A 57,483-nucleotide genomic window follows, 5' to 3' on the forward strand; every position below is an offset into this window, starting at 1 on the left:
AGGCTTTCTCGACGTGTCCGGACAGGCCGAAGCGACGGTCCAGTTCATCCAGCACGGCCTGCGGATGCTGCCCCAGTTGGGCGAGCATGACCATGCTGTGGAACCACAGGTCGGCGGTCTCGTAGATCACATCACTGCAATCGCCGCTGATGGCGGCATCCTTGGCGGCAATAATGGTTTCGACCGACTCTTCGCCGACTTTCTCCAGAATCTTGTTCAGCCCCTTGTGATACAGGCTGGCGACATACGAGCTGTCGGCGGCTGCGCCTTTGCGCTCTTCAAGTACCTGAGCGAGGCGGGTCAGGGTGTCACTCATGTGTGTGTCCTGCGGAATAGATAGCGTGCGGGTCTTTCAGTACCGGGTCGACCGTTTTCCAGTCGCCGTTTTCGAAGACCCGGTAAAAGCAGCTTTGACGGCCGGTGTGGCAGGCGATGTCGCCGATCTGTTCAACCATCAGGATGATCACGTCGGCGTCACAGTCCAGGCGCATCTCATGCAGGGTCTGCACATGGCCGGACTCTTCGCCCTTGCGCCACAGCTTGCCACGGGAACGTGACCAGTAGATTGCACGATTTTCCGCAGCGGTCAGTTCCAGCGCTTCGCGGTTCATCCAGGCCATCATCAATACGCGCCCGGTCTTGTGATCCTGGGCAATCGCCGGCACCAGGCCGTCAGCATCCCACTTGATCTCGTCCAGCCAGTTTTCCATCTTCAATTCCTGAAAAGCAGCTTCGAGTTTCAAGCTTCAAGCTGCAAGTAAAAGCAGGTTGCGGTGTTCCGGTGTCGTCAAGCTTGCAGCGGGCAGCTTATAACTTGCAGCTCAATCGTGCTATCGGCGAACGACCAGATACAAACCGACCGCCACCATGATTCCGGCGGGCCAGTGCGACCAATCGGTCAACGGACCACCCGCTGCGAGGATCGCGCCGCCGGCCAGATGCGCGCAGCCGAGCAGGCGCAGGAACCAGTCGTCCTTGCGTTTGCGCCACGGCGGCGGTGGGTCTTTGGCGTGGGGTTGCGACATGCGTTCGAGCAGATCGCGGGCCATGTTCGACAGGTGCGGAATCTGCTCCAGCTGGCTCTGCACGTTGCCCAGCAAGGCTTTCGGGCTGACGCGTTCGCGCATCCAGCGCTCGAGAAACGGCTGCGCGGTGTTCCACAGATCCAGATCCGGGTACAGCTGACGCCCGAGGCCTTCGATATTCAGCAAGGTCTTCTGCAACAGCACCAATTGCGGCTGCACTTCCATGTTGAAACGGCGAGCGGTCTGGAACAGGCGCATCAGCACCTGGCCAAATGAAATATCTTTTAACGGTTTTTCGAAGATCGGTTCGCACACCGTACGGATCGCCGCTTCGAATTCGTTGAGTTTGGTTTCCGCCGGCACCCACCCCGAATCGATGTGCAACTGCGCCACACGGCGGTAGTCACGCTTGAAGAAGGCGAACAGGTTGCGCGCCAGATAATCCTGGTCTTCCGGGGTCAGGCTGCCGACGATGCCGCAGTCGATCGCGATGTATTGCGGGCTCCACGGATTGACCGTGCTGACGAAAATGTTGCCCGGGTGCATGTCGGCGTGGAAGAAGCTGTCGCGGAACACTTGCGTGAAGAAAATCTCCACGCCGCGCTCGGCGAGCATTTTCATGTCGGTGCGCTGGTCGGCGAGGGTCGCCAGATCGGTGACCTGGATGCCGTAGATGCGCTCCATCACCAGCACTTTCGGCCGGCACCAGTCCCAATAGACTTGCGGTACATAAAGCAGCTGCGAGCCTTCGAAGTTGCGGCGCAACTGGCTGGCGTTGGCCGCCTCGCGCAACAGATCGAGTTCGTCGTAAATGGTCTTTTCGTAATCCTGCACCACATCGACCGGGTGCAGCAGGCGCGCGTCAGCAGAGAATTTTTCCGCCGCGCGGGCGAGGATGAACAGCCATGCCAGATCCTGCGCGATGATCGGTTTCAGGCCCGGGCGAATCACCTTGACCACGACTTCTTCGCCGCTTTTGAGCTGCGCCGCGTGCACCTGCGCCACCGAGGCCGAGGCCAGCGGGGCAACGTCGAAACGGCTGAACACTTCGCTGATTTTCTTGCCCAGCTGTTCTTCGATCAGCTTGATCGACACTTGCGAATCGAACGGCGGCACGCGGTCCTGCAGCAGCATCAGCTCATCGGCGATGTCTTCCGGCAACAGGTCGCGGCGGGTCGAAAGAATCTGCCCGAACTTGATGAAGATCGGCCCCAGATCCTGCAACGCCAGACGCAAGCGCGCACCACGGTTGAGTTCCAGCGGCTTGCGCGGCAGCCAGCGCCACGGCAGCAAAAAGCGCACGGCCAGAAGGAACCAGGGCAGTGGCAGATCGAACAGCAGGTCATCGAGGCGGTAGCGGATCACGACGCGCTGGATGCGCAACAGACGGCGGACGGCAAGCAGCTTCATGCGTTATCGCTTGGGTCGAGGGATCGGGAAAGGCGCTCGAAACGCGCCTCGAGTCGTTCCAGATCAAGTTTGATCCGGTCCAGTTCGCTGAATCGCGCTTCCGCTTCGCGCTGCCCGACGAGGGTGCGCGATTCTTCGGCGAGGTATTCGGCAAGATTCTGGTTGAGGCTGGCAAATCCTTGTTGATACCAGCGCGCGCGGCTGCGCAGGTGACCACCGAGCAATTGCGTGGCGACCGGACCGAGCCAGCGCGAGAGTTCGTACTCCCAGTCCAGCTCAAGATCCTGCAGTACGCCGGCCAGCTCCAGCAGCACGCCGCTGTCGCCATCGAGCTCGACTTCCGGTGCGTGCAGCACCGCGGTCTTGTCTTTGCTCAGGGCCAGTTTCACCAGGCTCGAGGCCGGTGCACGCAACGTGCAATCGACGTCCGCCGCCCACTGCGATGCGAGCATCAGGCCTTCGTCACTGGGCAGTATGAACAATTGCAGCGCCGGGCTGCGGCAGTCGACGGCAATCACCTTGCCGGCCAAATGCGCCAGGCGCGGCAGCGCCGTGCTGTCGAGACGCAGCACCCGGTTGAGGCCGAGTTCGACGCTGGCGAGCAGCCCGGTGAGCAACATCAGGGTTTGATGCCGCGGTGCAGGGCGACGATGCCTGCGGTCATGTTGTGATAGGTCACGCGGTCGAAACCGGCCTCGACCATCATCGACTTCAGGGTTTCCTGATTCGGGTGCATACGGATCGATTCGGCCAGGTAGCGATAGCTTTCCGAATCGTTGGTGATCAGCTTGCCCATCAGCGGCATGAAGGCGAACGAGTAGGCGTCGTAGGCTTTCGACATCAGTGCGTTGGTCGGCTTGGAGAACTCCAGCACCAGCAGGCGTCCGCCGGGCTTGAGTACGCGCAGCATCGAACGCAACGCGTCTTCTTTGTGCGTTACGTTGCGCAGGCCGAAGGCGATGGTCACGCAGTCGAAATGGTTGTCCGGGAACGGCAGTTTTTCCGCGTCGGCCTGGACGAATTCGACGTTGCCGGCAACGCCCAGATCGAGCAGACGATCACGGCCGACCTTGAGCATCGACTCGTTGATGTCGGCCAGCACGACCTGGCCGGTCGGGCCGACGAGGTTCGAGAACTTGCGGGTCAGGTCGCCGGTGCCACCAGCGATGTCGAGCACGCGGTTGCCACTGCGCACGCCGGAAAGCTCGATCGCGAATCGCTTCCACAGACGGTGCATGCCGCCCGACAGAAGGTCGTTCATCAGGTCGTATTTAGCGGCTACGGAATGGAAAACCTCAGCGACTTTTTCCGCTTTCTGGCTTTCCGGAACGTTTTTGAAGCCGAAGTGAGTGGTGGGTTCGGCATCGCTGCCTTTGCGCTGATCAGTCATATCGCTGTCACCAAAAGAGAATGCGCGACATTCTAATCCCCAAGCCATGCTTTGTCTTGGAATGGCTAAAGGTAAGATGGGCAACCTTCGGGACGATTTGCCGCAGATGCGGTCAAGATTCAACGTCAGCCATTCAATCATCAGGAGTCATTCCATGGCCAAAATCAGTGTTGAGCGCGCCCACACCCTGGGCAAGGACGCCGCCCGCGAAAAGGCCGACAAACTGGCCAAAAAGCTCAATGAACAATACGGCCTGGAGCCGCAATGGTCGGGCGACACCCTGAACCTCAAACGCTCTGGCGTGAAAGGTGAAGTGCATGTGGCGGACGATTCGATCAGGGTCGACGTCGAACTGGGCCTGATGATGTCGGCCATGAGCGGCATGATCAAAGCCGAGATCGAGAAAGCCCTAGACAAAGCCCTCGCCTGATTGCCAGATTGAAATCCAGTCCCCTGTGGGAGCGAGCCTGCTCGCGAAAGCGGTCTTTCAGTCAAATTATCCGTGACTGACAAACCGCTTTCGCGAGCAGGCTCGCTCCCACATTTGTTTAGTGATGCTCCCGCTGGTTAGGGTGCCCTTTCTAATTTTTCTCCCTACTTTGTGCCTGAGCCCGACACTCGTCCGGCAGTTCCTCAAACCTTCTGCGCGTGAGGTGCACCATGGCCAAAGTCATTTTGAAGAAAAAAATCGACGCTTCGACTTCCACTCTGAGCGACGTCAAATCCTATGCCCGCAAGATCTGGCTGGCAGGCCTGGGCGCCTACACCAAGGTCGGCCAGGAGGGCAGCGAGTACTTTCAAGAGCTCGTAGCCGCCGGTCAAACCGTTGAAAAGAAAGGCAAAAAAGCCGTCAGCGAAAAACTCCTCGCGGCCAACGCCGAGATCGACGACGCGGCCACTCAGGTCAGCTCGTTCAAGGGTCGCGTTGAAGTTCAGCTCGACAAGGTCGAGAAGGCCTTCGACAACCGTGTGGCCAGCGCCTTGAATCGGATCGGCATTCCGTCTAAACATGACGTTGAGGCACTCTCTGCTAAGCTCGATGAGCTGACGGCATTGCTCGAACGCGTCGCGCGAAAATCTTAAGGAGAACGGGATGGCTGGCAAAAAGAACACCGATAAAGAAAGCAGCTCGTGGGTCGGGAAGGTCGAGTCCTACTCCCGCAAAATCTGGCTGGCTGGTTTAGGCGTGTACTCGAAGATCGACACTGACGGCAGCAAACTCTTCGATGCATTGGTCAAAGACGGCGAGAAAGCCGAGAAGCTCACCAAGACTGCCGTCGGCAAGAAAGTCGAGGACTCGACCTCTTCGGCCAAGTCGCGCATCAGCGGCGTGAAAGACCGCGCCATGGGCAAGTGGGACGAGCTGGAAGGCGCTTTCGACAAGCGCCTGAACAGCGCGATTTCGCGCCTGGGTGTGCCGAGCCGCAATGAGGTCAAGGCGCTCAACGCCAAGGTCGACACGCTGACCAAACAGATCGAAAAACTCACCGGTCTGAAAGCTCAGCCTGTGGCGGCGAAAACCGCTGCGGCGAAACCTGCCACTAAAACTGCAGCGGCCAAACCTGCGGCGAAAACCGCGGCCAAGCCACTGGCCAAAGCGGCGGCAAAACCTGCAGCAAAGGCTGCGGCCAAAACGGCAGCCGCCAAGCCTGCGGCCAAAGCGGCAGCCAAACCGGTTGCCGCCAAGGCCGCTGCCAAACCGGCAACCAAAGCAGCAGCAAAACCTGCGGCTAAAGCTGCAGCGAAACCAGCGGCCAAGCCAGCAGCGAAGACCGCTGCCGCCAAACCCGCTGCGAAGCCTGCGGCCAAACCGGCTGCGGCGAAAAAGCCAGCAGTGAAAAAACCGGCCGCGCCGAAAGCCGCTGCGCCGAAACCGGCCGCCGCGCCGTCGACTGCTCCAACAGCTCCGGCCAACGCGGCAAACTCCGCTGCGGCACCTACGGCAGCCGCTACCCCGACTGCAGCATCGACACCGTCGACGCCATCCAGTCAGTCCTGATTTCAGGGCAAATCAAAAACGCCCGGCCTGTGAAGGCCGGGCGTTTTTGTTTGTGGAGATTATCTTGATCACTGCAAGTCCCTGTGGGAGCGAGCCTGCTCGCGAAAGCGGTGGATCAGTTACACAGGCATCAGGGGAAAGTTTGCATTCGCGAGCAGGCTCGCTCCCACATTGGATTGTAAGTAGGCGCAGCGCTCGGATCAGTCGTGATCCTCAAGGTATTGCAGCGCCATCCGCTCTGTCGCCACCTTCACTGGCGGCAGCAAATGCGGCGCCACCAGCATCATGATCTGATAAACCACCAACCTGACCTCTCCCTCACGATCAAGAATCCGCTGGTAATCCAGCGAGAACAGCAGCGTCATGGTCACCTGCTCCACCAGTTGCCCCAAGGCCTGGGTATCGCTGACCAGTTGCCCCGAAGCCTTCAATCGCGCCAGCAACGACGCCAGCGTCCGCTTCAGCGCATTGAGCAGATTGCGAATCCCCTTGGCCAGTTTCGGCAAGCGCCCGGCGAGGTTCGACAGGTCCTGGAACAGGAACCGGTATTGCGCCAGGCGCTCGACGATCAAATGCAAGAACAACCAGTAATCCTCCGGCGCCAGCTCCACGTCCGGCGGCGGGTCGAGCAGGGGTGCGAGTTCGTGCTGGAAGCGTTCGAACAGACCGAGAATCAGCGGTTCCTTGCCGTGGAAGTGGTAGTAGAGATTGCCCGGGCTGATCCCCATTTCGTTGGCCACCTCCATGGTGGAAACGTTCGGCTCACCCTTTTCGTTGAACAGTTGCAGCGCACATTCGAGAATCCGGTCGCGGGTTTTCATCCAGTCTTCTTAGAAAATTTCGGTTGAGCGTCAGCGCACATGCACATAGGTGCCGGGTGCCGCTTCCATCGGTGGATAGTTCGGGTTACCCAGTGTTGTGCGGGTCTCGTTAAGGGCGCCGGAGCGCTGCGCGACCCATTCCAGCCACTGCGGCCACCAGCTGCCGTCGACGTGTCTGGCATCGTAGTACCAAGCGCGCGGGTCACTGCTCAGTTTGGCGTTTTCGACGTAGGCAGCTTTCGGGTTGCTCGGCGGGTTGAGGATGCTCTGCACGTGGCCGCTGTTGGACAGCACGAAACGTCGCTCGCCACCGAGCAGCAGGGTCGAGCGATACACCGCGTCCCACGGCGTGATGTGGTCGTTCATGCCGGCGACGCTGAAGCTGTCGACATTGACCTTCTGCAGATCGATCGGCGTACCGCACACTTCTAGACCGCCCGCGTGGATCAGCGGGTTGTGCTTGAAGAAGTCCAGCAGATCGCCGTGCAGCGCCGCCGGCAGCCGGGTGTTGTCGTTGTTCCAGTAGAGAATGTCGAAGGCTGGCGGCTCCTTGCCCAGCAGGTAGTTGTTGACGAAATAGCTCCAGATCAAATCGTTGGGGCGCATCCAGGCGAAGACTTTGGCCATGTCGCGACCATCGAGCACGCCTTGCTGATACGAGCGACGCTTGGCCGCTTCCAGTGTTTGTTCATCGGCGAACAGCGTGGCCGGGGTTTCGATTTGGCTGTCGAGCAGACTGACCAGATAGGTCGCGCTGGCGACCCGGCGCAGTTGCCGTTTGGCCTGCAAGTGCCCTTGCAGGGCGGCGATGGTCAGGCCGCCGGCGCAGGCGCCCATCAGGTTGACTTCGCGGGCGCCGGTAATCGCCCGGCAGATGTTCATCGCTTCTTCGACCGCTTCGACGTAACTCGACAGGCCCCACTCGCGATGGCGCACATCAGGATTGCGCCAACTGATCATGAAGGTCTGCAGGCTGTTTTTCAGGGCGTACTGGACGAAGCTGTTCTGCGGGCTCAGATCGAAAATGTAGTACTTGTTGATTTGCGGCGGCACCACCAGCAGCGGTTTGGCGTACTGCTTTTCGCTCATCGATTTGTACTGGATCAGCTCGAACATTTCATTGCGAAAGACCACCGATCCGCTGGTGGTCGCCACGGTTTTGCCGACCTCGAACGCCTGCCTGGTCACTTGCCGTGGCAGGCCGTCGTTGTGCAAAAGATCATCGAACAGATGGCTCAGGCCACGCACCAGACTCTGCCCGCCGGAATTGAACAGCTCCTTGACCGCCAGCGGATTGAGCAGGGTGTTGGAGGGCGCCACGGCGTCATTGAGCAGGGTGAAAGCGAAGTGCGCACGGGCACGATCTTCAGGGCTCATGTCGCCTTCATCGATCCAGCTCTTGACCTGTTTCTGCCAGGCCAGATACGCCTGCAGGCTGCGCCGGTAGAACGGGTTGAGGCTCCACGCCGGATCGGCGAAGCGGCTGTCTTGCGGATTGGTCGGGTGCAGGGTTTCGCCGAGCAGCACGCGCCCCAACTGTCCGCCAAGCTTCAGCGCATGCTTTGCGCTGTGCAACGGATTGCGCAAGCCGTGGGCGGCGACGCTGCGCAGTGTCGACAGCAGATCCCTGCCACGCAGACCGGCGATCGCACTTTGGGCGTTGATAAACACGGCGGGGCTGGGCACCACGCCCGTCGCTGGTTTTTCGCGCATGACTCAACACTCCTTCGTCTTCAGGGCAAAAACACACTCACCGAACCAGAACACCATAGACGCTGTTACCGGTTGCTGCCTGCGCGGCGTCCTGCCGCGCGCTTGATTTGAAAAGTGCTGCATAAAGCAGGCCGCCGCGATCAGCCGCCGAGCGGGGTCGGATGCGGGTGCATGACTGCGCGCAGACGCTCCTCTTCGAGAAACTTCATGATGATCGGCGCCACCGCTTCGGCGCGGGTAATCAGGAACAGATGGCCGTCATCGATGATGTGCAACTGCGCGTTGGGAATGCGCCAGGCGAGCATGCGCATGTTGATCAGCGGAATCAGTGGGTCGTCATCGCCGGCCAGCACCAGCGTCGGCTGATGGATCTTGTGCAGCCAGTGGATGCTGGTCCAGCCGAGGCCTGCGAACAGCTGCCAGTAGTAACCGAGCTTGCCCGCCGAGCGCACTTTCGCCGCATGGCTGGCAGCCAGCGTCGGATCGCGGCGGAACGAGCCGCCGTAGATCATCGGCGCGATGCGAATCACATGGGATGGCTGGATGTAGCGGCGCGGGCTGGCCATCATCCACAGTACTTTCGGTTTGCCGGGGACCATCACCGCACCGGCCGCGGTCGCCGCCAGTACCAGTTTCTTGCAGCGCTCGGGGTAGTCGTAGGCAAACTGCTGCGCCAGGGCGCCGCCCCACGACACGCCGATCACATTGACCTGACCGTAGTCGAGATAGTCGAGCATCCGCGCCGTCAGTTTGGCCAGGCCGGGGAAGCGATACGGTCGGTTCGGCGTCGACGACCCACCGACCCCGGGCACGTCGAAGGCGATCACTTCCAGATCCGAGTCGAGCGCTGCGACAAACGGAAACACCAGCTCCAGGTTGGCGCCGATGCCGTTGAAAATCAGCAGAGGCGTCAAATGAGGCTTGCCGGGACGCACCGCCGTGCGGAGGGTCTGGCCATCCAGATCGACGGTGCGGAATATGAACGGTTGCGGCATGCGTGAGGCCCTGTAGATTTCAAGTCCACCCGTATTCCTGTAGGAGCGGGCCTTGTGGTGAGGGGATTTATCCCCGTTGGGTTGCGAAGCGACCCCGAATCCTGAAACCACGATTTGTCAGACTGATCGCGGCTAGTCGATTCACGACTGCTTCGCAGCCGAACGGGGATAAATCCCCTCGCCACAAGGCCCTCTCCCACAATGGGTGGTGTCAGTTACCGTTCGTGAACATAAGTGCCCGGCGAAGCCTCGCCTGCCGGGTACGCTTTGTTGCCCAGTTTCGTCGGGGCCTTTTTCAGGTTGCCCGAGCGCTCGGCCAGCCATGACTGCCAGTACAGCCACCAGGAATCGGTGTGCTTGGTCGAATTTTCCTGCCAGTCATCGGCGGTCGGCGCCATCTCTTCGCCGGTCATGTAGCGCGACTTCGGATTGCCCGGCGGGTTGAGGATGCTCTGGATATGGCCGCTGCTCGACAGCACGAATTCGACTTTGCCGCCGAACAGCTGCGCCGACTTGTAGCAGGACTTCCATGGCGTGATGTGATCGTTGGTGCCGGCCAGCGAGAAGATGTCGGCGGTGACCTGCTTGAGGTCGATCGGCGTGCCGCACACTTCCAGTGCATTGGGGCGGATCAGTGGATTGTTTTTGAACATCTCGATCAGGTCGCCGTGGAACGCGGCGGGCAGGCGGGTGGTGTCGTTGTTCCAGAACAGGATGTCGAACACCGGCGGCTCGTTGCCGAGCAGGTAGTTGTTGACCCAGTAGTTCCAGATCAGATCGTTGGGGCGCATCCAGGCGAAGACCTTGGCCATGTCTTTGCCTTCGAGCACGCCGGCCTGGTAGGAGTGGCGCTTGGCGGTCTCCAGGGTCTGCTCATCGACGAACAGGGCGACGTCGCTGTCCAGGGTGGTGTCGAGCACGCTGACCAGCAGGGTGAGGGCGTTGACCTTGTTCTCGCCGAGCGCGGCGTAGTGGCCGAGCAGGGCGGTGCAGGTGATGCCGCCGGAGCAGGCGCCGAGCATGTTGACGTCTTTGCTGCCGGTGATCGCGGTGACCACATCGACGGCTTCTTTCAGCGCTTCGATGTAGGTCGACAGGCCCCACTCGCGCTGGGCCTTGGTCGGGTTGCGCCAGCTGATGATGAAGGTCGGCACGTTGTTGCGCAGGCAGAAGCGCGCCAGGCTCTTGTCCGGGCTCAAGTCGAAAACGTAGAACTTGTTGATCTGCGGCGGCACTACCAGCAGCGGGCGCTCGTGGACCTGCTCGGTGATCGGCCGGTACTGGATCAGCTCCAGCACATCATTGCGGAACACCACCGCGCCTTCGGTGACGCCGAGGCTCTTGCCCACCTCGAACGCGCCCATGTTGACCTGGCTCGGCATGCCGCCGTTGTGCACCAGATCCTTGGCCAGATGCGAGAGGCCATCGAGCAGGCTTTTGCCGCCGGTTTCGAAGAAGCGTTTGACCGCCGCCGGATTGGCCGCCGTATTGGTCGGCGCCATGGCTTCGGTCATCAGGTTGATGACGAAATGCCCGCGAGCGATGTCTTTGGCGGACAGGCTGCTGTCATCAATCCAGGCATGCAGTTCCTTGCGCCAGGCCAGGTAGGTTTGCAGATAACGTTTGTATAGCGGGTTCTGGCTCCACGCCGGGTCGGCGAAACGGCGGTCGTCACCGGCCGGTTGCAGCGCGGATTTGCCCAGCAGCACGTTTTTCAGTTCGAGGCCGAAATGGGTCACGTGCCTGACGCTGTGAATCGGTTGTCTGATGGCCTGTTTCAGCACCATTCGAGCAGAGGCCAGCAGATCCTTTCCGCGCAGCCCGACGACGGGGTTAAGCCCCAGAGTGTTTTCCGAGGCTTGGTACTTCAGGTCATCGTTATTCTTGTCACTCATCTACGACGCTCCATTGTCCTGAGACGAGTACCCGGTTTCACGCTGTCGCTTCCACAGCCAATGCCGGGTACTACTGCTCGGGTGACCGTTGATTCTGCATAGCTGCTTTACAGTCGTAGAGCACTGCAGGGAACTTGCCAGCTCCATTGGTTACCCGAGTTTAATTTTTTTCGCAAGCGGCCGATCCGGGGCCGTATGCGCGGAGCATTCAAACAGATGAAGTTAGAAAATGCCCTCTAAAGAGCAAGAGCCACGGCCTAGAGCATCAGCTTGACGAACGACTCGTTCGGATCGCGGGATTTTCCGGCAGCGCGCAGCTCGGCAAGATAATCGTCCCAGAGTTCGTTCTGGCGCTTGCCGAGTTCGTAGAGGTATTCCCAAGTGAACAGGCCGCTGTCGTGACCGTCGTCGAAGGTCAGTTTCAGTGCATAGTTGCCAGCCGGTTCCAGCTTGCTCAGACCCACGTTGAGCTTGCCGAATTGCAGGATCGGTTTGCCGTGGCCCTGGACCTCGGCGGAGGGAGAGTGCACACGCAGAAACTCGGCGGGCAGGGTGAATTCCTCGCCGGACGCGTAAGTGAGCGTCAGGGTTTTCGAGGCTTTGTGCAGTTTGATGTCGGTGGGAATCATGAAAAACAGCCTTTAGCTGCAAGCTACAAGTTGCAAGCTTAACTCAGCTTGCCGCTTGTAGCTTGTAGCTTGCCGCTCTACAGAATGTAGCGGGACAGATCTTCGTTCTGCGCCAATTCGCCGAGGTGGCTGTTGACGTAGTCGGCGTCGATCAGAATCGCCTTGTCATCATGGGCGCTGGCGAGGTCGCCGGCGCTGAACGACACCTCTTCGAGCAGGCGCTCGAGCAGGGTGTGCAGGCGACGGGCACCGATGTTCTCGGTTTTCTCGTTGACCTGCCAAGCGATCTCCGCCAGACGCTTGATGCCCTCGGGCTGGAACTGGATGTTCAGGCCTTCGGTCTTCAGCAGCGCGCAGTATTGCTCGGTGAGCGAGGCGTGCGGTTCGCTGAGGATGCGTTCGAAGTCTTCCGGGCTCAGCGCCTTGAGCTCGACGCGGATCGGCAGACGGCCTTGCAGCTCCGGCACCAGATCGCTTGGCTTGCTCAGGTGGAACGCACCGGAGGCGATGAACAGGATGTGGTCAGTCTTGACCATGCCCAGCTTGGTGTTGACGGTGCAGCCCTCGATCAGCGGCAGCAGGTCGCGCTGTACGCCTTCGCGGGAAACATCGGCGCCGCCGACATTGCCGCGCTTGGCGACCTTGTCGATTTCGTCGATGAAGACGATACCGTGCTGCTCGACCGCTTCCAGCGCCTTGGCCTTCAGTTCTTCTTCGTTGACCAGACGCCCGGCTTCTTCATCGCGCACCAGTTTCAGCGCTTCCTTGACCTTGAGCTTGCGCGACTTCTTCTTGCCCTTGCCCATGTTGGCAAACAGCGATTGCAGCTGGTTGGTCATCTCTTCCATGCCTGGCGGCGTGGCGATCTCGATGCCGGTGACTTCGGCGACTTCGATTTCGATTTCCTTGTCGTCCAGCTGGCCTTCGCGCAGACGCTTGCGGAACAGCTGACGCGTGTTGGAATCGGAGCTCGGCGCTTCTTCGTTGCTGAAGCCCATGCGTGCCGGCGGCAGCAGCGCGTCGAGGATGCGATCCTCGGCGGCGTCTTCGGCGCGGTGGCGTACGCGGGTCATTTCCTGTTCGCGGAGCATCTTGATCGCGGCATCGGCCAGATCACGGATGATCGACTCGACGTCACGGCCGACATAACCAACTTCGGTGAATTTGGTCGCTTCGACCTTGATAAACGGCGCATTGGCCAGTTTCGCCAGGCGACGGGCGATCTCGGTTTTACCGACACCGGTCGGGCCGATCATCAGGATGTTCTTCGGGGTCACCTCAACGCGCAGCTCTTCAGGCAGCTGCATGCGGCGCCAGCGGTTGCGCAGGGCAATCGCGACGGCGCGCTTGGCATCGTCCTGGCCGATGATATGGCGGTTGAGTTCGTGGACGATTTCGCGGGGAGTCATGGACATAGTAATTGACGGTCCTCAAGCAGAAACAAGCCGTGGCACATGGGCCGCAACAGGCTTATTCAGCGAGATCCTGCTCCTCAATGGTCTGGGTGTGGTTGGTGAATACACAGATGTCGCCGGCGATCCCGAGAGCGGTTTCGACGATCTCGCGCGCCGACAGGTCGGTCTTTTTCAGCAGGGCGCTGGCGGCGGCTTGCGCGTAGGCGCCGCCGGAACCCATGGCGATCAGGCCATCTTCGGGTTCGACCACGTCACCGTTGCCGGTGATGATCAGCGAGGCATCCTTGTTGGCAACCGCGAGCATCGCTTCGAGGCGGCTCAGGGAGCGGTCGGTGCGCCATTCCTTGGCGAGTTCGACGGCGGCGCGGATCAGGTGACCCTGATGTTTTTCGAGCTGGCCTTCGAAACGTTCGAACAGGGTGAAGGCGTCGGCGGTGGCACCGGCGAAACCGGCGATGACCTGGCCGTGGTACAGGCGACGGACCTTTTTGGCGTTGCCTTTCATCACGGTGTTGCCGAGAGAAACCTGGCCGTCGCCGCCCATGACGACTTTGCCGTGGCGGCGGACTGAAACGATGGTGGTCAAGGGAAGAGTCTCCACGCAGCGGGGCGAAAATGCCTTATGCCCATTCATATGGGGGTGCTGGAGGGGATTTCAACCGGTAGGGGCGATGGGAGACGAATGGTGTGTGTGATGACTGTGGCGAGGGGATTTATCCCCGTTCGGCTGCGAAGCAGTCGCGAAACCATCATTTGCGGTATGCCTGCGGCACTGCAATGGCTGGTTTCAGGGCTGCTCCGCAGCCAAACGGGGATAAATCCCCTCGCCACAAAGTTTGAAGGTCACCTGCAAGTTGCAGCTGACCTCTGGGAGCCTTAGCGGCTCTGGCGTTGTTGTAACAACAGGTTGCTGAAGCCGGCGCCAGCCAGTTGTTTCTGCGCCGTGGTCAGTTGCTCGCGGTTGCTGAACGGGCCGACCAAGACGCGATACCAGGTTTCATCCTTGACCGTGCCGGACTCCACCGCCACGGCTTGGCCGAGCAGAATGATCTGCGCACGCACCTTGTCAGCATCGGTTTCCTTGCGGAACGAACCGGCCTGGAGGAAGAACTTGGTCACTGGCGCGGCCTTGCTCACGGGTGGCGCTGGCGGCGGCGTGATCCCGGCAAGAGCCGCTTGAGCCCGTGCGGTGTCGATCTTCGCCGCTTCGGCCGGGGTTACCGGCGTGGTCGGGATGGCCGGCACTTGCGGCGTCGGCAGGGTCTTCTCCGGTACCGCGTCCGGCGGCACGATCACTTCCGATTCCGGCAGCAGGGTGTAGAAGTCGTATTTCGGCTTCACCGGTTGCGTCGGGCTCGGCGGGGTCTTGTTGGCCTCGGCGATCTTCGACGCTTTCTGCTGCTGTTCGACTTTCTCGCGCTTGACCGTGTCGCTGCCCTTGCCCGGTTCCAGTTTCATCAGAAACACGATGAACGCGCCGACGGTCAGGCCGATGGCCATCCACAGCCAGCCCGGAATCGGTTGTTTCGCCGGGGCCTGATAGCGACTGGCGCCGCGTTTGGGTGCAGGTTTTTTCTTGGCAGCCAACTTACATACGCTCCAGAGTTTCCAGACCCAACAGCTCCAGGCCTTGCTTGAGGGTGCGACCGGTCAGTGCGGCCAGACGCAGACGGCTCTGCATCTGCGCCGGGGTGTCGGCGGCGAGGATCGGGCAGTTCTCGTAGAAGCTGGAGAACAGGCCGGCGACGTCGTACAGGTAGGTGCAGAGAATGTGCGGGGTGCCTTTTTCAGCGACGTTGTTCAGCACTTCGCCGAACTGCGCCAGCTTCGCCGCCAGCTCCTGCTCGTGCGCCGCTTCGAGGACGATCTGGCCGTCGACTTCGCTGAAGTCCTTGCCCAGTTTGCGGAACACACCGGCCACGCGGGTGTAGGCGTACAGCAGATACGGCGCGGTGTTGCCTTCGAAATTGAGCATCAGGTCGAAGTTGAAGCTGTAGTCGCTGGTGCGATGCTTGGACAGGTCGGCGTATTTCACCGCGCCGATGCCGACGACCTTGGCGATGTTGCGCAACTCGTCTTCGGCCAGGGTCGGGTTCTTCTCTTTCACCAGGTTGTAGGCACGTTCCTGGGCTTCGGTCAGCAAATCGATCAGCTTCACGGTGCCGCCATCACGGGTCTTGAACGGACGGCCGTCGGCGCCGTTCATGGTGCCGAACCCCATGTGCTCCATTTCCATCGGATGGGTGACGAAACCGGCCTTGCGCGCCACAGCGAAGACCTGCTGGAAGTGCAGGGCCTGGCGCTGGTCGACGAAATACAGCGCACGATCAGCCTTGAGCTTGCCGCTGCGGTAGCGCACGGCCGCCAGGTCAGTGGTGGCGTACAGGTAACCGCCATCGGCCTTGACGATGATCACCGGCAGCGGGTCGCCATCGGCGTTCTTGAACTCGTCGAGGAACACGCACTGGGCGCCGTTGCTCTCGACCAGCATGCCCGCTGCTTTCAGGTCGTTGACCACATTGATCAGGTCGTCGTTGTAGGCGCTTTCGCCCATCACGTCGGCCATGGTCAGTTTGACGTTGAGCAGTTCGTAGATCTTCTGGCAGTGCGACAGGGAGATGTCCTTGAACTTGGTCCACAGCGCCAGGCATTCGGCATCGCCAGCCTGCAACTTGACCACCAGGCCACGGGCGCGGTCGGCGAACTCTTCGGACTCGTCGAAACGCTGCTTGGCCGCACGGTAGAAGTTTTCCAGGTCGGACAGCTCGTCGCTGGTGATCGGATTTTCCTGCAGATAAGCCATCAGCATGCCGAACTGAGTGCCCCAGTCGCCGACGTGATTCTGGCGGATCACTTCGTCGCCGAGGAACTCAAGCACGCGGGCCACGCCGTCGCCGATGATGGTCGAGCGCAAGTGGCCGACGTGCATCTCTTTGGCCAGGTTCGGCGCCGACAGATCGACCACGGTGCGCTGCGCCGGGCCGGCCTTGCGCACGCCGACACGGGCGTCGGCCAGTGCGGCGTCGAGGCGCGAGGCCAGTGCCTGGGTGTTCTGGAAGAAATTGATGAAGCCCGGGCCGGCGATTTCGGCCTTGGTGACGTTCTCGTCAGCGGGCAGAGCGGCGATGATTTTCTCCGCCAGATCGCGCGGCTTCATGCCGGCAGGCTTGGCCAGCATCATGGCGATGTTGCTGGCGAAGTCGCCGTGGGTCTTGTCGCGGGCGTTCTCCACCTGGATCGCCGGCGTCAGGCCTTCAGGCAACACACCTTCGTTGAGGAGTTGGGTGAGGGCTTGCTGGATCAGCTGGCGAATGGTGTCTTTCATGGTCTTCTCTTTCGACCGCAAGCGCGGCGGGCGCATCGATGCGCGGGTGGAAAAACTGGGCATTATCCGTTGCGAAGACGGGCTTGCCAACCTTAGCAGGCAGCTTATGGATTTGTGGTGACAATTCGACCGTTATCGCTGGCAAGCCAGCTCCCACAAGAGCGGCGCAGTCCCTGTGGGAGCTGGCTTGCCAGCGATAGCAATCGATCAATCAGTACAAGTCGACGGGATCAACATCCAGCGACCAGCGCACCGCCCGCCCACTCGGCATCTGCTCCAGCATCAGCATCCAGCTGGCCAATAAGCGATGCAACGGCGCCCGCGCGGTCGCCTGCAACAACAGCTGGGCGCGATAACGCCCGGCGCGGCGCTCCATCGGTGCCGGCACCGGCCCGAGCAGCTCGATGCCGCTCAGATTCAATTCGGCCAGCAGGCGTTCGGCCGCGCTGCACGCTTCGTCGAGAAAACCTTCCGCCTGCCCCGGCTTGTGCGCTTCGGCGCGCAGCAGCGCCAGATGGGCAAACGGCGGCAACCCGGCCGCGCGGCGTTCGCTCAAGGCTTGTTCGGCGAAGGCGAAATAACCCTGCTCGGTCAGTTGCACCAATAAAGGGTGGTCGGCCAAATGCGTCTGGATGATCACCTTGCCCGGCTCCTCAGCCCGGCCGGCGCGCCCGGCGACCTGGACGATCAACTGCGCCATGCGCTCGCTGGCGCGGAAGTCGCCGGAAAACAGGCCACCGTCGGCATCCAGAATCGATACCAGCGTCACCCTTGGGAAATGGTGCCCTTTGGCCAACATCTGCGTGCCGACCAGAATGCACGGCTGACCCTTTTGAATCGTCGCAAACAGCTGATTCATCGCGTCCTTGCGCGAAGTGCTGTCGCGATCGACGCGCAGTACCGGGTAATCCGGGAACAGAATCGCCAAGCGTTCTTCGGCGCGTTCGGTACCGGCGCCGACCGGGCGCAGATCGACCTTGCTGCATTTCGGGCATTGGCGCGGTGTGCGCTCAACGTTGCCGCAGTGGTGACAGCGCAACTCGCCGTAACGCTGGTGCACGGTCATGCGCGCATCGCAGCGCGAGCATTCGGACATCCAGCCGCAATCGTGGCAGAGCAGGGTCGGGGCAAAGCCGCGCCGGTTGAGGAACACCAGCACCTGCTGGCCGTTGGCGAGGGTCTGGCCGATGGCTTGCTGCATCGGCCCGGAAATACCACTGTCGAGCGGACGGCTTTTCACGTCCAGACGCAGGAAACGCGGTTGCTTGGCGCCGCCGGCGCGCTCGTTCAGGCGCAGCAGGCCGTAGCGGCCGGTGTAAGCGTTGTGCAGACTTTCCAGCGACGGCGTGGCGGAGCCGAGCACGATCGGGATGTTTTCCTGCCGTGCGCGTACCAGCGCCAGATCGCGAGCGTGGTAGCGCAGACCTTCCTGCTGTTTATAGGAACCGTCGTGCTCTTCATCGATGATGATCAGCCCGGGATTTTTCATCGGCGTGAACAGGGCCGAACGGGTGCCGATAATAATGTCGGCCTCGCCATCACGGGCGGCGAGCCAGGCTTCCAGGCGTTCGCGATCATTTACCGCCGAGTGCAGCAGGGCGATCCGCGCGTTGAAGCGCTGTTCGAAACGCGCCAGGGTCTGCGGGCCGAGGTTGATCTCCGGAATCAGTACCAGGGCCTGTTTGCCGGCTTCGAGGGTCTCGCGAATCAGTTGCAGATAGACTTCGGTCTTGCCGCTGCCAGTGACACCAGCCAGCAGAAAAGCGTGGTAACTGTCGAAGCCGGCGCGAATCGCTTCATACGCCGCGCGCTGTTCGCTATTGAGCGGCAGCTCCGGTTGCGCCAGCCAGTGTTCATGGCGAACGCCGGGGGCGTGGCGGCGGATTTCGACCTGCACCAGCCCCTTGGCCAGCAGCAGATCGAGGCTGTCCTTGCTCAGCATCAGTTTGCTCAACAACTGATGGGCGACGCCGTGGGGGTGCTGGGCCAGCGTGGTCAGCGCCTCGCGCTGGCGTGGCGCGCGGGCCACTCGCGGGTCGTCAACGCTGGCGCCCGGAGCAATCGACCAGAAGCGTTCCTGCCGGGCCTCGGCCAGCTCGCCCTGACGCAGCAGCACCGGCAAGGCCCAGTTCAAGGTGTCGCCGAGGCTGTGCTGGTAATACTGCGCGGTCCACAGGCACAGCTTGAACAGCGCTGGCGGCAGTGGCGAAGTCGTATCGAGGAGGGCCAGCGCCGGCTTGAGTTTTTCTGCCGGCACTTCGCTGGTGTCGGTGACCTCGACCAGAATCCCGATCATCTCGCGCCGACCGAACGGCACCCGCAGGCGCATGCCCGGCTGCAATTGCTCGCGCCGCACCCCGGCCGGCGCCCGGTAATCGAACAGGCGGCGCAGAGGCGAAGGCAGGGCAAGGCGCAGAATGGCGTCGGGCACGCGGGGGGATCTCGATACGCAAAATGATCGGATATGCATGACCTGTGGGAGCGAGCCTGCTCGCGAAGGCGGTGGGTCAGGCAACACATGTGTCGACTGACCTGGCGTCTTCGCGAGCAGGCTCGCTCCCACACGGAAGTGCGTTCAAGGCCGGGAGCCTAGCAGACGGTCGGTCTCGGTGACAGCTTGCGCGATTGAAAAGGTCTGGTAGAATCCGCGGCCTAATTACGTGCGGTATTCAACAATAGTGTTGGGTGGCGGCACGCTAGCCTGAGGAAGACACCATGAAAGCCGAAATCCATCCGAACTACCCGGAAATCGCTGTTACCTGCAGCTGCGGTAACAAGTTCGAAACTCGTTCGACCTACGGCAAAGCCCTGGCGATCGACGTTTGCAACGAATGCCACCCGTTCTACACCGGTAAGCAGAAGACTCTGGACACCGGCGGCCGTGTGCAGAAGTTCGCAGACCGTTTCGCTACTTTCGGCGTCGGCAAAAAAGCCTGAGGCTGATCATTTTGGAAGGTCGCTTCGACTTCTCCAGACTGATGAAAAAGGCGTCCCTTGCGGGCGCCTTTTTTGTGTCTGCGATTTGGCTGTCCGCCGCCCAGGCGTTCTGCCCGGCACCCGCAGGGCTGACCAGCGTCAGTGTGCAGCGGGTGGTCGATGGCGACACCCTGCGCCTGAGCGACGGGCGCAATGTGCGCATGATCGGCCTCAATACGCCGGAGCTGGGCAAGCAGGGCCGCAGCGACGAACCGTTCGCCGCGGCGGCGCGCAAACGCTTGCAAGCGCTGGTGGATGAGAGCGGCGGCCGGGTCGGTCTGCGGCCCGGCAAGCAGGCAAAAGACCATTACGGGCGTACGCTGGCGCATGTTTACAGCGTCAGCGGAGTCAATCTCGAAGCGCAGATGCTTGCCGCTGGCCTGGGTTTTCAGGTCGCGGTGGCGCCGAACGTCGATCTGGTCGCCTGCCAACAGGCCGCCGAACGCAGCGCGCGACGAGCCGGGCTTGGTCTCTGGCGGCAATCGCCGGTCCAGAAAGCGCAGCAGATCCAGCGTTCGGGCTTTGCCGTAGTCAGCGGTCGGGTGAGCAAGGTGCAGCGCAATCGCGGCGGAATCTGGATCGAATTGCAGGACACGCTTGTATTGCGGGTTGCACCCAATCTGCTCGGACAATTTGACAGTGATGGCATGCGAGCATTGAAAGGCAGGCAGATCGAGGCCCGTGGCTGGGTGGTTGACCGATCCCGGCGCGGTGGTCTGCAAAAAGGTCAGGCGCGCTGGTTGCTGCCGTTGACCGATCCTTCGATGCTGCAGGTATCGCGCTGAAGAAAAATTGTAGACATTTTTACGGCTGATTGTGAACAGTCCAGCCCTTGTGCGCCGTGGCTCTTGGCCCAAAGTCGTAGGGCAGGGCGCTTGACAGCGGTGACTGCCCAGTCTTGTGGGGACTTTGCGAGGCGCGTATCCTCGCTGACCAGTCTGTCCAACAGTAAAAAAGCGGAATGCCAAAATGTCTGATCTGAAAACTGCCGCTCTCGAATACCACGCCAATCCTCGTCCGGGGAAGCTGAGTGTCGAGCTCACCAAGGCCACTGCTACCGCCCGCGACCTGTCGCTGGCCTACAGCCCCGGCGTAGCTGAACCAGTACGCGAGATCGCTCGCGATCCTGAACTGGCCTACAAATACACCGGCAAGGGCAACCTGGTGGCAGTCATTTCCGACGGCACCGCGATTCTCGGCCTGGGCAACCTCGGCCCACTGGCTTCCAAGCCTGTAATGGAAGGCAAGGGCGTACTGTTCAAGCGTTTCGCCGGCATCGACGTATTCGACATCGAAGTCGACTCGGAAAGCCCGCAAGCCTTCATCGACACCGTCAAGCGCATCTCCATCACCTTCGGTGGCATCAACCTGGAAGACATCAAGGCGCCAGAGTGCTTTGAGATCGAACGCGCTCTGATCGAGCAGTGCGATATTCCGGTGTTCCACGATGACCAGCACGGCACCGCGATCGTGACCGCTGCGGGCATGATCAACGCCCTGGAAATCGCTGGCAAAACCCTGCCGGAAGCGAAGATTGTCTGCCTCGGCGCCGGTGCTGCCGCCATCTCCTGCATGAAACTGCTGGTGAGCATGGGCGCTCGCATCGAAAACATCTTCATGGTTGACCGTACCGGCGTGATCCACTCCGGCCGTGACGACCTGAACCAGTACAAAGCCGTGTTCGCCCACGCTACCGAGAAGCGCACCCTGGCAGACGCACTGGCAGGCGCTGACGTATTCGTCGGTCTGTCCGGTCCGAACCTGCTGAGCGCCGAAGGCCTGCTGTCGATGGCGGCCAACCCGATCGTCTTCGCCTGCTCCAACCCGGATCCGGAAATCTCCCCGGAACTGGCGCACGCCACCCGTAGCGACGTGATCATGGCCACCGGCCGTTCGGACTACCCGAACCAGGTCAACAACGTGCTGGGCTTCCCTTTCATCTTCCGTGGTGCCCTGGACGTTCGCGCCAAGCGCATCAACGAAGAAATGAAAGTCGCCGCCGCCAACGCCCTGCGCGAACTGGCCAAACTGCCGGTTCCACAGGACGTATGCGATGCCTACGGCGGTGCTCCGCTGGAATTCGGCCGTGAGTACATCATTCCGAAACCAATGGACAAGCGCTTGATCACCCTGATCTCCGACGCCGTGGCCAAGGCTGCGATCGAGACCGGCGTGGCCACCCTGCCGTATCCGAAGAACTACCCGCTGAAAAGCGTGGATGACGTGTTCAACGGCTAAGTCGTTGTAGCGTGTCAAACAAAAGCCCCGGCTCGTGAGAGTCGGGGCTTTTTTATGCCTGAAGATCAAGAGCCCCTCACCCTAACCCTCTCCCAGAGGGAGAGGGGACTGATTGGGGGACGCTTGGGAGCTACGCCGACCTGAATGTATGGTTTTGAATCCATAGTCGACACCACCCTTTCAGGTCGGTGTTTGACCCCAGACAACTCGGTAAGTCCCCTCTCCCTCTGGGAGAGGGTTAGGGTGAGGGGCTTTTGATCTTCGGGTAATAAAAAGCCCCGCACTTCTCACGAAGACGGGGCCTTTTTGCGGCATCAGGATCAGAACAAATCGATCGGCGCCTGTTCATCCGCCGGCAGCGGGCTGCCTGGTACGGCGCCGTTGCCCAGCTCGTTCACCGATGGCGGCGTGTCTTCGGCCTTGAACAGTTCGAAATACGCGCCCGGCGTGCTCGGCGTCGCGGCGCGGCCACTGACCGGATCCACCCGCAGGCTGAGCAGACCTTCTGGCTCAGGCTGCACATGCGGCGGCTTGTCTTTCAGCGCGGCCGACATGTAATTCATCCAGATCGGCAGCGCCACGGTGCCGCCGAACTCACGGCGTCCGAGGCTTTCCGGCTGGTCGAAACCGGTCCACACGGTGGTTACGTAATCAGCGTTGTAACCGGAGAACCAGGCATCTTTCGATTCGTTGGTGGTACCGGTCTTGCCGGCGATGTCACTGCGGCCCATGGCCAGTGCACGGCGGCCGGTGCCGAGTTTGATTACGTCCTGCAGCATGCTGTTGAGGATGTAGGTGGTACGTCCATCGACAATCCGCTCGGCCACGGCCGGCGCTTGCGGCACTGCCGGATTGCCGGGCGCTTCACCGGCAACCGGAGCGGCATTGACCGTGAACGACTCGGTAGCCGGCGCAGCGATACCGTCGGTCGCCGCACCACCCTGTGGCACGGTCGGCGGGTTGGCGACGAACAGCGTGTCGCCGTTACGGCTTTCGATCTTGTCGATGATGTACGGGGTGATCTTGTAGCCGCCGTTGGCAAAGGTGCTCCAGCCAGTGGCGATTTCCATTGGTGTCAGCGTTGCGGTGCCGAGTGCCAGCGACAGGTTCGGCGGCAGGTCCTGCTTGTTGAAGCCGAAGCGGGTGATGTAGTCGATGGTCTTGCCCACGCCCATGGCCTGCAACAGGCGGATCGACACCAGGTTGCGCGACTTGTACAGCGCTTCACGCAGGCGGATCGGGCCGAGGAAAGTGTTGGTGTCGTTCTTCGGTCGCCAGACCTTGTCCAGGTACTCGTCGACGAACACGATCGGCGCATCGTTGACCAGACTGGCAGCGGTGTAGCCGTTATCCAGCGCAGCGCTGTAAACGAATGGCTTGAAGCTCGAGCCCGGCTGACGCTTGGCCTGCATGGCGCGGTTGTAGTTGCTTTGCTCGAAAGCGAAGCCACCCACCAGCGAACGGATCGCACCGTTCTGCGGATCCAGCGACACCAGTGCGCCCTGAGCCTGGGGAATCTGGCTGAATTTCAGCGAATTGTCGGTCTGGCGCTGCACGCGGATCAGATCACCGACCTGCGCGACATCCGACGGCTGGCGCGGGTTGGCGCCCATGCTGTTGGTGTTGAGGAACGGTCGCGCCCATTTCATCGTGTCCCAGGCAACGTGCTCTTCACCGGTGCGGGTCAACACTTGCAGGCCGGTTTTATCGACTTGGGTAACGATCGCAGGTTCGAGGCTGCTGATGGTGCGCTGCTTGGTCAGTTCGCTGGCCCACGCTTCGCGGGTCTTGCCTGGCAGGCGCGACTCGGGGCCACGGTAGCCGTGGCGCTGGTCGTAAGTCATCAAGCCTTCGTGCAGCGCGGTGTTGGCCATTTCCTGCAGATTGCTTGGCACCGTGGTGGTGACGCGGAAGCCTTCGGTGTAGGCCTCGCTGCCATAACGGCCGACCATTTCGGCGCGGGCCATTTCGGCGATGTACGGTGCGTTCACTTCCGGGGTCGGCACGTGGTAGCTGGCGTTCAGCGGCTCGTTGATCGCCGCGGTGTAGTCGGCTTCGCTGATCTTGCCCAGCTTGTACATGCGCCCGAGGATCCAGTCGCGGCGTTCTTTGCTGCGCGCCGGGTTGGCCAGCGGGTTGAAGCGCGACGGAGCCTTTGGCAGACCGGCGATCATCGCCATCTGCGCGAGGCTGATGTCACGGATCGATTTGCCGTAATACACCTGCGCCGCCGCCTCGATGCCGTAGGCGCGGTTACCCAGGTAGATCTTGTTGACGTACAGCTCCAGGATCTCGTCCTTGGTCAGCTGCCGTTCGATCTGCAGGGCCAGCAGGATTTCCGTAGTTTTACGCGAGAAGCTGCGCTCGCTGGTGAGGAAGAAGTTCTTCGCCACCTGCATGGTGATGGTGCTGCCGCCGGACTGAATGTGCCCACTCTTGACCAATTGCGTTGCCGCGCGCATCAGGCTGCTCGGATCGACGCCATAGTGATTGGCAAAATTGTCGTCTTCAGCACTTAGTAACGCATTGATGAAATTGGGCGGAATGTCGGCGAAACGGATCGGTGTACGGCGCATTTCGCCAAATTCTGCGATCAACTTGTTGTCGCTGCTGTAGACGCGCAGAGGAATCTGCAACTGAATGCTTCTCAGCGCCTCCACAGACGGCAAACCCGGACTAAGGTAAAGAAAGGCGCCGCTGAGACTTAAGAGCAGTCCGCAGAAAACGGCGACGATGGACCAACCGAAAAATTTCAGCAGACGAATCAAGGCTTTTGGACATCCAGGGCAAAGAATGAATTTGGCACGGGGCTGCGGTTACACACAGAGCCATCCGCGCGGGCAGTAAAAAGCGGAGAAAATCGCTGGGCATTATAAGCACTTTTCCGTCGGAGGGGTCATTGGCGCTTCTGTCAAGACGGGGGTGAAGGAACGCAATGCGTATTACAGAGTCCGTAACTCACGGAAAGTCATAGGGAATTGGTAGTGCTGGGACTCTTCAATAAAAAGACCAATGCGTTACTGGGGATCGACATCAGCTCCACGTCGGTGAAGCTGCTGGAACTGAGCCGTCAGGGCGAGCGCTACCGGGTCGAGGCCTATGCGGTGGAGCCGTTGCCGGCGAACGCTGTGGTCGAAAAGAACATCGCCGAACTCGAGGGCGTTGGCCAGGCACTGAGCCGCCTGCTGGTCAAGGCGCGTACCGGGGTCAAGAGCGTGGCGGTGGCAGTGGCGGGTTCGGCGGTGATCACCAAGGTCATCGAGATGGACGCCGGGCTGTCCGACGACGAACTGGAAAACCAGCTCAAGATCGAGGCCGACCAATACATTCCCTATCCGCTGGACGAAGTCGCCATCGACTTTGAAGTCCAGGGCGTCTCGCCGCGCAACCCGGAACGGGTCAACGTGCTGCTTGCCGCCTGTCGCAAGGAAAACGTCGAGGTGCGTGAAGCGGCGCTGGCGCTCGCCGGCCTGACCGCGCGTGTGGTGGATGTCGAGGCCTACGCGCTGGAGCGCTCGTTCGGCCTGCTGGCAACGCATCTGGCGGCCTCCCAGGAGCGCCTGACCGTGGCGGTGGTCGACATCGGCGCCACCATGACCACCCTCAGCGTCCTGCACAACGGCAAGATCATCTATACCCGCGAGCAATTGTTTGGCGGGCGCCAACTCACCGAGGAGATCCAGCGCCGCTACGGCCTCACGGTCGAACAGGCGGGCCTGGCGAAAAAGCAGGGCGGGCTGCCTGACGATTACGTCAGCGAGGTCCTGCAGCCATTTCGCGAGGCGCTGGTGCAGCAAGTCTCGCGCTCGCTGCAGTTCTTCTTCGCCTCCGGCCAGTACAACGCGGTCGACCATATCCTGCTGGCGGGCGGCACCGCCTCGGTGCCCGGCCTGGACCGTCTGATCGAACAGCGTCTGGACACGCCGACGCAGGTCGCCAACCCGTTCGCCGACATGGCTTTAGGCAGCAAGGTCAATGCTGGGGCGCTGGCCAGTGATGCGCCAGCCTTGATGATTGCCTGCGGGCTCGCGCTCAGGAGTTTCGACTGATGGCGCGGATCAACCTTCTCCCCTGGCGCGAGGAGCGCCGCGAAGAACGGCGCAAGCGCTTTCTGCTGGTCCTGATCGGCGTGCTGGCCGGCTCGATCGGCGCGGTGCTGATTGCTGACCAGATCATCACTGCGGCCATCGAGCGGCAAATGGCGCGCAACGATTACATCGGCAAACAGATTGCCGTGGTCGACGAACGCATCAAGCAGATCAGCGAGCTCAAGGCGCGCCGCCAGCAATTGGTCGAGCGCATGCGCATCATCCAGGACCTGCAGGGCAACCGGCAGATCAGCGGGCGAATCTTCGACCAGTTGGCTCGCACGTTGCCGGACGGCGTGTATTTCACCGATGTGAAAATGGCCGGCAAGACCCTGTCCATCAGTGGCGCGGCGGAGTCGAACAACCGGGTCTCCGAGCTGATGCGCAATCTCGACGCGTCCGACTGGTTCGACGCGCCGAGCCTGAATGAGGTCAAGGCCACCAGCGCCGATCAGGTCGAACAGGCCAACGTCTTCCAGCTGACCGTTCGTCAGACCCAGCCCAAGGTTGTGGAGGACGAGCAATGAACGCCTCCGAGTGGCTGCATAGCCTGCGCAACATCGATTTCAACGACCTCGACACCAGCAACATCGGCTCCTGGCCGCCGGCCGTGAAAACCCTGTGCGGTGTGCTGGTGATGGTGTTGATTCTCGCGCTTGGCTATTACTTCTTCATCAGCGACATGGAAAATCAGCTCGACCTCAAGCGCGAAGAAGAAATCACCCTCAAGGAACAATTCGCCAGCAAGGCGCGGCTGTCGGCGAACCTTGAGCTCTATACCCAGCAAATGAAGGAAATGGAAAACACCTTCGGCGTGCTGCTGCGGCAATTGCCCAGCGATACCGAAGTGCCGGGCCTGCTCGAAGACATCACCCGCACCGGTCTGGGCAGCGGCCTGGAATTCGAGGAAATCAAGCTGCTGCCGGAAGTGACTCAGCCGTTCTACATCGAACTGCCGATCCAGATCACCGTGACCGGCGCCTATCACGACCTCGCCACCTTCGTCAGCGGCGTCGCCGGCCTGCCACGGATTGTGACTCTGCACGATTTCGAACTGGCGCCGGCCAATCCCGAGGGCGGGACGAAGCTGCGCATGAGTATTCTTGCCAAGACGTACCGCTATAACGACAAGGGGCTGGAGAAATGACCCCGATTCGTTACTTCGTCCTGCCCATGGTGCTGGCGTTGAGCGGCTGCGGTGGCGGCGATGACTTCAGCGACCTCGACGCGTACCTCAACGAAGTGCGCCTGCGCCCGGCGGGCAAGATTGAACCAACGCCGACATTCCGGTCTTACCCCACATTCACTTACAGCGCCGCCAACCTGCGCAGCCCGTTTTCGCGGCAGGCGCGGGTCGATCTGGCCGGGCAGAAGCACGGCTCGCGCAACGTCAAACCCGACCCCAACCGGGTCAAGCAATATCTTGAAGGATTCAATATCGAGCAGTTCGAAATGGTCGGCACGATCGCCAATGCCTCGGGCTCGTTTGCGCTGTTGCGCGGCGCAGGCGGGGTGCATCGCCTGAAGGTCGGCGACTACCTGGGCCGCAACGACGGCCGCATTGTCGCCATCAGCCCTACCCAGGTCGATGTCGTGGAGATCGTGCCCGACGGCGCCGGCGCCTGGCTGGAGCGGCCGCGCACCATTCCTTTGAAAGAGCACTCATAGTGGAAGTCGAACAATGAACAGGATTTTCTCCACCCTCGGTTTTTCGCTATGGATAGCGCTGGTGTCACCGATGGTAATGGCGGCCAGTCTGAAAGCGCTGGATGTTGCCGCGCTGCCGGGTGACCGCGTCGAACTGAAGCTGTCGTTCGACGGCCCGCCCCCACAGCCCAAGGGCTACACAACCGAGTCACCGGCACGCATTGCGCTGGATCTGCCGGGCGTGACCAGCCAGTTGGCCAACAGGAATCTTGATCTGGGCAGCGGCAACGCGCGCACGGCCACGGTGGCCGAAGCCAAGGATCGCACGCGGCTGATTGTCAGCCTGACGCAATTGGCGCCGTACAGCACGCGGGTCGAGGGCAATAATCTGTTTGTGGTGGTCGGTCAGGGCGCCTCCACGACTGCGCCGCGCCCGGCTGCCGTGGCACCGCGTGCCGCCACGGCCGCTGCGGCACCTGCCAGACCAGCCGCGCAACGAAGCAGGGCGATCCGCGGCGTCGATTTCCAGCGCGGCACCGAGGGCGAGGGCAACGTAGTCATCGACCTCTCCGATCCGACCATCGCCCCGGATATCCAGGAGCACGATGGCAAGATCATCCTCAGCTTCGCCCGCACGCAATTGCCGGAAAAGCTGCGCGTGCGCCTCGACGTCAAGGACTTCGCCACGCCGGTGCAGTTCGTCAACGCAGCGCTCACCGGCGATCGCACCGTGATCAGTGTCGAGCCCAGCGGCACCTTCGACTATTCCACGTTCCAGACCGACAACAAGCTCACCGTCAGCGTTCGGCCGATGAGCATCGACGACCTGCAAAAGCGCAACGCCGACCGTCAGGCCTATGTCGGCGATAAGCTCTCGCTGAATTTTCAGGACATCGACGTGCGCTCGGTGCTGCAACTGATCGCGGACTTCACCAATCTCAATCTGGTGGCGAGCGATACGGTGCAGGGCGGTATCACTTTGCGCCTGCAGAACGTGCCGTGGGATCAGGCGCTGGATCTGGTGCTGAAAACCAAGGGGCTGGACAAGCGCAAGATCGGCAACGTGCTGCTGGTCGCGCCGGCCGATGAAATTGCCGCTCGTGAGCGTCAGGAACTGGAATCGCAGAAGCAGATCGCCGAGCTGGCGCCCCTGCGTCGTGAGCTGCTGCAAGTCAATTACGCCAAGGCGGCGGACATCGCCAAGCTGTTCCAGTCGGTGACCAGTGCCGAGGCCAAGGTCGACGAGCGCGGTTCGATTACCGTCGATGAGCGAACCAACAACATCATTGCCTACCAGACCCAGGATCGCCTCGACGAACTCCGGCGGATCGTCGCGCAGCTGGATATTCCGGTACGCCAGGTGATGATCGAGGCGCGCATCGTTGAGGCCAACGTCGATTACGACAAGAGCCTGGGCGTGCGCTGGGGCGGTTCGGTGCAGAACAAGGGCAACTGGAACGCCTCCGGGGTCAACGGTTCGTCGAGCACCATCGGTACGCCGGGCAGCACCGGCACCAACTCGCCGTTCGTCGACATGGGCACGGTCAATAACACTTCGGGGATCGGCATCGCATTCATCACCGACAACGTGTTGCTGGATCTCGAACTGACGGCGATGGAAAAGACCGGCAACGGTGAAATCGTCTCGCAGCCGAAAGTGGTCACCTCGGACAAGGAAACCGCGAAGATCCTCAAAGGCACCGAGATTCCCTATCAGGAGGCCAGTTCCAGCGGCGCGACCTCGGTGTCGTTCAAGGAGGCCTCGCTGTCGCTGGAAGTCACTCCGCAGATCACCCCGGACAACCGCATCATCATGGAGGTCAAGGTCACAAAGGATGAGCCGGACTACCTGAATAAAGTGCAGGATGTGCCGCCAATCAAGAAAAACGAGGTCAACGCCAAAGTGCTGGTAAATGACGGCGAGACCATCGTAATCGGCGGTGTTTTTTCAAATAACCAAAGCAAGGTCGTAGATAAGGTGCCATTTCTTGGCGATGTGCCGTATCTTGGCCGCCTTTTCCGGCGTGATGTGGTTTCGGAGAAAAAATCCGAGCTGCTGGTATTTCTCACTCCGCGTATCATGAATAACCAGGCGATTGCTGTGAGTCGTTGATTCTGTGCGAAATTTGATACTTGTAGGACCGATGGGTGCTGGCAAAAGCACCATCGGCCGATTGCTGGCCAAAGAGCTGCGCCTGCCGTTCAAGGATTCCGACAAGGAAATTGAGCTGCGCACGGGTGCCAATATCCCATGGATCTTCGACAAGGAAGGCGAGCCCGGCTTTCGTGACCGTGAGCAGGCGATGATCGCCGAGCTGTGTGCCTTCGATGGCGTGGTGCTGGCGACCGGCGGCGGCGCAGTGATGCGTGATGCCAATCGCAAGGCCCTGCATGAAGGCGGGCGCGTGGTGTATCTGCACGCCTCCGTCGAGCAGCAGGTCGGCCGCACCTCCCGCGATCGCAACCGGCCGCTGCTGCGTACCGCCGATCCGGCGAAAACCCTGCGCGACCTGCTCGAGATCCGTGATCCGCTTTATCGGGAAATTGCCGATCTGGTGGTGGAAACCGACGAGCGGCCGCCACGCATGGTGGTGCTCGACATTCTTGACCGCCTCGCGCAGTTGCCGCCCCGTTAAAGCATCGTCCGAAATGCGCTATCCTCGGCGTCCTGTCAGCGTCCGCCGAGGGTGTGGCGGATGCCGGGCGAGCGGCGTCATACCGCTACAGGCCGCAGAACACCAATAATTTCAGGGCAGGATGCCTGCTTCCATCTTCACTGTGGGGACACATGCAGACACTCAAGGTCGATCTAGGCGAGCGCAGCTACCCGATTCATATTGGCGAAGGTCTGTTGGATCAGCCGGAACTGCTGGCGCCGCATATCCATGGGCGGCAGGTGGCAATCATCTCCAACGAAACCGTCGCGCCGCTCTATCTCGAACGTCTGACCCGCAGCCTTGCGCAGTTCTCGGTGATCTCGGTGGTGTTGCCTGATGGCGAAGCCTTCAAGAACTGGGAAACCCTGCAACTGATTTTCGATGGTCTGCTGACCGCCCGTCATGACCGCCGCACCACCGTGATCGCCTTGGGCGGCGGGGTGATCGGCGACATGGCCGGTTTCGCGGCCGCCTGTTATCAGCGCGGTGTCGATTTCATCCAGATTCCTACCACGCTGTTGTCGCAGGTCGATTCCTCGGTCGGCGGCAAGACCGGCATCAACCATCCGCTGGGCAAGAACATGGTCGGCGCGTTCTATCAGCCGAACGTGGTGCTGATCGATACCGCATCGCTGAAAACCCTGCCGCAGCGCGAGTTGTCGGCGGGCCTGGCGGAAGTCATCAAGTACGGCCTGATCTGCGACGAGCCGTTCCTGACCTGGCTGGAAGAAAACGTTGACGCCCTGCGCGCGCTGGACCAGACCGCGCTGACCTATGCGATCGAGCGTTCCTGCGCGGCCAAGGCTGCGGTGGTCGGCGCCGATGAAAAGGAAACCGGCGTCCGCGCTACGCTCAACCTCGGCCACACCTTCGGCCACGCCATCGAAACCCACATGGGCTATGGTGTCTGGCTGCATGGCGAGGCGGTGGCGGCGGGCACGGTGATGGCGCTGGAAATGTCTGCGCGCCTGGGCTGGATCAGCGAGCAGGAGCGTGATCGCGGCATTCGTCTGTTCCAGCGTGCCGGCTTGCCGGTCATTCCGCCTGAAGAGATGAGCGAAGCCGATTTTCTCCAACACATGGCAATTGATAAAAAAGTGATCGACGGTCGTCTGCGCCTGGTGCTGCTGCGCCGGATGGGCGAAGCGGTAGTGACCGACGATTATCCGAAAGAGGTTCTACAGGCCACGCTGGGAGCGGATTACCGCGCCCTGGCTCAGCTTAAAGGTTAAAACGATTCCGATGACTAGTTTGCATGCCGACGAGGCGTTTCTCGGCCATTTCCAGTTAAGTCACGACCCGTTCGCGCCACGGGTGCCGGGCTTCAAATTCTTCCCGGCCCAGCGCAAACCGGTGCTGGGTCAACTGCATCACCTGGCGCGCTACAGCCAGTTGCTGCTGGTGGTCACCGGCCCGCAAGGCAGCGGCAAGACCCTGCTGCGGCAAGCGCTCGTTGCCAGTACCAACAAACAATCGGTGCAGAGCGTGGTGGTTTCCGCCCGTGGCGCCGGTGATGCGGCCGGCGTGCTGCGCCAGGTGGCGCAGGCGCTGGATGTCGCTCAGGCCGAAGTCGGTGCGATTCTCGAGCAGGTGGTGCAACTGGGTCTGACCGGGCAGGAAGTCTATCTGCTCGTGGACGATGCCGAGCAGCTCGACGAGTCCGCGCTGGAAGCATTGATGGCGCTCGGCGCCGGCACGCCGGAAGGTCGTCCGCATGTGTTCCTGTTCGGCGAGTCTTCGCTGATCGCTCAGCTCGAGGCGTTGCAGCTCGAGGAAGAGCGTTTCCACGTCATCGAATTGCAGCCGTACACCGAAGAAGAGACCCGCGAATATCTCGACCAGCGGCTGGAAGGCGCGGGCCGGGGTGTCGAACTTTTCACCGCAGATCAGATCTCTGATATTCACGAAAGCTCCGAGGGCTGGCCGGGCAACATCAACCAGGTCGCTCGCGATGCACTGATCGAAGTCATGATTGCCAGCCGCTCCGCGGTCAAGCGTCCAAGTATGGGGTTCAACATGCCGAAGAAACACGTATTGGCGATTTCCGCCGTCGTTGTGGTCGCGGTTGCCGCCGCCTGGCTGATGCCAGGACGCAGCAAGGCACCGACCACCGGTGCTCCGGCCAATGAACAGGCGCAACTGCCACTGGGTCAGGGTGCAGCGAATGGCGCCAACCCGTCCGTCGAATTCGCCGGCAACACCCAGCCGATGCCGCTGCCATTGGTCGGCAACTCGCAGCCGGTCATGCGTGGCCCGCTGGCAGAAGCCGCCGGTGGCATCACCGAAGGCGACGACGGCGTATCGCTGGAAGGCTCCAGCGATACGCCGCCGACCGTAACCACCTCCGCGCCGCCTGCTGGCGTTCCGGCCGGTCCCGCGCCGACACCGGTTCCGACTCCTGCCGCCAAACCGGCACCAACCCCGGCACCGACGCAGATCGCCACGGCCAAGCCTGCTCCGGCCACCCCGGCGCCAGCTGCGAAACCGGCTCCTGCTCCGGCCAAGCCTGCCGACAAGCCAGTTACCGTGGCCAAGGCTGCCGGTGGCAGCTGGTACGCCGGTCAGCCGACCAGCAACTATGTCGTGCAGATCCTCGGCACCAGCTCGGAAACCGCTGCGCAGAACTTCGTCAAGGAGCAGGGCGGCGAGTACCGTTATTTCAAGAAAGTCCTCAATGGCAAGCCGCTTTACGTGATCACCTACGGCAACTTTGCCAATCGTGATGCGGCCGTTTCTGCCATCAAGGCCTTGCCAGCGAAGGTTCAGGCTGGTAAACCTTGGCCTCGCACTGTCGCCAGCGTCCAACAGGAACTGGCAACAACTCGCTGAAGATTCGGCGGCCTTACCCAGGCCGCCTCTCCAAGCACCTCAAAATTTCTACGAGTGCGCGCCGCCTCCAGGGACGGTTGGCGCTTGCTGACGACCGCGACGCCGCCCCATTTTTTGCTGGGCAAGGCGCGAGGAACGTAGTTTGGTTTTTCCAAATAAGTTCCGAGCAACGCTGCCCAGCGAAAAATGGGGCGCGTCCCTTCGGGTTGCGCGCCAACGTGTGCGAGGCTGCGTTGCGGGATTTGCCAAGGGAACAACCATTGGCAGCATCCCGCGCCTTGCCTCGCACACGTTGGCGTGCAACGCGGTTCGCCAGCAAGCGCCAACCGTCCCTGCGGTCGCGTGCCTTGTGGTGTCTGCGTCACAGTAGTCTTTGAGTCGTTGCGGTCAAAATTAAAAAAGTTTTGACTAGCACAGCAGATCGCTTTAAACCTTTCACAAATGCGACATGAATTTGCGACAGTTCGTCGTCAAATTTGTGAGCCTCTGTGTCGCTGTGTACAATGACCACCCTTTTGCCCCCGCTAAGCCGGCGTACGTTCGGCGCGGAACGCAAGTGGTTGAATTGAAAAGAAATTTGCCTCGAGTAGAGGCAGCCTGGTGAGAAAGTGTCTATGAAAGCAGGTCTGTACCAACCAGATGAATTCAAGGATAACTGCGGTTTCGGCCTGATAGCTCATATGCAGGGCGAGCCCAGTCATACCCTTTTGCAAACGGCCATCGAGGCCCTGACCTGCATGACCCACCGCGGTGGGATTAATGCCGACGGCAAGACCGGTGACGGTTGCGGTCTGCTGATTCAAAAACCCGACGCCTTCCTGCGAGCCATTGCCCGGGAAAGCTTCGGCGTCGATATGCCCAAGCAATATGCCGTGGGCATGGTGTTCTTCAATCAGGATCCGGCCAAGGCCGAAGCCGCTCGCGAGAACATGAACCGCGAGATCCTCGCCGAAGGCCTGCAACTGATCGGCTGGCGCAAAGTGCCGATCGACACCAGCGTCCTCGGCCGCCTCGCCCTTGAACGCCTGCCGCAGATCGAGCAGGTCTACATCGGCGGCGAAGGCCTGAGCGATCAGGACATGGCCGTGAAGCTGTTCAGCGCCCGTCGCCGTTCGTCGGTGGCCAACGCCGCTGACACCGACCACTACATCTGCAGCTTTTCGCACAAGACCATCATCTATAAAGGCCTGATGATGCCGGCCGACCTGGCCGCGTTCTATCCAGACCTGAGTGACGAGCGCCTGCAAACCGCAATCTGCGTGTTCCACCAGCGCTTCTCTACCAACACCCTGCCGAAATGGCCGCTGGCGCAGCCGTTCCGCTTCCTCGCCCACAACGGCGAGATCAACACCATCACCGGTAACCGCAACTGGGCGCAGGCCCGGCGGACCAAGTTCACCAACGATCTGATGGATCTGGAAGAACTCGGCCCGCTGGTCAACCGTGTCGGGTCCGACTCCTCGAGCATGGACAACATGCTCGAACTGATGGTCACCGGCGGCATCGACCTGTTCCGTGGCGTGCGCATGATCATTCCGCCAGCGTGGCAGAACGTCGAAACCATGGACCCGGATCTGCGTGCGTTCTACGAGTACAACTCGATGCACATGGAGCCGTGGGACGGCCCGGCCGGCGTGGTAATGACCGACGGTCGTTACGCGGTGTGCCTGCTCGACCGTAACGGTCTGCGTCCGGCGCGCTGGGTCACCACCAAGAATGGTTTCATCACCCTCGCCTCGGAAATCGGCGTGTGGAACTACCAGCCCGAAGACGTGCTCGCCAAGGGCCGTGTCGGCCCTGGCCAGATCTTCGCTGTGGACACCGAGACCGGGCAGATCCTCGATACCGATGCGATCGACAACCGTCTGAAATCCCGTCATCCGTACAAGCAATGGCTGCGCAAGAATGCCCTGCGCATTCAGGCGACCATGGAAGACAACGACCACGGTTCGGCTTTCTACGACGTCGATCAGCTCAAGCAGTACATGAAGATGTATCAGGTCACGTTCGAAGAGCGTGATCAGGTGCTGCGTCCGCTCGGCGAGCAAGGTTACGAAGCCGTGGGCTCGATGGGCGACGACACGCCGATGGCCGTGCTGTCCCAGCGTGTACGCACGCCGTACGACTATTTCCGCCAGCAGTTCGCGCAGGTCACCAACCCGCCGATCGACCCGCTGCGTGAAGCGATCGTGATGTCGCTGGAAATCTGCCTCGGTGCCGAGCGCAACATTTTCCAGGAGTCGCCAGAACACGCCTCGCGCGTGATCCTCAGCTCGCCAGTGATCTCGCCGGCCAAGTGGCGCTCGCTGATGAACCTCGACCGTCCGGGTTTCGAACGGGCGATCATCGACCTCAACTACGACGAAAGCCTCGGCCTCGAAGCGGCGATCCGCAACGTTGCCGATCAGGCTGAAGAAGCCGTGCGCGCCGGGCGTACCCAGATCGTCCTCAGCGACCGCCATATCGCCCCGGGCAAGCTGCCGATCCACGCTTCGCTGGCGACCGGTGCCGTGCACCACCGCCTGACCGAAAAAGGCTTGCGTTGCGATTCCAACATCCTCGTTGAAACCGCGACCGCCCGTGACCCGCATCACTTCGCGGTGCTGATCGGTTTTGGCGCCTCGGCGGTGTATCCGTTCCTGGCCTACGAAGTGCTGGGCGACCTGATCCGTACCGGTGAAGTGCTGGGCGACCTCTACGAGGTGTTCAAGAACTACCGCAAGGGCATCACCAAAGGTCTGCTGAAGATCCTGTCGAAGATGGGTATCTCGACCATCGCTTCGTATCGCGGTGCGCAGCTGTTCGAGGCCATCGGTCTGTCTGAAGAAGTCTGCGAGCTGAGCTTCCGTGGTGTGCCAAGCCGCATCAAGGGCGCGCGTTTCGTCGACATCGAAGCCGAGCAGAAGGCCCTCGCCGTCGAAGCCTGGAGCCCGCGCAAGCCGATCCAGCAGGGCGGTCTGCTGAAGTTCGTCCACGGTGGCGAATATCACGCCTACAACCCGGACGTGGTCAACACCCTGCAAGCCGCTGTGCAGCAGGGCGACTACGCCAAGTTCAAGGAATACACCTCGCTGGTGGACAACCGTCCGGTGTCGATGATTCGCGACCTGTTCAAGGTCAAGACCCTCGACACGCCGCTGGACATCAGTGAAGTCGAGCCGCTGGAGTCGGTGCTCAAGCGCTTCGACTCCGCCGGTATCTCGCTGGGCGCACTGTCGCCGGAAGCTCACGAAGCCCTGGCCGAAGCCATGAACCGCCTCGGCGCGCGTTCCAACTCCGGCGAAGGCGGCGAAGACCCGGCGCGATACGGCACCATCAAGAGTTCGAAAATCAAGCAGGTTGCCACCGGCCGTTTCGGTGTGACTCCGGAATACCTGGTCAACGCCGAAGTGCTGCAGATCAAGGTCGCCCAAGGCGCCAAGCCGGGCGAGGGCGGGCAACTGCCGGGCGGCAAGGTCAACGGGCTGATCGCCAAGCTGCGTTACGCAGTGCCGGGCGTGACCCTGATTTCGCCACCGCCGCACCACGACATCTATTCGATCGAAGATTTGTCGCAGTTGATCTTTGACTTGAAGCAGGTCAACCCGCAGGCGCTGGTTTCGGTGAAGCTGGTAGCAGAAGCGGGCGTCGGCACCATCGCCGCCGGTGTGGCCAAGGCCTATGCGGACTTGATCACCATTTCCGGCTACGACGGTGGCACCGGTGCTTCGCCGCTGACCTCGATCAAGTACGCTGGCGCGCCGTGGGAGCTCGGCCTGGCTGAAACCCACCAGACCCTGCGCGGCAACGACCTGCGCGGCAAAGTCCGGGTGCAGACCGACGGCGGCCTGAAAACCGGCCTCGACGTGATCAAGGCCGCAATCCTCGGCGCCGAGAGCTTCGGCTTCGGTACCGCGCCGATGATCGCACTGGGCTGCAAATACCTGCGCATCTGCCATCTGAACAACTGCGCCACTGGCGTCGCGACGCAGAACGAGAAACTGCGCAAGGATCACTACATCGGCACCGTCGACATGGTGGTGAATTTCTTCACCTACGTCGCCGAAGAAACCCGTGAGTGGCTGGCCAAACTGGGTGTGCGCTCCCTCGAAGAGCTGATCGGTCGCACTGATCTGCTGGAAATCCTCGAAGGCCAGACCGCCAAGCAGCATCACCTGGACCTGACGCCGCTGTTGGGCAGCGATCACATCCCGGCGGACAAACCGCAGTTCTGCGGCGTTGAGCGCAACCCGCCGTTCGACAAAGGTCTGCTCGCGGAGAAGATGGTCGAGCTGGCCTCGTCGGCGATCAACGACCTCAGCGGTGCTGAGTTTGAGCTGGATATCTGCAACTGCGACCGTTCGATTGGCGCCCGGATCTCCGGCGAAATCGCGCGCAAGCATGGCAACCAGGGGATGGCGAAAGCGCCGATCACCTTCCGTTTCAAAGGCACGGCCGGGCAGAGCTTCGGTGTGTGGAACGCCGGCGGTCTGAACATGTACCTGGAAGGCGACGCCAACGACTACGTCGGCAAAGGCATGACCGGCGGCAAGCTGGTCATCGTGCCGCCGAAGGGCAGCGTCTACAAGACTCAGGAAAGCGCCATCATTGGCAACACCTGCCTGTACGGCGCAACGGGCGGCAAGCTGTTTGCCGCCGGCACCGCAGGCGAGCGTTTCGCCGTGCGTAACTCCGGTGCCCACACCGTCGTGGAAGGCACTGGCGATCACTGCTGCGAGTACATGACCGGTGGTTTCGTCTGCGTGCTGGGCAAGACCGGTTACAACTTCGGTTCTGGCATGACCGGTGGTTTCGCCTACGTGCTCGATCAGGACAACACCTTCGTTGACCGGGTCAATCACGAACTGGTGGAGATCCAGCGGATCAGCGGCGAGGCGATGGAAGCCTATCGCAGCCACCTGCAGAACGTGCTGAACGAGTACGTCGCCGAAACCGACAGCGAGTGGGGTCGTGAACTCGCCGAGAATCTCGACGATTACGTGCGTCGTTTCTGGTTGGTCAAACCGAAGGCAGCGAGTCTGAAATCTCTGCTCTCCAGTACTCGTGCGAGTCCGCAGTAACGACGCAGCTGCAAGTCACTAGCTTCAAGCGACAAGCTGAAGCTAGTACGCGTTGTACCGGACTAATGTGATTTTCTTGCAGCTTGAAGCTTGTAGCTTGGAGCTGTCGTGTAAGAGGTTTTAGTAATGGCTGAACGTCTGAATAACGACTTCCAGTTCATCGATGTCGGGCGCAAGGATCCGAAGAAGAAACTGTTGCGTCAACGCAAGAAAGAGTTCGTTGAAATCTACGAGCCGTTCAAACCCCAGCAGTCGGCCGATCAGGCCCACCGCTGCCTGGGTTGCGGCAACCCGTATTGCGAATGGAAGTGCCCGGTGCACAACTTCATTCCCAACTGGCTCAAATTGGTCGCCGAGGGCAACATCCTTCAGGCCGCCGAGCTGTCGCACCAGACCAACACCCTGCCGGAAGTCTGCGGCCGGGTGTGCCCGCAGGATCGTCTGTGCGAGGGTGCCTGCACCCTCAACGACGGCTTCGGCGCGGTGACCATCGGTTCGGTCGAGAAGTACATCACCGACACCGCGTTCGCCATGGGCTGGCGCCCGGACATGTCCAAGGTCAAACCGACCGGCAAACGTGTCGCGATCATCGGCGCAGGCCCGGCGGGTCTGGGTTGTGCCGACGTGCTGGTGCGTGGCGGCGTAACCCCGGTGGTGTTCGACAAGAACCCGGAAATCGGCGGCTTGCTGACCTTCGGCATCCCCGAGTTCAAGCTGGAAAAGACCGTGCTGAGCAATCGTCGCGAAGTCTTCACCGGCATGGGCATCGAGTTCCGTCTCAACACCGAAGTCGGCAAAGACGTGACCATGGAACAACTGCTCGCCGAGTACGATGCGGTGTTCATGGGCATGGGGACCTACACCTACATGAAGGGCGGCTTTGCCGGTGAGGACCTGCCGGGCGTTTACGACGCGCTGGATTTCCTGATCGCCAACGTCAACCGCAACCTGGGCTTTGAAAAGTCGCCGGAAGATTTCGTCGACATGAAAGGCAAGAAGGTTGTGGTCCTGGGCGGCGGCGACACGGCGATGGACTGCAACCGCACGTCGATCCGTCAGGGCGCCAAATCGGTGACCTGTGCCTATCGTCGTGACGAAGCGAACATGCCCGGCTCGCGCAAAGAGGTGAAGAACGCCAAGGAAGAAGGCGTGAAATTCCTCTACAACCGCCAGCCGATCGCCATCGTCGGTGAAGACAAGGTCGAAGGCGTGAAAGTGGTCGAGACCCGTCTCGGCGAACCGGACGCCCGTGGCCGTCGTAGCCCCGAGCCGATCCCGGGTTCCGAAGAGATCATCCCGGCCGACGCCGTGGTCATCGCCTTCGGCTTCCGTCCGAGCCCGGCACCGTGGTTCGAACAGTTCGAGATCCAGACCGACAGCCAGGGCCGCGTTGTTGCGCCTGAGCAAGGTCAGTACAAGCACCAGACCAGCAACCCGAAAATCTTCGCCGGTGGCGACATGGTGCGCGGTTCCGACCTGGTGGTGACGGCGATCTTTGAAGGGCGCAATGCGGCGGAAGGGATCCTCGATTACCTGGGTGTCTAACCCCGGCGCCTGAGCCAAACGCAATACTCCTGTGGGAGCGAGCCTGCTCGCGAAAGCGGTCTGTCAGCCAACTTCAATGTTGGATGTGCCGGCCTCTTCGCGAGCAGGCTCGCTCCCACAGTTGTTTTAGGGTGTTGCGGAAAATCGTGTTCCAGCGCGACAAATTGACCCGATAGACAAAAGGCTGACCCACATCCGTGCCTTTTGCCTCGCGCTCTGAGAAAATGCCCGCACTTTTTTTCCGGATGCCGACATGACTGCCCTGAAGAACGACCGTTTCCTCCGCGCCCTGCTCAAGCAACCCGTTGACGTCACCCCTGTGTGGATGATGCGCCAGGCCGGTCGCTACCTGCCGGAGTACCGCGCCAGCCGCGCCCATGCCGGCGACTTCATGAGCCTGTGCATGAATCCGGAGTTCGCCTGCGAAGTCACCCTGCAACCGCTCGACCGCTACCCCCAACTGGACGCGGCGATCCTGTTTTCCGACATCCTCACCATTCCCGATGCCATGGGCCAGGGCCTGTACTTCGAGACCGGTGAAGGCCCGCGCTTCAAAAAAGTTGTCAGCACCCTGGCCGACATCGAAGCCCTGCCGATCCCGGATCCGCACAAAGACCTCGGCTACGTGATGGACGCGGTCAGCACCATCCGTCGCGAGCTGAACGGACGTGTGCCGCTGATCGGTTTCTCCGGCAGCCCGTGGACCCTCGCCACTTACATGGTTGAAGGCGGCTCGTCGAAAGACTTCCGCAAGACCAAGGCGATGCTCTACGACAATCCGCAAGCCATGCACCTGCTGCTCGACAAGCTGGCGCAGTCGGTGACCTCGTACCTCAACGGCCAGATCATGGCCGGTGCACAAGCGGTGCAGATCTTCGATACCTGGGGCGGCAACCTGTCGGCGGCGGCGTATCAGGAATTCTCCCTGGCCTACATGAAGAAAATCGTCAGCGGCCTGATCCGCGAGAACGATGGACGCAAAGTGCCGGTGATCCTCTTCACCAAGAACGGCGGCCTGTGGCTGGAAAGCATCGCCGAAGCCGGCGCCGACGCCCTCGGCCTGGACTGGACCTGCGACATCGGCAACGCCCGCGCCCGCGTCGGCGACAAGGTCGCGTTGCAAGGCAACATGGACCCGACCGTGCTCTACGCCAAACCGGAAGCGATCCGCACTGAAGTCGGGCGCATCCTCGCCAGCTACGGCAAGGGCAGCGGCCACGTGTTCAACCTTGGCCACGGCATTACGCCGGAAGTCGATCCGGAACATGCCGGCGCGTTCCTGCGTGCGGTGCATGAGCTGTCGGCGCAGTATCACGAGTGATCAACGCCCGATAAAAAACGCCCGGCCAATGCCGGGCGTTTTCTTTTGCACGATCTAATGTCGTACCCAAATCAACTGTGGGAGCGAGCCTGCTCGCGAAAGCGGTGTGTCATTCAACACTGATGTTGCCTGACACAGTGCATTCGCGAGCAGGCTCGCTCCCACAGGGTTGTATGTCAGGCTTTGACACCCTGCAACGGCGGCAACTTCGCCAGCTTCAACGCCACCAGCAGGGCAATCAGCAACAACGCACCAATGAACAGGCCGATGCCATTCCACCCACCCAGATGCCAGAACACCCCGCCCGCCGTCCCGGCAATGCTCGAACCGGCGTAATAACTGAACAGATACAGCGACGACGCCTGACCCTTGGCGGTCAACGCGCGCCGGCCGATCCAGCTGCTCGCCACCGAGTGCGCGGCGAAGAAGCCGAAGGTGAACACCAGCATGCCGACGATCACCAGCAACAACGAGGTGAACATGGTCAGTGCCAGTCCGGCGAACATCAGTGCAATGGTCGCCCAGAGCACTTTGCGTCGCCCCAGCTTGTCCGCCAAAGAACCGATTTTCGCCGAGCTGTAGATCCCCGACAGATACACCACCGAGAGCAATCCGACAAATACCTGATCGAGGTTGTACGGCGCCGCCAGCAAGCGGTAGCCGATGTAGTTGAACAGCGTGACAAACGCGCCCATCAGCACAAACGCTTCAAGAAACAGCAGCGGCAGGCCGGCGTCGCGAAAGTGCATGGTGAAGCCGTCGAGCAGGCTGCGCGGGTGCAGCGAGCGGGCGCGGAAGTTGCGCGACTCCGGGAGGATCTTCCAGAACACCGCCGCTGCGACCAGCGCCAGACCGCCAATCACCAGCATCGCCGTGTGCCAGCTGACAAAGTCGATCAGCACGCCGGTGATCAAGCGTCCGCTCATCCCGCCGATCGCGTTGCCGCCGATGTACAAACCCATTGCCAGGCCGATGTGCTGTGGATGGATTTCTTCGCTCAGATAGGTCATCGCCACCGCTGCCAGGCCGCTCAATGACAGGCCGATCAATGCGCGCATGATCAGCACGCCTTGCCAGCTCGGCATCATCGAACTGGCGATGGTGCACAACGCGGCAGCGAACAGTGCGGCGACCATCACCGGTTTACGGCCGATGCGGTCGGAAATCGGCCCGGTGATCAGCAGACCGAAGGCCAACATGCCGGTCGCCACCGAGAGGATCAGGCTGCTCTGCGCCGCGTTGATCCCGTATTCGTGGGACAGCAGCGGCATCATCGGTTGCACGCAATAGAGCAGCGCGAACGTCGCAAAGCCGCCACAGAATAGTGCCAGCACCGTGCGCATGAAGGCCGGCGTGCCTTTTTCGATGTAGATCTCCTGCAGCTCGGCGCGGGCATCGTCGTCGGCAGGGGGCGGGATTTCGTGGGCAAGGGGCGCGACAGCAGTTTTCACTTCAGACCTCGGAGAGCGCAGCCGGGCAGGCAATGAAAAAATCATATAGCTGGCTAATGTTTCTATCCAATATATTGTTCGACCTGTTTGATAGCTTCAGCGACCTAATGGAAATCCTATGGAACTGCGTCATCTGCGTTACTTCATCGCCGTCGCCGAAGAACTTCATTTTGGCCGGGCCGCACAGGTGCTGGGCATCTCCCAGCCACCGCTGAGCCAGCAGATTCAGGCGCTGGAGCAAGAGCTCGGCGCGCGATTGTTCGAGCGCACCAATCGTCGGGTGGAATTGAGCGAGGCGGGCAGGTTGTTTCTGCAGGAGGCGCGGCTGGTGCTGGCACAAGTCGACAAGGCAGCGGATGTCGCCCGCCGTGCGCAACTTGGCGAGCTGGGTGAGTTGAAGATTGGCTTCACCTCGTCAGCACCGTTCAATTCGACCATTCCGCAGGCGATTTTTTCCTTTCGTCAGCGCTTTCCGGCGGTGCATCTGAATCTGCGCGAAATGAGCAGCACCATGGTCGCCGATGCCTTGGTGGACGAGTCGATCGAAGTCGGCATCATGCGCCCGCTCGGATTGCCGGATTCACTGAGTGTTGTGGAGTTGATGCGCGAGCCATTGGTGGCGGTGCTCAGTTCCAAGCATTCGTTGGCCCAAGGCAGCGACGAAGGTCTGTTTCTCTCGGCGCTGGCGCTGGAGCCCTTCGTGTTTTTCCCGCGCAGCTATGGCAGCGGGCTGTACGCACAACTGCTCAGTCTGGCCCGTGACGCCGGCTTCAGCCCGCACTTCGCTCAAGAGGCTGGCGAGGCGATGACCATCATCGGTCTGGTGGCGGCGGGCTTGGGTGTATCGGTGCTGCCAGCGTCCTACCAACGCATGCGCATCGACGGCGTGGTCTACCGCCCGCTGCTCGATCCTGAAGCGATTTCGGCGGTTTGGCTGGTGCAGCGCAAAGATCAGAAATCACCGATGGCCAAGGCGTTTGTCGAACTGCTGACGCGCAAGGTTGAGCCTCTGACGGTGTGAAGGCCGCTGGCGCTTTCGCGAGCAGGCTCGCTCCCACAGGGAAACGCATTCCAAGGTGGGAGCGAGCCTGCTCGCGAAGGCGTCGGCCCAAACATCACAGATTTCAGGGCAACCGCACCAAATCCCCCTTCAAAGCCACCCGGGTAACAAAAACTCCTGCCCGGCACTCGTACGTATTCAAATCCTTGCGCACATGCTGGTCGTAGTAACTGACTATATTCACAACCGCATTCGCCCCGACCCGCTTGGCATCAGCCTGCAATTTGATCAGATTCGACTGCAACACCCATTCACACGAAGCCTGGTCGCTCTTGTTGAAACCGTTGGTTTTCAAATCACTGACCACCCCTTGGCGCAGCAACTGCTGAGTGCCCTGCGGCCCGTTGCCGATCAGGTAGAACTTCACACTGCCATCCAGCCGACCGGCGCGAATGGCGTCCGACAGCACGGTTTCGAAAGGCATGTACATGAGGTTGGTGGCATTGCTGGCACTGGGCAGCAGGGCGATAAGCGCAGCGGCCATCAGGGCTTTCACTTGCATGGTCATCTCCTTTGACGGTGAAAGAGACTGCGAGGGCAGGTTATGGTGCTGCGACCTGCATCAGCGAGTGTAGATGCTGTTCAATCACCGCAAAAAAAAGGGCGCCAAACGGCGCCCTTTGTCGTTTCTGGCGTTTATTGAACCTTCGCCAGATCACCCTTCAACGCAACGCCCGCCATGATCGCGCCGGCGTGGCATTCGTAGGTTTGCGCGTCCTTGCGCTCGTTGCGCTTGTAGAAGCTGACGATGTTGGTCACGGCGTTGGCGCCGGCGTTCTTCGCGGCCTGGTGCAGGCTGATGATTGCCGATTGGGCGACCCATTCGCAGGCGACTTCGTCGGACTTGTTGAAGGCGTTGGTTTTCTTGTTGGTCACAGCGTCGGGGCTGACCACGGTGACTTTGCCCGCCGGGGTGTTGCCGGCCAGATAGAATTTCACGCTGCCATCGATCTTGCCGGAGCGGGTGGCTTCGGCGACGGCTTTGTCGAATGGCAGGTAGACCGCCGTGTCGCGTGCCTGGCTGACCGCTGGCAGGGCGCAGAGCAGCAGGGTGACAGCGGCGAGTTTGTTGAAGTGCATGTAGGTCTCCTTGACCTGAATTGATTCGGTTATGCCCAGCGGCGGAAGATCAACGAGGTGTTGACGCCGCCGAAAGCGAAATTGTTGTTCATCACGTAGTCGTGATGCATCTGACGGAATTCGCCGCGCAGGTAATCGAGCTTGCCGCAGTGCGGGTCGACCTCGTCGAGGTTGAAGGTGTGCACGTAACGGTCGCTGTTGAGCATCTCGATGCTGAACCATGACTCCAGCGCACCGCAGGCACCGAGGGTGTGGCCGAGAAAACTCTTCTGCGAGCTGATCGGCATATGTTCGCCAAACAGGCTGCTGGTGGCCAGCGTTTCGGCGATGTCGCCCTGTTCGGTGGCGGTGCCGTGGCCGTTCACATAGCCGATGGCGTCCGGGGTGAGGCCGGCATCTTCCAGGGCCAGCTCCATGGCGCGGCGCATCGTGAGCTGTTCCGGGCGGGTGGTGTGCTGGCCGTCGGCGTTGCTGCCGAAACCGACGATTTCCGCGTGAATGTGCGCGCCACGGGCGAGGGCGTGTTCCAGCTCCTCAAGCACGAGCATGCCGCCACCTTCGCCGATCACCAGACCGTCGCGGCCCTTGTCGTACGGGCGTGGGCTGGTCTGTGGTGCATCGTTTTTCAGGCTGGTGGCGTAGAGCGCGTCGAACACCATGGCTTCGGTCGGGCAGAGTTCTTCGGCGCCGCCGGCGAGCATCAACGGCAGGCGGCCAAACTTGATTGCTTCGTAGGCGTAGCCGATGCCCTGGCTGCCGCTGGTGCAGGCGCTGGACGTCGGAATCAAGCGGCCGGTGAGGCCGAAGAAAATGCTGATATTGGCGGCGGTGGTGTGCGGCATCATCCGCACATAGGAGTTGGCGTTCAGGCCCTCGGCCACCGAGTTGAGCAACATGTTGCCGAACGCTTTGATTTCGTCGGTGCTGCCGGTAGACGAACCACAAGCGACGCCCATGCGCCCGTCCTTGATCGATTCGTCACCGAGCAGGCCAGCAGCGGCCAGAGCCTTTTCTGCTGCGCCGACCGCCAGTCGCGAAACCCGGCCCATGCTGCGCAACTGCTTGCGGGTCCAGTGCGACGGTACGAGAAAATCATCGATAGGCCCGGCCAGACGCGTGTTCAGCTCAGTGAAGCGATCCCACTCGTCCATGCGGCGAATGCCGCTGCGATTGGCCGCGAAATTGCCGGCAATGGTCGGCCAGTCGCTGCCCAGCGAGGTGATGCCGGCCATGCCGGTGACGACGACGCGCTTCATCAGCACAGGCCTCCGTTGACCGCCAGCACCTGGCGGGTGATGTACGAGGCTTCCGCCGACATCAGGAAATTCACCGCAGCGGCCACTTCCTCAGGGGTGCCCATGCGTTGCGCGGGGATCATTTTCATCAGTTCCTCCACCGGCACGTTTTCGTCGAGCATGGCCGTGTCGATCAGGCCAGGGGCGACGCAGTTAACCGTAATTTTGCGCTTGCCCAGCTCGATCGCCAACGCCTTTGCGGCACCGATTACGCCGGCCTTCGAGGCGCTGTAATTGACTTGGCCACGGTTGCCGATCAGGCCCGATACCGAGGTGATGCAGACGATGCGCCCGGCGGCGCGACGACGGATCATCGGCATCATCACCGGGTGCAGAACGTTGTAGAAACCGTCGAGGTTGGTGCGCAGGACCACGTCCCAATCGTCATCGCTCAGCGCCGGAAACGCGCCGTCGCGGGTCAGCCCGGCGTTGAGCACCACGCCGTAATAGGCACCGTGATTTTCGACATCGGCTTCGAGAATGCTTTTACAGGTTTCACGGTCGGCGACGTCGAATTGCAGGATGCGCGCGCGGCGGCCCAGTGCTTCGATTTCGGCCTGCACCGCTTGGGCTTCGGTCATGCCGCTGCGGCAATGCAGGACGATGTCGTGCCCGGCTTGCGCCAGACGCAAGGCAATGGCGCGGCCGATGCCACGGCTGGAGCCGGTGACCAGTACGGATTCAGTCATCGTGCGACTCCTTTGTCTGTTGCAGATATTGGTTGGCTTGCGGCGGACGGAACACGTTCAGGCGGGCGCTGGCATGAATGCCGTCACCGTGGATGTGACATTCGAATACGCCCATGCCGTTGTCGTCTTCCAGTGAGCGCAGGCCGTGGATGGTCAGCTCGCTGCCGGGCGCAAAGGCTTCGACGTTGCACTCGAATTTGCGCGTGCCGAGGAGAAAGCCGAGCTCCGGCGGATTGCCTTTTTGCCGGGCGTGGCAACCGGCGAAAGCGGCGACGCTCTGCGCCATCAGCTCGACGCCGACCCACGCCGGCAGGCTGCCGTCGGGCAGGTTGAACAGGCCATCGGGCTTGACCGTAAGGCGGGTAAAAATCTGCTCATCGTCAAAGCGCTCGATGGCGTCGATCAGGATCATGTCGCCGGCATGCGGCAGCAGTTCGGCGAGCGGCCAGTGGCTCATGGTGCGTCTCCGATAATCAGGCTGACGTTGTTGCCGCCGAAGGCAAACGAGTTGCTCATCAGGTAGCGCGGTGCAATGGACGTCAGGCGTTCGCTCGCGGTCACCCAGTTGAGCGGCGGCAGCGCGGGATCGGCGTGGCCGTCCCAGATGTGCGGCGGCAACGCCTGTTCAGGGTTTTCGGCACTCAGGCTGAGCCAGCAGAACGCCGCTTCCAACGCGCCGGCGGCGCCGAGGGTGTGACCGGTCAGCGGCTTGGTTGACGAGCAGGCGACGCCTTGGGGAAACAGCGCCGCGACCGCCAGACTTTCCATCGCGTCGTTGTGCTGGGTCGCGGTGCCGTGCAGGTTCAGGTAGTTGATTTGCCCGGCTTGCAGATGCGCGCGGCCAAGGGCTTTCTGCATCGCTTGCAGAGCGCCGCGACCGCTCGGCTCCGGTGCGGAAATATGGTGCGCATCCGAGCTGGCGCCCGCACCCAGCAGGGCGATTCCCGGGCCCTTGCCGCGCTGTTTGCTCATCACGAACAGTACCGCTGCCTCGCCGATATTGATGCCGTTGCGGTTGGCGGAAAACGGATTGCAGCGTTCATCTGAAACGGCTTCCAGCGAAGAGAAACCGTTCAGCGTGAGCTTGCACAGACTGTCGACGCCGCCGCACAGCACCGCATCGCACAGACCCAGATCGAGCAGACGCTGAGCGCTCATCAGCGCGCGGGCGCTGGAAGTGCAAGCGGTAGAAATCACGTAGGCCGGGCCGTTCAGTTGCAGCCATTCGGCGAGGAAATTCGCCGGGGCGCCGAGTTCCTGTTGGCGATAGTCGTACTCGGGAGGAAATTGCTGTTCGCGGATGTAATGCGCCAGACCCCGGCTGGCCTCGTCGATGCCCGAGGTGCTGGTGCCTAGCACCACGCCTATGCGCTCGCGGCCGAAGGTCTGGATCGCACGATCGATGTCGTCTCGAATCTGCAGCGCGGCTTCCAGCAGCAGCTGATTGTTGCGGCTGCTGTGCTCGACCAGGTCCGCAGGGATCGCCGCCAATTCACCGTGTACGCCGGCCACAGGCAGTTCATGCTCGGCGACCCAGCCGGACTCGCGGCGCATCCCCGAACAGTCGCCGGCAAACAGATTGCGCGCGACTTCAGACTTGTCGCGGCCCAAAGCGCAGATCACGCCGAGGGCATTCAGGTAAGCGGTCATGGCGTCGATTCACCTAACTGGGAAACGCGATAGTGCGGGCCTTGAGGCAGATTCAATTGGAAGCTCAATGGTTGTGAATAGCGGATGTTCCAGCGCGCCGGCAGTGAACGCTGATCGGCCTGTTGCCGGGCGTCGGGATAATTGCGCAGCAGTTCGGCGGAAGGCGTCAAAGCGAACAGCAATGCGGCGAACAGCTCCCGCGCTTCCGGGTTCGGCGGCAGCAGACCGTCGGCCTGCCAATGCCCGTCGATCAGTTGCTGGCGGGCCTGTGGAATGCCCAGCGGATCCATCATCGACCAGCGCGTGCCGGCGCCTTCGCGCTGGATCACCAGCAGCCAGTCCTGACGCTGCCCGGCCTGCTCGCGTTCGATGTGCAGTTGCAGCGGCAGGGGCAGTGTTGGTTCGGCCGCTGGCAGCGGTGGCTGGCCGGCGCAGGCACTCAACAGCAAGGCTGACAAAACGATCGCCAGCCATGCAGCAAACCCTGTGGGAGCGAGCCTGCTCGCGAATGCAATCTGACATTCGCCAACTTGGCTGACTGATACACCGCTTTCGCGAGCAGGCTCGCTCCCACAGGGTTTCAGGTGTTCAGATCGATAGCCGTACATCAGACAGATTCCTGCAATGGTTTGCGCGCGACGACATTCACCAGCGTCTCTTCACGCTCGCCGAATGGCTTGGGTTTGCTCAAGCCCAACCGCTCCAGCAAACCAAAATCCTTCGACCGGCTCCACCACAGATACGGGTAGGACACATTGCGCTCGGCAAACTCGAAACCCTGCTCGCGGATCATCTGCAGATACCTGGCGGCGCTCTTCTGTACGTGCATCGGATGGCGGAACAGCCAGCGAATCACCCAGGTATCAATGTAAGCCTCGGTGGACTCGGCGAACAGCAGATAGCCGCCCGGCTTGAGCACGCGATAGAACTCGGCCAAGGCCTTTTCCTGCTCGACCAAGTGGTGGAAGGTCTGGTGACAGAACAGCATGTCGACGCTGGCATCGGCGACGTTGAGCGTGGCGCAATCGCTGCCGATCAACTCGACTGGCATGCCCAGGCGCGTGGCCTCTTCGGCGCTGAGTTGCAGGCTGTGCGGGTCGGCGTCGACGCCGATCAGGCGCTGCGGGGCAAAGGTCTGGCGCAGGTGGCCGAAGGACTTGCCCTGACCGCAACCGGCGTCCAGCAGCACCGGGTGTTCCGGCAGCGCTTCACTGAATAATCCACGCAGATCGTTGATCGCCACGCGCAGCACATGGTGCTGCCAGGTGTGGCTGCGCAGGAACCAGAGACCGAAGCGGGTTTCCTCGACGTAACTGTCGCTCAGGTAATTCATGGGGTGTCCTGCGCGCAGAGTTGGGAAATCATCTTCAGCCGGCGCCGCGCTTCGCTGACGAACGGGTTGCGCTCGTCCCAGGCGTAACCGGCGAGGATCGAGCAGATCATCCGGCGAATCTCCGCCTGGCTGTCCTCGTAGAAAATCACGTCCTGGAAGGTGCCGGCGTACCAGCCTTCGACGTAGCAGCGGAACGTGTCGACGCCGCGTTTCAACGGCTCGGCAAATTCGCTTTGCCAGTCCACCGTTTCACCCAGCAACTGACGGTGCAGCACGCCGGCAGCCATGCTCGCCGAACGCATGGCGATGGTCACGCCGGAGGAGAACACCGGATCGAGGAATTCTGCGGCGTTGCCCAGCAGCGCGAAGCCCGGGCCATGCAGGGTTTTCACATTGGCCGCGTAGCCGCCGAGGGTGCGCGCCGGGGTGTCCCAGACCGCGTTGTTCAGAACCCCGGCGAGGCTTGGCGTCTCGGCGATGAAGCTGCGCAGGCAAGCATCGAGATCGCTGTCGCGTCCCCGGAAATGTTCCTCAGCCGCGACCACGCCCACCGAGCAGCGGCCATTGCTGAACGGGATGGTCCAGAACCATACATCGCGATGCTCGGGATGGGTGGTGACAAGGATCTTTTCGCGGTCGAACGCCGGATTGTCGATGTGATCTTCGACATGGGTGAACACCGCCTGGCGCACCGGGAAATTCGAAGGCGCTTCGAGGTCGAGCAGACGCGACAACACGCGGCCGTAGCCGCTGGCGTCCAGGACGAAATCGGCTTCGACACGGTACTCGCTGCCGTCTTCGCGACGCACATCAAGGAGTGGTTTCGCCTGATCGAAATCGACGCTGACGATCGCATCGCCATAACGGATTTCCGCACCTTGCAATGCTGCTTGATCGGCCAGCAACTTGTCGAAATCGGCGCGCTGCACCTGGAACGTGGTCGGCTTGCCGGCGGTGAAGGTGTCGCCAAAATCGAAGGCGCTGTAGCGCTCGCCCCAGGCAAACGCCGCGCCGGTCTTGCGCTGGAACCCGGCGGCGTTGACGGCGTCGAGCATGCCGGCTTCTTCGACGAAATCCAGGCAATGGCTGAGCAGGCTTTCGCCGATGGAGAAGCGCGGGAAGTGCTGGCGCTCGAGCACCAGCACATCGTGGCCCTTGCGCTTGAGCAGGGCAGCGGCGATAGCGCCGGACGGGCCGGCACCGATGATCACGACCTGACGGGATTCCATTTCAACGATTGGCACGTGAGCTCCGGGGCAAGGGACTGTTCAGATTCAGGGGCGCGCGATGCAGGCCGATCAGGGCCGGCAGCAGCGTCGCGATCAGGCCCATCAGCATCAGCGCGAAATACAGCGCCGGGGTGATGAGCTGTTGTTGCAATAGCAGATTGAGAAAGACGATTTCGCTCAGGCCGCGAATGTTCAGCAGCACGCTTTCGCGCCAGCGGCTGGCGCCAGCGAACGAGGCGCCCGCCCAACCGAGGCCGAGCCAGTTGCCCAGCAGTTTACTGGCAATCGGCAACAGCAGCAGCGCCGCCCACTGCCCGGCGCCAAGGCTGGCGAGGGCGCTGTGCACGTCGATCTGGACGATACCGAACGTGAGGATCAGCGGGATCGCGATCCACGTCTGCAAGCGGCTCATCCAGCGTGCCGGCAACGGCAGCACCAACGGCACTTTCAGCAGCGCCATGCACAGCAGATAGCCGATGCCGAAAATCAGCGCGTTGAGTTTGTAATGCTCGGCCATGACCAGCAGGGCGAAGAAGCCGAGGCTGTAGGTCAGAGGGCGACGCACGCGCAGCAGGTGCAAAAGCAGTGGCACGCCGGCCATGGCCACAGGCAGCAACAGGCTGCTCAAGTGCAGACTGCCCTGGGCGAGGCCGAACAGCGTCCAGCAAGTCAGATCGATAAGGATCGCGGTTTGCACCAGACGCCGTGTGGCAGCGGGCGGGTAATCGATGTGACGCAGATACAGGTACAACACCGGGATCGCCGTTATGGCGAAGACCAGTCCGATGGCCATTGCGTTGAGCCACGGCTGCGCCGGCAGCAACCAATACGCGACCGCCAGCCCGCAAGCGAACGGCACAGCGAAACTCGGCACAGCGATTTTTACGCTCTGGCGATCCAGACGCAGATCGATGACATCGCTGAGGATATGCCCGAGCAGCAGGGCGAAGCTCAGGCTGTAGAGGTTTTTCAGCCAGTCCGGGGCGATCAGTTGTGCGCCGCTGAGCTGCCAGCCCGGTTCGATCCAGAAGTACATCAGCAGCGGCAAGCCGAAGCTCGCCAGCAGCAACTGACTGACGATCGATATCAGACCGAAATGGCGGCCGACCCGGGTCGCCAGGGCAAACAGCGCCATGGCCAGCAACCAGAAGCCTAAGACCATCATGCCGCTGGCTCCGCAACCGGTTCATGGCGCCCGGCCCACGGTGCGAGCATGAAGCTGAACGCCAGACCGAGGCTTACCGACAGGCCGAAATTGCTCACCGCCGGCGTACTGGAGACCGCCAGCAGGCCGAACGATAGCCACGTGGTGACGGCGGCGAGCAAGGTGCCGAGCAGACTTACCGCTGCGCCGCCCACCTGTTCGCGCATGAGGATTGCGTAATCGACGCTGATCGCCGTCACCAGCAACAGGCCGAACAAGCTGAACAGGGTCAGTGGCTGACCGAGCCAGCCAAGGCTGGCCAGACTGCACAGCGCCGCCAGCAGTGGCAGGGCGACGATGCGCAGTGCGCCGGTCAGGCCGAACGGCAGCATCAGCACCAGCACGATCAACACGCAGGAGACCAGCTTCAGTTCGGCGGCGCTGATCTGCGTGGCGGCAAACACCTTGTTCAGGTCACCGAGGCGATCGACCAGCACCACCCCCGGCAAATCGAGTGCCTGCACGCGCAGCAACGACGGATTGTTCAAGCCCTGCAAACTGGTCATCGCTGCGACGCCGTCTTCAGTCGGTCCAAGCCACAGTGTCCGATACGGCTCACCGAGCGGGCCGGCCAGCGCGGCGTCGATGTCTTCGGCGGGCAGGGTCTGCAATTGCTGCAATTCATTCTGCAACGCAGCCACCGGCACGCCGAGATCGAGCAGCGGTTGCCAGAACGACGGCAGCTTGTTCAGTGATTCGCGCACTTGCTGTTGCTGGCTCGGCGCGCTGACCAGTTGATCGAGAGCCAGATAGCCTTGCAGTTTGTCGAGGTTGACCAGTTGCTGCAGGCGCTCGCTCAGCGCTGCCTGGCGTTCGAGCAATTGCTCCTGATTGGCCGCACGGATCAGGAAGAACTGGCTGGTCGGTTGATACCCGGTGATGCGCGCGATGGTCTGCGCTTCGTCGGTCAGATGCTGCGGCGCGCCGACCCATAGGCGGATATCGTTTTTGCTCTGCAACTGCATCAGGCCGCCGACGCAGAAGGCGATCAGCAGGGCCAGCAGCGCGGGCGTGCGAATGCAACCGAGCAGCGCCTCACGCAGATGAATCAGGCGTTCGGCCAGGCGCAGCGGCCATTGCGCCGGGCGCAGTTGGACATTTTTCAGCAGCGCCGGCAGCAGGCAGACCGCCGACAGATAGGCACCGAGCAAGCCGGCAGCGGAGAACACGGCGATCTGCGTCAATGCCGGGAACGGCGTCCACGCCAGCGCCAGATAGCCGATGACGCTGGTGATCAGGCTCAGGGTCAGCCCCGGCAACGTCAGGCGCAGGGCCGGCCAGCTGTGCCAGGGCTTGAGGCTCCAGCTCTTGGATAGATAGTGCAGTGGGTAATCGACGGCAACGCCGATCAGACTTGAGCCGAGCACCAGCGTCATCACATGCATGTGACCGAACAGCGCCACGCAGGCCACCGCGCCGAACAGCATGCCGACCAGCACCGGGACAAATGCCAGCAGCACGCCCCAGCGGCGAAACGCCAACAGCAGCAACAGCAGAATGCCAACCGTCGCACCACCGCCGACCCAGGTCATCTCGCGAGTAGCCTGTTGCTGGCCGTTGGCGGCATAGAGCAGGCCACTGGCGGCGAGCAACTGCACGCCGCTTTGCGCCGCTTGCTCGCGGCTGTGCTGGAGCAGCTCTGCCACCTGCAACGGCAGGTTCATGTCGAAGGCGTTGCCGGTGGTGCGCGCACGCAGCATCACCCAGCTCTTGCCGTCGGCCTCGGCGACCAGTGCGCCGCTGCCAATGTCCAGTTGCACTGCGCCATGTTTCGGCTGGCTGTTCTGGATGCGCCCGGTCAGGCCGAGCCAGTCGTCCTGGCTCGGCACCAGGGTGAAGCCGTTGAACGGATCGAACAGCGCCTGCACCCGCTGCTGGATGAACGCGTCGGGGTGCTCGCTGAGTAGCTGCCGATCATCCGCCGAGAGCATCGCAAGGCGTCCTTGCAGCAATTGCTTGCGCAGCGCCGGCAAGTCGGCTTGCAGGTTCCATTGCACGGTTTCGAACAGACCGCTGGCCTGCCATTGTTCGCCCAGTTGCTGAGCCATGTTCAGTGCTTGCTGGCGATCGGCGTGACCGACCAGCACCAGCATTTCGCGATTGAGCGGTTCTTGCATGCGCTGTTCGGCGCGCACTTCCAGCGCGTCTGGACTGGTCCCGGGTACCAGCTCCATGAGATTGGCCGACAGCGGCGCACCGTCGCGCCACTGCCAGGCAGCCAGCGCGACGACGGCCAGCAGCAGGCTCAGAAACAGCCAGGGCAGCCTGCGTTCACTCGGCAAAGTCATGTTGCTCCGCTTCGCTCAGGGGTTGCTCGGCCGTGCTGTCCTGCATGCGCAGCAGGGTGCTGTCGCCCTGGGTTTCCAGCAGCTCGATGGTTTGCACAAGGGCGCCGCCATCGATATTGATCTGCTTGAACACTTGCTTGAGCAGCATCGAACGCGGCGTCAGGGTCAGTTGCCACTGCTGCGCCGTGCCGCTCAGGGCCAGTTCGAAATCCCGCTGCAAACCGCTGCTGTCACCTTGCAGCACGGCGAGGAACAAACGGTTCTGCTCGGCGCCGGCGCTCTTGTTCGGCAGCAGTTGCCAGCCGTTGGTGTCACGGCGGGCGATGCCATTGGCGGTGATGCGGTAATCCTGTTGCAGCGGAGTTTTCAACAGCCACAGCAGGCCATGATTTTTCGCGAGGACGAAGCTGCCCTTGCTGATCAGCGGCTGCGGCAGGGCGCGCAGGTGTTTTTCCTGAATGAACTGGCCGTGGATAACATCCGGTTTCGCCAGTTGTTCACTCAGTTGTTGCAGGTCGAAGGCATTGGCCCATGACGACACGGCCAGCAGCGTCAACGCGCCGAGGCTTCTGAAAAACACATTCATCGCAGCATCCTTTCTACGGCATCGGTGAAGACTTTGGGTGAAGCCAGTTGCATCTCGCGGCTGCTCACTTCGACAGCGACCTGCACGGAGCTTGCGCGGGTCAGGCGTTCGCCGGTCTGCAGGTCGGTTATCAGGTAATTGATCTTCAGACGGTTTTCCCACTCGACCAGACTGGCGCGCACGTTAAGCCGCTGGCCGAACACCGCGCTGCGCACGTAGCGCAGTTGCAGGTCGATGATCGGCCAGGCGTAACCCGACTCGACCATGTGCGTGTAGTTATGGCCGATCTTGTCCAGCAGCGCACAGCGCGCGACTTCGAGGTATTTGACGTAATGGCCGTGCCAGACCACGTGCATGGTGTCGACGTCGAAAAACGGCACCAGAATCTCGGTATCGGCATGAAGCACTCCGGCACTACGCATGCAGCCTCCAGTGTTGCGCGGCGATGCGTTGCAGGCACAGGCGCAGTTCGCCTTCCAGCGCACGGTCTTCGATGACCGGCGGGAAGTCCTTGCCCAGCTCTTCGTGCATCGCTGCCAGTGCTGGCGGCAGCGGGCGCGCACCGGTGGCTTGAGCGCGCAGCCACACGCCCTGGTTGGCGGCGAGCAGCGTGGCGGCGGCGACCTGTTCGGTCAGCTCCAGCACGCGAATCGCATCACGGGCGGCGATGGTGCCCATGCTCACCTTGTCCTGGTTGTGGCACTCGGTGGAGCGCGAGAACACGCTGGCCGGCATGGTGTTTTTCAGCGCTTCGGCGGTCCAGGCGCTGGTGCCGATCTGCACCGCTTTGAAGCCGTGATTGATCATCGCCCGATCGGCGGGTGCGCCGGAGAGGTTGCTCGGCAAGCCGTGGTTGTAACGCTCGTCGACCAGCAACGCCAGTTGCCGATCGAGCAGATCGGCGACGTTGGCCACGAGGTTTTTCAGGCTGTCCATGGCGAACGCAATGTGCCCGCCGTAGAAGTGCCCGCCATGCAGAACGCGCTCGGCTTCGGCGTCGATGATCGGGTTGTCGTTGGCGCTGTTCAGCTCGGTCTCGATGAAGCCGCGCAGCCAGTTCAGGCTGTCGGCCAATACGCCGAGCACATGCGGCGCGCAACGCAGCGAGTAGCGATCCTGCAGACGATGCAATGGCGCGGTTGGCGCGTCGATCGCCAGATCCTTGCGCAACCACGCGGCGACCTGCATCTGCCCCGGGTGCGGTTTGGCGGCGAACAGGCGTTCGTCGAAGTGCTCTGGGTTGCCTTGCAGCGCGACGACATTGAGCGCGGTGATGCGCGTGGCCAGTTGCAGCAGGTAATCGGCGCGGGCGAAGGCGAGGCAGGCGAGGCCGGTCATCACCGCCGTGCCGTTCATCAGCGCCAGCGCCTCTTTCGGGCGCAGCACCAGCGGCGTCCAGCCGAGCTCGCGATGCACGTCGGCAGCCTGACGACGTTCGCCACGGAACAGCACTTCGCGCTCGCCGGACAGGGTTGCGGCGACATAGGACAGCGGCGTCAGATCGCCACTGGCACCCACCGAACCCTCTTCGGGAATCAACGGCAGGATGTCGTATTCGAGAAACGCGTGCAGACGCTCGAGCAGTTCGACGCGCACCCCGGAAACGCCGTGGCACAACGACTGCAAACGCGCCGCCAGCACCGCGCGGGTTGCCTGCGCGTCGAGCAGTTTGCCCAGGCCGCAGCCGTGAAAAGTGTAGAGATGACGCGGCAGCGCCTCGACGTGATGCAGCGGCACCGCGACCACGCAGGAATCGCCGTAACCGGTGGTGACGCCGTAGATCACACCTTCCTTGTCCAGCAGCGAATCGAGAAACCGCGCGCCCTTGGCGATGCGCTCGCGATAGTCGGCGTCAGCCTGCAACTGCACGGGCGCCTGACGGTTGGCCAGGGCCAGCACGTCTTCGATGCGCAAAGGGCGTTCGCCGAAGGTTACCGGCTCATGGGTTGGCGTCGTCATCGGTCTTCCAGAAAGGGTAAAAGTTGAACCATTGCTGCGGGGCTTCGAGGCAATAGTGACTCAGGCGCTGCGCGTAGCGAGTGGCCCACTGATGAATGACCTGCTCGCGATCGCGGCGTGACCACACCACCGCGTCGGCGAACGGTTCGAGGGTCAGGCGATAGTGGCCGTCGGGTTGCTTGAGGCACATCAGCAGGTTGACCGGGCACTTGAGCAGGCCGGCCAGCAACCACGGGCCTTGCGGAAATGGCGCCGGATGGCCGAGAAAGTCCACTGTCACGCTGCGCCCGCCGTGCAGCGGCACGCGGTCACCGGCAATCGCCAACCACTCGCCGCGTTCCAGCCGTTCGTGCAGTTGCAGCATGATCACCGGGTCGAGTTCGCTGACCTGGATCAGGCGCAGATTGGTCGCCCCGGCCTCGCCAAGCAAGCGGTTGAATTGTTCGGCGTGCTTGGTGTGCACCAACACATTCATGGTGACCTTTTCGCCGATCTCCGCCAGCGCCCGGCACACTTCGAGATTGCCCAGATGCGCGCCGACCAGCAGTTGCCCGCGACTGCCGCGCAACTGCTTGCGCAGCAGCGCCGGGTCGATGATTTCGATCTGCTCGATGCTCAACTTGCCGTTCCACACATCGAGCTTGTCGAGCAGCGAATCGGCAAAGGTCATGAACTGGCCAA

General features: G+C 61.7%; 51 protein-coding genes (2 of these 51 only partly in view). 19 read left to right on the top strand and 32 right to left on the bottom strand.

Translation table 11 applies throughout. The features are described 5' to 3' along the window. The 5 genes from OK411_RS02975 to ubiE all read right to left on the bottom strand — a co-directional run. Positions 1-316 carry the 5' portion of a phosphoribosyl-ATP diphosphatase gene (locus OK411_RS02975; protein WP_003220849.1) on the bottom strand. Its footprint begins 17 nt before the window's first position, so only the first 316 of its 333 coding nucleotides appear in the window; the start codon lies at positions 314-316; the stop codon falls past the left edge of the window. Beyond that, positions 309-710, bottom strand: a complete 402-nt coding sequence (gene hisI / locus OK411_RS02980; protein ID WP_110644830.1) for a phosphoribosyl-AMP cyclohydrolase — start codon at positions 708-710, stop codon at positions 309-311. The genes OK411_RS02975 and hisI overlap by 8 nt, the downstream gene beginning before the upstream one ends. 120 nt (positions 711-830) lie before the next feature. Next, on the bottom strand, positions 831-2,435 hold the full coding sequence (ubiB, locus tag OK411_RS02985; RefSeq protein ID WP_122751638.1) for a ubiquinone biosynthesis regulatory protein kinase UbiB: 1,605 nt from the start codon (positions 2,433-2,435) through the stop codon (positions 831-833). Beyond that, positions 2,432-3,055, bottom strand: a complete 624-nt coding sequence (locus OK411_RS02990) for an SCP2 domain-containing protein (RefSeq protein WP_122601422.1) — start codon at positions 3,053-3,055, stop codon at positions 2,432-2,434. The genes ubiB and OK411_RS02990 overlap by 4 nt, the downstream gene beginning before the upstream one ends. Further along, on the bottom strand, positions 3,055-3,825 hold the full coding sequence (ubiE, locus tag OK411_RS02995; RefSeq protein ID WP_016772069.1) for a bifunctional demethylmenaquinone methyltransferase/2-methoxy-6-polyprenyl-1,4-benzoquinol methylase UbiE: 771 nt from the start codon (positions 3,823-3,825) through the stop codon (positions 3,055-3,057). The genes OK411_RS02990 and ubiE overlap by 1 nt, the downstream gene beginning before the upstream one ends. A gap of 154 nt (positions 3,826-3,979) precedes the next feature. Here ubiE and OK411_RS03000 point away from each other — a divergent pair, with 154 nt between their 5' ends. From OK411_RS03000 to OK411_RS03010, 3 genes are all read left to right on the top strand, one after another. Continuing rightward, positions 3,980-4,255, top strand: coding sequence for a polyhydroxyalkanoic acid system family protein (locus tag OK411_RS03000; protein ID WP_016772068.1), 276 nt, complete (start codon positions 3,980-3,982; stop codon positions 4,253-4,255). Between the two features lie 230 nt (positions 4,256-4,485). Further along, complete coding sequence (locus tag OK411_RS03005; protein WP_110602576.1) at positions 4,486-4,908, top strand: phasin family protein; 423 nt, start codon at positions 4,486-4,488, stop codon at positions 4,906-4,908. 10 nt (positions 4,909-4,918) lie between these two features. Next, positions 4,919-5,824 (top strand): phasin family protein, encoded by a 906-nt coding sequence (locus tag OK411_RS03010; RefSeq protein WP_217879172.1) that lies wholly within the window; start codon positions 4,919-4,921, stop codon positions 5,822-5,824. A gap of 200 nt (positions 5,825-6,024) precedes the next feature. Here the strand turns inward: OK411_RS03010 and OK411_RS03015 are convergent, their stop codons facing one another. From OK411_RS03015 to argS, 9 genes are all read right to left on the bottom strand, one after another. Then, positions 6,025-6,645 (bottom strand): TetR/AcrR family transcriptional regulator, encoded by a 621-nt coding sequence (locus OK411_RS03015; protein ID WP_024011259.1) that lies wholly within the window; start codon positions 6,643-6,645, stop codon positions 6,025-6,027. 30 nt (positions 6,646-6,675) lie between these two features. Further along, on the bottom strand, positions 6,676-8,358 hold the full coding sequence (phaC, locus tag OK411_RS03020; protein ID WP_217879173.1) for a class II poly(R)-hydroxyalkanoic acid synthase: 1,683 nt from the start codon (positions 8,356-8,358) through the stop codon (positions 6,676-6,678). 140 nt (positions 8,359-8,498) lie between these two features. After that, positions 8,499-9,353, bottom strand: coding sequence for a poly(3-hydroxyalkanoate) depolymerase (gene phaZ, locus OK411_RS03025; RefSeq protein WP_264364391.1), 855 nt, complete (start codon positions 9,351-9,353; stop codon positions 8,499-8,501). A 215-nt stretch (positions 9,354-9,568) separates the two neighbouring features. Continuing rightward, positions 9,569-11,248, bottom strand: a complete 1,680-nt coding sequence (gene phaC, locus OK411_RS03030) for a class II poly(R)-hydroxyalkanoic acid synthase (RefSeq protein WP_136492398.1) — start codon at positions 11,246-11,248, stop codon at positions 9,569-9,571. Between the two features lie 257 nt (positions 11,249-11,505). After that, positions 11,506-11,877 carry a gamma-butyrobetaine hydroxylase-like domain-containing protein gene (locus OK411_RS03035; RefSeq protein ID WP_041477560.1) on the bottom strand — a complete coding sequence of 124 codons (372 nt, stop codon included), beginning with the start codon at positions 11,875-11,877 and terminating at the stop codon, positions 11,506-11,508. Between the two features lie 77 nt (positions 11,878-11,954). Beyond that, positions 11,955-13,292 (bottom strand): ATP-dependent protease ATPase subunit HslU, encoded by a 1,338-nt coding sequence (gene hslU / locus OK411_RS03040; RefSeq protein ID WP_136492397.1) that lies wholly within the window; start codon positions 13,290-13,292, stop codon positions 11,955-11,957. Between the two features lie 55 nt (positions 13,293-13,347). Beyond that, complete coding sequence (gene hslV, locus OK411_RS03045) at positions 13,348-13,878, bottom strand: ATP-dependent protease subunit HslV (protein WP_007968352.1); 531 nt, start codon at positions 13,876-13,878, stop codon at positions 13,348-13,350. A gap of 290 nt (positions 13,879-14,168) precedes the next feature. Continuing rightward, entirely contained in the window at positions 14,169-14,879 is a 711-nt protein-coding gene (locus OK411_RS03050) for an SPOR domain-containing protein (protein WP_016772059.1), read from the bottom strand. A gap of 1 nt (position 14,880) precedes the next feature. Continuing rightward, the gene (argS, locus tag OK411_RS03055) at positions 14,881-16,617 is read right to left on the bottom strand and encodes an arginine--tRNA ligase (RefSeq protein ID WP_264364392.1); all 1,737 of its coding nucleotides are present in this window, start codon (positions 16,615-16,617) and stop codon (positions 14,881-14,883) included. On the opposite strand from argS, the gene OK411_RS03060 reads away from it, so the two are divergent. Beyond that, positions 16,616-16,738 carry a hypothetical protein gene (locus OK411_RS03060; RefSeq protein WP_256674698.1) on the top strand — a complete coding sequence of 41 codons (123 nt, stop codon included), beginning with the start codon at positions 16,616-16,618 and terminating at the stop codon, positions 16,736-16,738. The two genes, argS and OK411_RS03060, sit on opposite strands and share 2 nt — an antisense overlap. Before the next feature lie 90 nt (positions 16,739-16,828). On the opposite strand, the gene OK411_RS03065 is transcribed toward OK411_RS03060, so the two are convergent. After that, entirely contained in the window at positions 16,829-19,048 is a 2,220-nt protein-coding gene (locus OK411_RS03065) for a primosomal protein N' (protein ID WP_264364393.1), read from the bottom strand. A gap of 284 nt (positions 19,049-19,332) precedes the next feature. Here OK411_RS03065 and rpmE point away from each other — a divergent pair, with 284 nt between their 5' ends. From rpmE to OK411_RS03080, 3 genes are all read left to right on the top strand, one after another. Then, positions 19,333-19,554 carry a 50S ribosomal protein L31 gene (gene rpmE / locus OK411_RS03070; RefSeq protein WP_016772055.1) on the top strand — a complete coding sequence of 74 codons (222 nt, stop codon included), beginning with the start codon at positions 19,333-19,335 and terminating at the stop codon, positions 19,552-19,554. A 41-nt stretch (positions 19,555-19,595) separates the two neighbouring features. Beyond that, positions 19,596-20,378 carry a thermonuclease family protein gene (locus OK411_RS03075; protein WP_264364453.1) on the top strand — a complete coding sequence of 261 codons (783 nt, stop codon included), beginning with the start codon at positions 19,596-19,598 and terminating at the stop codon, positions 20,376-20,378. 184 nt (positions 20,379-20,562) lie between these two features. Beyond that, complete coding sequence (locus tag OK411_RS03080) at positions 20,563-21,831, top strand: malic enzyme-like NAD(P)-binding protein (protein WP_016772053.1); 1,269 nt, start codon at positions 20,563-20,565, stop codon at positions 21,829-21,831. 320 nt (positions 21,832-22,151) lie between these two features. On the opposite strand, the gene OK411_RS03085 is transcribed toward OK411_RS03080, so the two are convergent. After that, a complete protein-coding gene (locus OK411_RS03085) occupies positions 22,152-24,596 on the bottom strand; it encodes a penicillin-binding protein 1A (RefSeq protein WP_371699463.1) in 2,445 nt (814 codons plus the stop codon). Positions 24,597-24,815: 219 nt separating this feature from the next. Here OK411_RS03085 and OK411_RS03090 point away from each other — a divergent pair, with 219 nt between their 5' ends. From OK411_RS03090 to hemE, 11 genes are all read left to right on the top strand, one after another. Next, positions 24,816-25,880, top strand: coding sequence for a pilus assembly protein PilM (locus OK411_RS03090; RefSeq protein WP_024011266.1), 1,065 nt, complete (start codon positions 24,816-24,818; stop codon positions 25,878-25,880). Then, positions 25,880-26,446: a PilN domain-containing protein gene (locus OK411_RS03095; protein WP_016772051.1), complete on the top strand. Its 567-nt coding sequence runs from the start codon at positions 25,880-25,882 to the stop codon at positions 26,444-26,446. Before OK411_RS03090 ends, OK411_RS03095 begins: the two co-directional genes overlap by 1 nt. Next, the gene (gene pilO, locus OK411_RS03100; RefSeq protein ID WP_264364394.1) at positions 26,443-27,066 is read left to right on the top strand and encodes a type 4a pilus biogenesis protein PilO; all 624 of its coding nucleotides are present in this window, start codon (positions 26,443-26,445) and stop codon (positions 27,064-27,066) included. The genes OK411_RS03095 and pilO overlap by 4 nt, the downstream gene beginning before the upstream one ends. After that, positions 27,063-27,587 carry a pilus assembly protein PilP gene (locus tag OK411_RS03105; protein WP_110602600.1) on the top strand — a complete coding sequence of 175 codons (525 nt, stop codon included), beginning with the start codon at positions 27,063-27,065 and terminating at the stop codon, positions 27,585-27,587. The genes pilO and OK411_RS03105 overlap by 4 nt, the downstream gene beginning before the upstream one ends. Positions 27,588-27,600: 13 nt before the next feature. Then, positions 27,601-29,679 carry a type IV pilus secretin PilQ gene (pilQ, locus tag OK411_RS03110; protein WP_264364395.1) on the top strand — a complete coding sequence of 693 codons (2,079 nt, stop codon included), beginning with the start codon at positions 27,601-27,603 and terminating at the stop codon, positions 29,677-29,679. A gap of 4 nt (positions 29,680-29,683) precedes the next feature. Then, positions 29,684-30,202, top strand: coding sequence for a shikimate kinase AroK (aroK, locus tag OK411_RS03115; protein ID WP_024011270.1), 519 nt, complete (start codon positions 29,684-29,686; stop codon positions 30,200-30,202). Positions 30,203-30,354: 152 nt separating this feature from the next. Continuing rightward, positions 30,355-31,455 carry a 3-dehydroquinate synthase gene (gene aroB, locus OK411_RS03120; RefSeq protein WP_041477573.1) on the top strand — a complete coding sequence of 367 codons (1,101 nt, stop codon included), beginning with the start codon at positions 30,355-30,357 and terminating at the stop codon, positions 31,453-31,455. 10 nt (positions 31,456-31,465) lie between these two features. Continuing rightward, positions 31,466-33,052, top strand: a complete 1,587-nt coding sequence (locus OK411_RS03125; protein WP_264364396.1) for an AAA family ATPase — start codon at positions 31,466-31,468, stop codon at positions 33,050-33,052. 614 nt (positions 33,053-33,666) lie between these two features. After that, positions 33,667-38,112, top strand: coding sequence for a glutamate synthase large subunit (gltB, locus tag OK411_RS03130; protein WP_136492391.1), 4,446 nt, complete (start codon positions 33,667-33,669; stop codon positions 38,110-38,112). 126 nt (positions 38,113-38,238) lie between these two features. After that, positions 38,239-39,657 (top strand): FAD-dependent oxidoreductase, encoded by a 1,419-nt coding sequence (locus OK411_RS03135; RefSeq protein WP_007909438.1) that lies wholly within the window; start codon positions 38,239-38,241, stop codon positions 39,655-39,657. Positions 39,658-39,910: 253 nt separating this feature from the next. After that, complete coding sequence (gene hemE, locus OK411_RS03140; RefSeq protein WP_016772044.1) at positions 39,911-40,978, top strand: uroporphyrinogen decarboxylase; 1,068 nt, start codon at positions 39,911-39,913, stop codon at positions 40,976-40,978. A 176-nt stretch (positions 40,979-41,154) separates the two neighbouring features. Here hemE and OK411_RS03145 read toward each other — a convergent pair whose 3' ends face one another. Beyond that, on the bottom strand, positions 41,155-42,396 hold the full coding sequence (locus OK411_RS03145) for an MFS transporter (protein ID WP_413694492.1): 1,242 nt from the start codon (positions 42,394-42,396) through the stop codon (positions 41,155-41,157). 151 nt (positions 42,397-42,547) lie between these two features. Here OK411_RS03145 and OK411_RS03150 point away from each other — a divergent pair, with 151 nt between their 5' ends. Then, positions 42,548-43,450: a LysR family transcriptional regulator gene (locus OK411_RS03150; RefSeq protein WP_136492388.1), complete on the top strand. Its 903-nt coding sequence runs from the start codon at positions 42,548-42,550 to the stop codon at positions 43,448-43,450. 103 nt (positions 43,451-43,553) lie between these two features. Here the strand turns inward: OK411_RS03150 and OK411_RS03155 are convergent, their stop codons facing one another. The 15 genes from OK411_RS03155 to OK411_RS03225 all read right to left on the bottom strand — a co-directional run. After that, entirely contained in the window at positions 43,554-43,991 is a 438-nt protein-coding gene (locus tag OK411_RS03155; protein ID WP_130899548.1) for an excinuclease, read from the bottom strand. A gap of 134 nt (positions 43,992-44,125) precedes the next feature. After that, positions 44,126-44,569, bottom strand: coding sequence for an excinuclease (locus tag OK411_RS03160; RefSeq protein WP_133337302.1), 444 nt, complete (start codon positions 44,567-44,569; stop codon positions 44,126-44,128). A 29-nt stretch (positions 44,570-44,598) separates the two neighbouring features. Continuing rightward, positions 44,599-45,825, bottom strand: coding sequence for a beta-ketoacyl-ACP synthase (locus OK411_RS03165; RefSeq protein WP_264364398.1), 1,227 nt, complete (start codon positions 45,823-45,825; stop codon positions 44,599-44,601). Next, a complete protein-coding gene (gene fabG, locus OK411_RS03170) occupies positions 45,825-46,553 on the bottom strand; it encodes a 3-oxoacyl-ACP reductase FabG (RefSeq protein ID WP_016772040.1) in 729 nt (242 codons plus the stop codon). The genes OK411_RS03165 and fabG overlap by 1 nt, the downstream gene beginning before the upstream one ends. Continuing rightward, positions 46,546-47,010, bottom strand: a complete 465-nt coding sequence (locus tag OK411_RS03175; protein WP_073471610.1) for a hotdog family protein — start codon at positions 47,008-47,010, stop codon at positions 46,546-46,548. Before OK411_RS03175 ends, fabG begins: the two co-directional genes overlap by 8 nt. Then, a complete protein-coding gene (locus OK411_RS03180) occupies positions 47,007-48,203 on the bottom strand; it encodes a beta-ketoacyl-[acyl-carrier-protein] synthase family protein (RefSeq protein ID WP_264364399.1) in 1,197 nt (398 codons plus the stop codon). The genes OK411_RS03175 and OK411_RS03180 overlap by 4 nt, the downstream gene beginning before the upstream one ends. Then, entirely contained in the window at positions 48,200-48,811 is a 612-nt protein-coding gene (locus tag OK411_RS03185; protein ID WP_264364400.1) for a hypothetical protein, read from the bottom strand. Before OK411_RS03185 ends, OK411_RS03180 begins: the two co-directional genes overlap by 4 nt. Next, positions 48,811-49,536 carry a class I SAM-dependent methyltransferase gene (locus OK411_RS03190; protein ID WP_264364401.1) on the bottom strand — a complete coding sequence of 242 codons (726 nt, stop codon included), beginning with the start codon at positions 49,534-49,536 and terminating at the stop codon, positions 48,811-48,813. The genes OK411_RS03185 and OK411_RS03190 overlap by 1 nt, the downstream gene beginning before the upstream one ends. After that, positions 49,533-50,780 (bottom strand): NAD(P)/FAD-dependent oxidoreductase, encoded by a 1,248-nt coding sequence (locus tag OK411_RS03195; protein WP_264364402.1) that lies wholly within the window; start codon positions 50,778-50,780, stop codon positions 49,533-49,535. Before OK411_RS03195 ends, OK411_RS03190 begins: the two co-directional genes overlap by 4 nt. Continuing rightward, complete coding sequence (locus OK411_RS03200) at positions 50,767-51,930, bottom strand: sodium:proton antiporter (RefSeq protein WP_264364403.1); 1,164 nt, start codon at positions 51,928-51,930, stop codon at positions 50,767-50,769. The genes OK411_RS03195 and OK411_RS03200 overlap by 14 nt, the downstream gene beginning before the upstream one ends. Next, positions 51,927-54,257 carry an MMPL family transporter gene (locus OK411_RS03205; protein WP_264364404.1) on the bottom strand — a complete coding sequence of 777 codons (2,331 nt, stop codon included), beginning with the start codon at positions 54,255-54,257 and terminating at the stop codon, positions 51,927-51,929. Before OK411_RS03205 ends, OK411_RS03200 begins: the two co-directional genes overlap by 4 nt. Continuing rightward, on the bottom strand, positions 54,241-54,843 hold the full coding sequence (locus OK411_RS03210) for an outer membrane lipoprotein carrier protein LolA (RefSeq protein ID WP_016772032.1): 603 nt from the start codon (positions 54,841-54,843) through the stop codon (positions 54,241-54,243). The genes OK411_RS03205 and OK411_RS03210 overlap by 17 nt, the downstream gene beginning before the upstream one ends. Continuing rightward, complete coding sequence (locus tag OK411_RS03215; RefSeq protein WP_016772031.1) at positions 54,840-55,265, bottom strand: acyl-CoA thioesterase; 426 nt, start codon at positions 55,263-55,265, stop codon at positions 54,840-54,842. Before OK411_RS03215 ends, OK411_RS03210 begins: the two co-directional genes overlap by 4 nt. Further along, the gene (locus OK411_RS03220) at positions 55,258-56,802 is read right to left on the bottom strand and encodes an HAL/PAL/TAL family ammonia-lyase (protein WP_264364405.1); all 1,545 of its coding nucleotides are present in this window, start codon (positions 56,800-56,802) and stop codon (positions 55,258-55,260) included. The genes OK411_RS03215 and OK411_RS03220 overlap by 8 nt, the downstream gene beginning before the upstream one ends. Continuing rightward, positions 56,783-57,483, bottom strand: the 3' portion of a protein-coding gene (locus OK411_RS03225; RefSeq protein ID WP_264364406.1) for a glycosyl transferase. It continues 247 nt past the right edge of the window; only the last 701 of its 948 coding nucleotides appear in the window; its start codon lies beyond the right edge, outside the window; it ends in the stop codon at positions 56,783-56,785. Before OK411_RS03225 ends, OK411_RS03220 begins: the two co-directional genes overlap by 20 nt.

Origin of the sequence: Pseudomonas sp. RG1 (assembly GCF_025910115.1) — a bacterium.
Classification (GTDB): domain Bacteria; phylum Pseudomonadota; class Gammaproteobacteria; order Pseudomonadales; family Pseudomonadaceae; genus Aquipseudomonas; species Aquipseudomonas atacamensis.

Excerpts from the sequence above, each read along its gene's own strand:
- hisI (WP_110644830.1), bottom strand. The coding sequence starts at position 710 with ATGGAAAACTGGCTGGACGAGATCAAGTGGGATGCTGACGGCCTGGTG.
- ubiB (WP_122751638.1), bottom strand. The coding sequence starts at position 2,435 with ATGAAGCTGCTTGCCGTCCGCCGTCTGTTGCGCATCCAGCGCGTCGTG.
- OK411_RS02990 (WP_122601422.1), bottom strand. The coding sequence starts at position 3,055 with ATGTTGCTCACCGGGCTGCTCGCCAGCGTCGAACTCGGCCTCAACCGG.
- ubiE (WP_016772069.1), bottom strand. The coding sequence starts at position 3,825 with ATGACTGATCAGCGCAAAGGCAGCGATGCCGAACCCACCACTCACTTC.
- OK411_RS03000 (WP_016772068.1), top strand. The coding sequence starts at position 3,980 with ATGGCCAAAATCAGTGTTGAGCGCGCCCACACCCTGGGCAAGGACGCC.
- OK411_RS03005 (WP_110602576.1), top strand. The coding sequence starts at position 4,486 with ATGGCCAAAGTCATTTTGAAGAAAAAAATCGACGCTTCGACTTCCACT.
- OK411_RS03010 (WP_217879172.1), top strand. The coding sequence starts at position 4,919 with ATGGCTGGCAAAAAGAACACCGATAAAGAAAGCAGCTCGTGGGTCGGG.
- OK411_RS03015 (WP_024011259.1), bottom strand. The coding sequence starts at position 6,645 with ATGAAAACCCGCGACCGGATTCTCGAATGTGCGCTGCAACTGTTCAAC.
- phaC (WP_217879173.1), bottom strand. The coding sequence starts at position 8,358 with ATGCGCGAAAAACCAGCGACGGGCGTGGTGCCCAGCCCCGCCGTGTTT.
- phaZ (WP_264364391.1), bottom strand. The coding sequence starts at position 9,353 with ATGCCGCAACCGTTCATATTCCGCACCGTCGATCTGGATGGCCAGACC.
- phaC (WP_136492398.1), bottom strand. The coding sequence starts at position 11,248 with ATGAGTGACAAGAATAACGATGACCTGAAGTACCAAGCCTCGGAAAAC.
- OK411_RS03035 (WP_041477560.1), bottom strand. The coding sequence starts at position 11,877 with ATGATTCCCACCGACATCAAACTGCACAAAGCCTCGAAAACCCTGACG.
- hslU (WP_136492397.1), bottom strand. The coding sequence starts at position 13,292 with ATGTCCATGACTCCCCGCGAAATCGTCCACGAACTCAACCGCCATATC.
- OK411_RS03060 (WP_256674698.1), top strand. The coding sequence starts at position 16,616 with ATGGTCTTCTCTTTCGACCGCAAGCGCGGCGGGCGCATCGATGCGCGG.
- argS (WP_264364392.1), bottom strand. The coding sequence starts at position 16,617 with ATGAAAGACACCATTCGCCAGCTGATCCAGCAAGCCCTCACCCAACTC.
- rpmE (WP_016772055.1), top strand. The coding sequence starts at position 19,333 with ATGAAAGCCGAAATCCATCCGAACTACCCGGAAATCGCTGTTACCTGC.
- OK411_RS03075 (WP_264364453.1), top strand. The coding sequence starts at position 19,596 with ATGAAAAAGGCGTCCCTTGCGGGCGCCTTTTTTGTGTCTGCGATTTGG.
- OK411_RS03080 (WP_016772053.1), top strand. The coding sequence starts at position 20,563 with ATGTCTGATCTGAAAACTGCCGCTCTCGAATACCACGCCAATCCTCGT.
- OK411_RS03095 (WP_016772051.1), top strand. The coding sequence starts at position 25,880 with ATGGCGCGGATCAACCTTCTCCCCTGGCGCGAGGAGCGCCGCGAAGAA.
- pilO (WP_264364394.1), top strand. The coding sequence starts at position 26,443 with ATGAACGCCTCCGAGTGGCTGCATAGCCTGCGCAACATCGATTTCAAC.
- OK411_RS03105 (WP_110602600.1), top strand. The coding sequence starts at position 27,063 with ATGACCCCGATTCGTTACTTCGTCCTGCCCATGGTGCTGGCGTTGAGC.
- pilQ (WP_264364395.1), top strand. The coding sequence starts at position 27,601 with ATGAACAGGATTTTCTCCACCCTCGGTTTTTCGCTATGGATAGCGCTG.
- aroB (WP_041477573.1), top strand. The coding sequence starts at position 30,355 with ATGCAGACACTCAAGGTCGATCTAGGCGAGCGCAGCTACCCGATTCAT.
- OK411_RS03125 (WP_264364396.1), top strand. The coding sequence starts at position 31,466 with ATGACTAGTTTGCATGCCGACGAGGCGTTTCTCGGCCATTTCCAGTTA.
- gltB (WP_136492391.1), top strand. The coding sequence starts at position 33,667 with ATGAAAGCAGGTCTGTACCAACCAGATGAATTCAAGGATAACTGCGGT.
- OK411_RS03135 (WP_007909438.1), top strand. The coding sequence starts at position 38,239 with ATGGCTGAACGTCTGAATAACGACTTCCAGTTCATCGATGTCGGGCGC.
- hemE (WP_016772044.1), top strand. The coding sequence starts at position 39,911 with ATGACTGCCCTGAAGAACGACCGTTTCCTCCGCGCCCTGCTCAAGCAA.
- OK411_RS03150 (WP_136492388.1), top strand. The coding sequence starts at position 42,548 with ATGGAACTGCGTCATCTGCGTTACTTCATCGCCGTCGCCGAAGAACTT.
- OK411_RS03155 (WP_130899548.1), bottom strand. The coding sequence starts at position 43,991 with ATGCAAGTGAAAGCCCTGATGGCCGCTGCGCTTATCGCCCTGCTGCCC.
- OK411_RS03160 (WP_133337302.1), bottom strand. The coding sequence starts at position 44,569 with ATGCACTTCAACAAACTCGCCGCTGTCACCCTGCTGCTCTGCGCCCTG.
- OK411_RS03165 (WP_264364398.1), bottom strand. The coding sequence starts at position 45,825 with ATGAAGCGCGTCGTCGTCACCGGCATGGCCGGCATCACCTCGCTGGGC.
- fabG (WP_016772040.1), bottom strand. The coding sequence starts at position 46,553 with ATGACTGAATCCGTACTGGTCACCGGCTCCAGCCGTGGCATCGGCCGC.
- OK411_RS03175 (WP_073471610.1), bottom strand. The coding sequence starts at position 47,010 with ATGAGCCACTGGCCGCTCGCCGAACTGCTGCCGCATGCCGGCGACATG.
- OK411_RS03180 (WP_264364399.1), bottom strand. The coding sequence starts at position 48,203 with ATGACCGCTTACCTGAATGCCCTCGGCGTGATCTGCGCTTTGGGCCGC.
- OK411_RS03185 (WP_264364400.1), bottom strand. The coding sequence starts at position 48,811 with ATGTACGGCTATCGATCTGAACACCTGAAACCCTGTGGGAGCGAGCCT.
- OK411_RS03190 (WP_264364401.1), bottom strand. The coding sequence starts at position 49,536 with ATGAATTACCTGAGCGACAGTTACGTCGAGGAAACCCGCTTCGGTCTC.
- OK411_RS03200 (WP_264364403.1), bottom strand. The coding sequence starts at position 51,930 with ATGATGGTCTTAGGCTTCTGGTTGCTGGCCATGGCGCTGTTTGCCCTG.
- OK411_RS03205 (WP_264364404.1), bottom strand. The coding sequence starts at position 54,257 with ATGACTTTGCCGAGTGAACGCAGGCTGCCCTGGCTGTTTCTGAGCCTG.
- OK411_RS03210 (WP_016772032.1), bottom strand. The coding sequence starts at position 54,843 with ATGAATGTGTTTTTCAGAAGCCTCGGCGCGTTGACGCTGCTGGCCGTG.
- OK411_RS03215 (WP_016772031.1), bottom strand. The coding sequence starts at position 55,265 with ATGCGTAGTGCCGGAGTGCTTCATGCCGATACCGAGATTCTGGTGCCG.
- OK411_RS03220 (WP_264364405.1), bottom strand. The coding sequence starts at position 56,802 with ATGACGACGCCAACCCATGAGCCGGTAACCTTCGGCGAACGCCCTTTG.